The following is a 57161-nucleotide window of genomic DNA, read 5'->3' on the forward strand; positions in this document are numbered from 1 at the left end:
CGGGCGCTGCGGGTGGCGCGGGCGCTGCGGGTGGCGCGGGCGCTGCGGGTGGCGCGGGCGCTGCGGGTGGCGCGGGCGCTGCGGGTGTGCGCTCGCTCCGTGTTGAGGATCTGCCTATTCGGGATGATCTGCGGGGGCAGACGCCCTATGGGGCGCCGCAGCTTGATGTTGCGGTGCGGCTGAACACCAACGAAAACTCGTATCCGCTGCCCGATGACGTGGTTGAGGCTGTTGGTAAGGCGGTGCAGGGCGAGCTTCGGGACCTCAACCGCTATCCGGACCGGGACGCGGTGGCGTTGCGGGCTGCGCTGGCCGACTACCTCGGGCACGGTCTGGTCGCCGCCAACGTGTGGGCGGCCAACGGGTCCAACGAGGTGCAGCAGCAGTTGCTGCAGACGTTCGCGGGGCCGGGGCGTACGGCGCTCGGGTTTGGTCCTTCCTATTCCATGCATCCGCTGCTCGCGCAGGGCACCGGCACCCGGTGGATCGGCGCGCTGCGTGATCCGGACTTCGGGCTCACCCCGGACGCGGCGGTGGCGCAGCTCGACGAGCACGACCCCGACGTGGTGTTTCTCTGCTCGCCCAACAACCCGACCGGCACCGCGCTCGACTCCACCGTCGTCGGCGCCGTGCTGGAGCGGGCGCGGGGGATGGTGGTGGTCGACGAGGCGTACACCGAGTTCCGGCGGGCCGGCACGCCGACCGCGCTGGAGCTGCTGCCTCAGCACCCCCGGCTGGTGGTGAGCCGGACGATGAGCAAGGCGTTCGGGTTCGCGGGCGGGCGGCTCGGCTACTTCGCCGCCGATCCGGCCGTGGTGGACGCCGTCCAGCTGGTGCGGCTCCCGTACCACCTCAGTGCCATCACGCAGGCGGCCGCGCGCGCCGCGGTGGCGCAACGCGACGCCCTGCTCGCGAACGTCGAGGTGATCAAGGTGCAGCGGGACCGGATCGTGGGGACGCTGCGCGCACGTGGATTCCGGGTGGCCGACAGCGATGCCAACTTCGTGCTGTTCGAGGTGGGCGGGGATCAGAAAATCGTTTGGCAGCGGCTGCTCGACCGCGGTGTATTGATCCGCGACGTCGGCCTGCCGGGCTGGCTGCGGGTCACCGCCGGCACTCCCGCCGAGACCGATGCGTTCCTGGAGGCTTTGACATGAGTAGGACTGCCCGGGTCGAGCGGGTGACCCACGAGACCAAGGTCCTCGTCGAGATCGACCTCGACGGCACCGGCAAGAGCGACCTCGCCACCGGGGTGGGCTTCTACGACCACATGCTCAACCAGCTGGCCAAGCACGGCGGCTTCGACCTCACCGCGCGCACCGAAGGTGACCTGCACATCGACGCGCACCACACGATGGAGGACACCGCCATCGCCCTCGGCGATGCCTTTTCGCGCGCGCTGGGCGACAAGGCCGGCATCAGGCGGTACGGGTCGGCCACGATCCCGATGGACGAGGTGCTCTGCCGCGCCGCGGTCGACCTGTCCGGGCGGCCCTATGTGGTGCACGACGAGCCCGAGTTGGCGCCGTACATCGGGCCGGTCTACCCGACCAGCATGACCCGGCACATCTTCGAGTCGTTCGGGTTCGCGGCCAAGGTGACCCTGCACGTCAGCGTGCTGCGGGCCGCCCGCGACGGCGGCAAGCCGGACGCGCACCACGTGGTGGAGGCGCAGTTTAAGGCGTTCTCCCGGGCGCTGCGCGAGGCCGTCGAGATCGACCCGCGCAACGCCGGGGCGCTGCCGTCGACCAAGGGCGTGCTGTGATGGCGATCGTCCTGTTCATCGTGGCCGGCTTCCTGGTCGGCGGCGTGATCCAGCTGGTCAAGGCGGGCGCCTCCAAGTTCAGTGTGATCCTGGTCGGCGTGCTCGCGGCGCTGGCTACCGCCGGTGGGGTCGCGTGGCTGCTTCCGGGGGATGGCGCATGACAAAGTCCGTGGTTGTGCTCGACTACGGGTCGGGCAATCTGCGGTCCGCCGAGCGGGCCGTGGCTCGGACCGGTGCGAGCGTGACCGTCACCAGCGACCTGGATGCGGCGGCCGCTGCGGACGGGCTGTTCGTGCCGGGGGTGGGCGCGTTCGCCGCCTGCATGGCAGGCATCGACGCGTTGGGCGCCGGTCCGGTGATCGCCGAGCGGGTGGCCGCGGGACGTCCGGTGATCGGGGTCTGCGTGGGGATGCAGATCTTCTTCGACTCGGGCGTCGAGCACGGGGTGGAGACCAAGGGGCTCGGGTTGTTGCCGGGCGTGGTGAGCCGGCTGACCGCGGCCCGCATCCCGCACATGGGCTGGAACACCGTCGACATCGCGGACGGGTCGGCGCTCCTTGCCGGGTTGCCCGCTGAGTCCCGGTTCTACTTCGTCCACTCGTACGCGGCCTCGGATCTTGATGCTCTGCAGCAGGCCGGCGCCAAGGTGACCACCGCGAGCCACGACCTGCCGTTTGCCGCGGTGGTCGAGGTCGGGTCGCTCGCGGTCGCCCAGTTCCACCCGGAGAAATCCGCGGACGCGGGCTATGCGCTGCTGCGCAACTGGGTCGCCGGGCTGTAACGCCGGTGTCCAAGGAACGGGCGAAGCGGCGCGCCGAGCGACTCGCCGTGCTGGAGCGGGAGAAGGCCGTCCGTGCCCGCAGGGTGGCCCGCCGGCAGCGCCGTCGTGAGCTGATCCAGCGGGTCAAGCCGCGGGTGCGGGTGGGCCGGACCGGCCGGCTCTACAAACGCAACCGCCGGCAGCGGGTCGGCATCGTCGTCGTGCCGCTGCTGGCCATCGCCGCGGTCTGGCTGTGGATTCCCGAACCGGGCCTGCGCATCGTGCTGACCGTGGTGATCGGGTTGGCGCTGCCGGCCCTGGTCGTCCTGGTCCTGGGCCGCAAAGACTGAACTAAGGAGAGAAACCCGTGACCCTGTCCCTGCTCCCGGCCGTCGACGTCGCCGACGGTCAAGCCGTGCGTCTCGTGCAGGGCGCCGCCGGCTCCGAGACGGCCTACGGCGATCCGCTGGAGGCCGCGCTGGCCTGGCAGAACGACGGCGCCGAGTGGGTGCATCTGGTCGACCTGGACGCGGCCTTCGGGCGGGGCGAGAACGCCGACCTGCTGGCCGGCGTGGTGCGCCGCCTCGACGTGAAGGTGGAGCTGTCCGGCGGCATCCGGGACGACGCGTCGCTGACCCGGGCGCTGTCCACCGGCGCGGCCCGGGTGAACATCGGCACCGCCGCCCTGGAGGACCCGGAGTGGTGCGACCGGATCTGCGGCGAGTACGGCGACCGGGTCGCGATCGGCTTGGACGTGCGCGGGCGCACCCTGTCGGCGCGCGGCTGGACCCGGGACGGCGGCGACCTGTACGAGGTGCTGGCCCGGCTCGACAAGGCGGGCGCATCCCGCTACGTCGTCACCGACATCACCAAGGACGGCATGATGCGCGGTCCTAACCTCGACCTGCTGCGCGAGGTGTGTGCCGCCACCGACAAGCCGATCATCGCGAGCGGCGGCGTGTCCACCCTGGACGACCTGCGGGCGCTGGCCACCCTCGAGCCGATCGGGGTGGAGGGCGTGATCGCCGGCAAGGCGCTGTACGCCGGCGCGTTCACGGTGGCCGAGGCGCTAGCTGCTCTCGAGTCGGTCCCAGGCTGACTGCAGGGCCCGCACGGCCGCCTTGATGGCCGGGCGGGCCGCCGACGCCTCCCGCCACGCGACCACGACCCGGCGGCGCGGCTCCGGGGTCACCCGGACCACCCGGACGCCGTCGGGCAGTCGGGGCCGTGCCAGCCGCGGGATGATCGCCACCCCGAGACCGGCCGCGATCAGCGTCAGCTCGGTCTCGAACTCGCCCACGTGGAAGTCGGGCTGCACACCCGGCAGCACCCGGGTCAGCCACTCGTGGCAGATGTCGCCGGCCTTCGCGGCGATCCATCGCTCGTCGCGGCACCTGGCCAGCGAGGTGGTGCCGGTCAACCGGTGCCCGCTCGGCACGATCAGGTCGGCCACGTCCCAGCCGAGTTCCACGTACGTGACGCCGGGCGGATACCGCAGGGCCACCTCGGGCCAGTCGTCCAGCACCGCCAGGTCGACGTGACCGCGGTGCAGCGCGTCCAGCCCCTCGTGCGGGTTGACCTCGAGCAGCCCGGTGGACAGTTGCGGGTGCTCGCCGGCGAGCCGGTGCAGGGCGTGTGGCAGCAGCGCGCGGCAGGCGGTGGCGAACGCTGCCACGTTCAGCCGGCCGGTCACCGTGTCGCGGTGCGCCATCAGCGCCGACTCGGCCTCGTCCACCGCGGCCAGCACGCGTTCGGCGTGCCCGGCCAGCAGCCGGCCCGCCTCGGTGAGCCGCAGCCCGCGCCCGTCCTTCTCGACGAGTGTGGCGCCGGTCTCCCGTTCCAGCTTGGCGAGCTGCTGCGACACCGCGGACGGCGTGCAGTGCAGTGCGTCGCCGGCCGCCAGCACCGTCTTGTAGCTGGCCACGGCGTGCAGGGCCCGCAACCGACCCAGGTCAATCATGTAGCGACCCTACATTGTCGCTGAAGCATTATTCGATGGTGCTTAATGGTCGCCGGCCGTCAGGCTGAGCACGTGAAACCGCGTGACATCGCCATCGCCGTGGCCGTGACCGCCGTCTGGGGCATCAACTTCGTCGCCATCTCGACCGGCCTCGACCACTTCCCGCCGCTGCTGTTCAACGCGCTGCGCTTCACCGTGGCGGCCTTTCCGGCGCTACTGTTCGTGGGCCGACCACGGGTGCCGTGGCGCTGGGTGATTGCCACCGGTCTCACTCTCGGCGTGGTGAAGTTCTCGCTGCTGTTCGCCGGGATGGCGGCCGGGATGCCGGCCGGGCTCAGCTCGCTGGTGCTGCAGAGCCAGGCGGTGTTCACCATGCTGTTCGCGGTCCTGCTGCTGCGCGAGCGCCCGCGCGCGCTGCAGGTGGCCGGCCTGGCCGTCGCGCTGGCCGGGGTGGTCCTGGTGGGCAGCCGGATGACCACCAACCTGGGCGCGTTCCTGCTGATCGTCGGCGCCGCCGCCACCTGGGGCCTGGCCAACATCTTCACCCGCAAGGCGGCCCCGCCGGACACGCTGCGCTTCATCGTCTGGGTCAGCGCGGTCGCCAGCGGCCCGCTGATCGTGCTGTCGCTGCTGGTCGACGGCCCGGCCACCGACCTGGCGGCGCTGCGCGCCATCAACGTCGAGGCGGTCGCCGCGCTGCTCTACATCGCCTTGCTCTCCACGCTGGCCGGCTTCGCCGGCTGGGGCTTCCTGCTCAAGAGGTACGGGGCGACGACCGTGGCCCCGTTCTCGATGCTGGTGCCGTTCTTCGGGATGGCGTCGGCCGCACTGGTGCTCGGCGAGCCGATCCACCTGATCGACGTGGCCGGCGGCGTGCTGGTGGTGGGCGGCATCCTGCTCGGGCTGGTGCGCCCGGCGGCCCTCAGCCCTCGCGCACCAGTGGAAGATCTTGCAACCGCGCGGTGAGCAGCTTGGCCATGGCTGGAGCCATCGCCGGTCACCCCCTGGTCGTCGAGCCAGTGCGGCGGGCACCGCCGCGGCACTGCCGGTGGGAGGGTCACTAGGCTGGTCTTATGACGGTTGCGGTGCGGGTGATTCCCTGTCTCGACGTGGATGCGGGACGGGTGGTCAAGGGGGTCAACTTCGTCGATCTGCGGGATGCGGGTGACCCGGTCGAGCTGGCCGCTGCCTATGACGCGGCCGGGGCCGACGAGCTCACCTTTCTCGACGTGACCGCGTCGTCGGACGACCGGGGAACCATGCTCGACGTGGTGCGCCGCACCGCCGAGACCGTGTTCATCCCGCTGACCGTCGGCGGCGGCGTGCGTTCGGTCGAGGATGTTGACGTGCTTCTGCGGGCCGGCGCCGACAAGGTCGGTGTCAACACCGCGGCCATCGCGCGGCCGGAGCTGATCCGGGAGATCGCCGAGCGGTTCGGCAACCAGGTGCTGGTTCTTTCGCTCGACGTGCGGCGATCCGCCGACCAGCCCAGCGGGTGGGAGGTCACCACGCACGGCGGGCGTAAGAGCGCGGGGCTGGACGCCATCGAGTGGGCCCGCACGGTGGCTCAGCTGGGCGCGGGGGAGATCCTGCTCAACTCGATGGACGCGGACGGTACGAAGGCCGGGTTCGACCTCGAGCTGATCGAGGCGGTGCGGGCCGTGGTCGACATCCCGGTGATCGCCAGCGGGGGAGCGGGCGCGGTGGAGCACTTCCCGCCGGCCGTGGCGTCGGGGGCGGACGCGGTGCTGGCCGCCAGCGTCTTCCACTTCGGAGATCTGAGCATCGGCGAGGTCAAGGACAGCCTGCGCCAGGCCGGCCACCCGGTGCGTTAGGGGAAGTTCAGCGGCCGTCGGCGAGGCGGATCGAATATTCGCGGACGGCGGTCGCGTACGTCTGCTCGTCCAGGGTCCAGCCGGAGTCGCCGGGTGCGGTGCCCCGGTTGAGCTGGGCCTGCAGGGTCATCACGGCCGAGGACAGGCCGCTGAACGGGCGGGTGCGCCACAGTTGCTCACCGGCCGGGGCCACCTCGACCAGGTCGTCCTCGACGACCAGCAGGCCGGCGCCGGCCAGGCGCCGCACCGACTCCTCCAGCTCGGCCCGGCTGGGCACGCTGTGATGCAGGAAATCGGCGGCCGCCAGCACGTCGGCCAGGCTCGCCCCGGTGACCGGGAGCGCGGCGTGCATCGCGCGGTCCCGTTCGAGTCGCGCGGCGATGACCGCGGACACGAAGATCCATGCGTCGTTCCACTGCCATCCGCCCGCCCCCATGCGGCAATGATGCCGAAATCGGGGCCCGCCCGGAAGCAAATGTGTCCGGATGATCACTGACCTGTGTCAGCCGGCGGGGCAGTCCACTGAGGGCAGTGCAGCTCGGGGGCGGTCCGGGACCGTGCACAACGGTATGAACAACTGCGCCAGCGGGCCGATGGCCAGCGCGTACGCGATCGTGCCGAGACCGGCCGTGCCGCCCAGCAGGAACCCGGCACCGAGGACGCCCAGTTCGATCGAGGTGCGGACCAGGCGCAGCGACAAGCGGGGGAAGCGGGCGGCGATACCGGTCATCAGGCCGTCGCGCGGGCCGGGGCCGAATCGGGCACCGATGTACAGGCCCGTCGCCAGGCCGTTGAGCAGGATGCCGGAGACCAGATAACCGGTCCGGGCCGTCAGTCCCTGACCGAGGGGCAGCACGGCCAGCGCCACGTCGACCGCGACGGCGACCACCACGACGTTCGCGATCGTGCCGAAGCCGGGCCGCTGGCGCAGCGGGATCCAGAGCAGCAGTACGGGAATGCCGACCAGCAGCACGATCCAGCCGAAGCTGAGCCCGGTCACCCGGGTGAGGCCCTGGTGGAACACGTCCCACGGGTTCAGGCCGAGCGCCGACTGGATCATGAGCGCCATGCTCACGCCGTACAGGATCAGGCCCGCGAAGAGCTGGACGAGCCGCCGGGTGAGACGACGATCTCTGTTGCCACTGGAAGTCACAACTGCAACTCTGAAGGCCAATTGGGCGAGGCTGAAGTGCCAATTCGCGGGAGGTGGCTATGACGAGCTCGGTGCGTGGTGGCCAACTGGCCCGGTTGCTCGGCCAGTGGCATTCGCTGCCCGGCCGGCACCGGAGCCCCGACTACGCCGCGCTGGCCGCCGCCGTGCGCGGTCTGCTGTCCGACGGACGGCTGCCGCTCGGCGTACGCCTGCCCGCCGAGCGCGAGCTGGCCGAGGCGCTCGGCATCAGCCGCACCACGGTCACCGCCGCGTACCGGGCCCTGCGCGAGACCGGCCACCTCACCAGCCGGCGCGGCGCCGGCAGCTGGACCACCCTGCCGAACGGGCACCGGGTGGCCACCTCGGGCCTGTGGGCGGCCGAGGACGACCGCGACGTGATCGACATGGGCGTGGCGGCCTCGGCGGCGCCGGACGAGCTGGTGGCGGCGGCCCGGGACGCGGCCGAGGACCTGCCACGGTACCTGGGCAGCGCCGGCTATCACCCGACCGGGTTGATGGAGCTGCGCGAGGCGGTCGCGGCCGGGTACACGACCCGCGGGGTGACCACCTCAGCCGAGCAGATCCTCATCACGGCCGGCACCCAGCAGGCCCTCGACCTGGTGCTGCGGCTCTCGGTGCCGGCCGGGTCGCCGGTGCTGGTGGAGGCGCCGACCTATCCGAACGCGCTGGCCGCGCTGTCCGCCCGCCGGGCCCGGATCAACACGCACGGCCTGGACACGTCGACCGGCTGGGACGGCGAGCTGCTGCTGGGTGCGCTGCGCCAGTCGCGCCCGCGGGTGGCGTACGTGATCCCGGAATTTCAGAATCCCACCGGTCACCTGATGCCGGCGGCGCTGCGCGAGCGGATGGTGGCCACCGCGCACTCGGCCGGCACCGAGCTGATCGTCGACGAGTCCTTTGTGGATCTTCCGCTGGACGGCGTGGAGATGCCGCCGCCGGTGGCCGTGTTCGACCGGCACTCGCGGGTGGTGTCGATCGGCGGGATGAGCAAGGCGTACTGGGGCGGCCTGCGGATCGGCTGGGTGCGCGCGTCGGCGCCGCTGGTGCAGCGGCTCGCGGCCATCCGGGTCGGCGTCGACATGGCCAGCCCGGTGCTGGAGCAACTCGTCGGCGTCCGGCTGCTGGCAAAGTCGTCGCAGCTCGTCGCGGCCCGCCGGGCCCAGTTGCGCGGCCGCCGGGACGCGCTGGTGGCGGCGCTGCGCGAGCAGCTGCCGGAGTGGAGTTTCGTGGTGCCGGCCGGCGGGGTCACGCTCTGGGCCGAGCTGGACGGGCCGATCTCGAGCGCGCTCGCCCGGGCCGCCGAGGACGTCCGGGTGCGGCTGGCGCCGGGGCCCCGGTTCGGGCTGGACGGCACGCTGGAGCGCTTCCTGCGGCTGCCGTTCACGCTGCCGGCCGAGGAACTGGCCGAGGCGGTGCGGCGGATCGCGGCGGTGCGCTACGACCTCGACCGGCCCCGCCCGTCCTGGCGTACCCCGTCGGTGATCGCCTAGATCAGCCAGGCGCCGTCGCGCATCAGGGTCCGGCCGGCGATCTCGTTCTCCTCGCGCCAGGCCAGGATGCGATCCGGGCGCAAAATCAGGAAGACGTACGACTCACCAGCCGTCCGCGGGTCCCAGTCGTTCTGGCCGGCGTATGCCTCGCCCAGCGCGCCGGACGAGGCCACCTCGGCGGTCCGCTCCAGAACCGCGTCGATCAGCACCACGTCGCGGGTGTGCCCGAGAGCGAGCCGGGCCCGGCCGTTCGCCAGCAGGTTGCGGGCAACCGGCGTGGTGCGGGCGGTGGCCAGCACGATCCGCTCGTTGTGCCAGGCCGCGGTGAGCGGCACCAGGAACGGCCGGTCGCCCTCGGCGGTGGCGACCCAGACGTCGGCCACCGGGGCGGTCAGCTTGGCGAGCACGTCTGCCTTGCGCTGGGCGGGGTCACGCGGTTCGTCGGGCACGGCCGGAAATGCTACGCGGCCGCCGGGTGACCCGGCGGCCGCGTGCAACGAACCTCAGAGCTGGGCGAGGCTGCCCGCGTACATCTTGTCGATCTGCTCGGCGAAGTTGGTCTCGACGCTGCGCCGCTTGATCTTCATGGACGGGGTGATCTCGCCGGCCTCGATGCTCAGGTCGCGCGGGAGGATCGCGAACTTCTTGATCGTCTCCCAGCGGTTGAGCTTCTGGTTCAGCTCCTTCACGTAGCCCTCGACGAGCTGCTCGGTCTCGGGCGCCGCCACCACCTCGGCGTAGCTCTTGCCGGCCAGCGGGCCGTCCTTGGCCCAGCCGAGGATGGCGTCCTCGTCGAGGGCGATCAGCATGGTGACGAAGTTGCGGGCCTGGCCCACCACGACCACCTGGGACGTGTACGGGCAGACCGCCTTGAACTGGCCCTCGATGGCCGACGGCGCGATGTATTTGCCGCCGGACGTCTTGACCAGGTCTTTCTTGCGGTCGGTGATCTTGAGGTAGCCCTCGCCGTCGAGCTCGCCGATGTCGCCGGTGCGCAGCCAGCCGTCCTCGGTGAACGACTCGGCGGTCTCCTGCGGCAGGTCGTGGTAGCCGCGCATCACCGGGGTGCCGCGGAGCAGCACCTCGCCGTCCGAGTCGATCTTGCACTCGAGGTCGCCGAGCGCCTGGCCGACCGTACCGATCTTGAGCTTGCCGAGCCGGTTGACGAAGTTGGCCGCGCTGCTCTCGGTCATGCCGTACCCCTCCATGATCGGAAGGTTGGCCGCCGCGAAGAACTCGGAGATGTCCCGGCTCAGCGGCGCCGAGCCGCTGACCAGCACCCGCAGCCGCCCGCCGAGGCGCTGCTGGAGCTTCGAGAAGACCAGCTTCTCGGCGAGCCCGTACTGCAGGCTGAGCGGGAACGGGATCGGCTTGCCGGCCTGGTCGAGCGCGACCTTCTGTTTGCCGACGCCGACCGCCCAGCTGAAGATCTTGGCCTTCGCGCCACCCGCGCCGAGCGCCGTGGTGACGGTCTTGTTGTAGACCTTCTCGAAGATGCGCGGCGCCGCGCACATCAGCGTCGGCTGGACGATGGCCAGCATCTCGACCAGCTTGTCGACCCGGCCGTCGACGTAGGTCGGCACGCCCACATGCACGATGCCGCAGAGCAGCACCTTGCCGAACGAGTGCGACAGCGGCAGCCACAGGTACTGCAGGTCGGTCGACTCGAACAGGCCGAGACTCTCCTGCGCGACGCCCTGCCAGACCCAGCCGTGGTGCAGCAGCTGCACGCCCTTGGGCTTGCCGGTGGTGCCGGAGGTGTAGATGAGGGTGGCGAGGTGATCGGGCGCGATGGTCTCGACCACCTCCTCGATCAGAGCCGGGTTGTCGCGCAGCGCCGCGGTGCCGCGCTCCTCCAGCTCGGCCAGGGTGAGCTGGGGCGGGGTGGCACCGGCGTCGGCCGCGCCGTCGAGCAGCACCACGTGGGTCACGCTGGTGTCGGCCCCGGAGATCTTGAGAGCCTGCTGCGGATTTTCGGCGATCAGCACCTTGGAACCCGAGTTGGCCACGATGTAGCTCGCGTCCTCGGGCTCGGTGGTGGGGTAGACCGTGGTGGTGGCCGCGCCGGAACAGTTGATGCCCAGGTCGGCCAGGACCCACTCGTACCGGGTGTTGGACAGGATGGCCACCCGGTCCTCGAGGCCGATGCCGAGCGAGCGCAGGCCGGCCGCGATGGCCTTGGCCCGGTCTCCCACCTGTGCCCAGGTGTACCAGATCATGCCGCTGTCATCGTTATTGGGAACGGCGAAGGCCTGACCGTTGGGAGTCGCCGCCACGCGCTTCAGGAACATATCGGGGATCGAGCGGTAAGGAACCTCGAGAGCCATCGGGCGCCGCCTCACGAACTCATGTTTGGGGGTCGGTAACTTGGTGTTACCGCAGGGTATTGAAAGCGCGCCGGGACGGCTAGTGCCACGCCCGGCCCGACAAACGTTGAATTTCAAGTCTATCTACCCGGCTGGGCCGCAGCGGCTTCCTCGATCGGGCGCATGGTGCGGATACCGGCGGCCAGGCTGGCGGTCAGCGCGGCCACCGCCACCGAGGCGGCGAAGATCAGCACGGTGACCGGGCTGCCCCAGGCGGTCACGAAGAAGCCGGCCAGCAGCGGGGCCGCGGCCGCCACCGACATGGCGGCCAGGAAGATCACGCTGAGCACCCGGCCCTGTAGCCGGTCCGGGGTGATCGCGGCCTGGTAGCCGAACAGTGCCGCGTTGCAGGCCGGGCCGAGGAACACGGCCAGAGCGACCGGCACGGCCGCCAGTACGGTGGTGGTCATCATCGCGCTGGCGCCCAGCACGCCGACCGCGGCCCAGGTGATGAAGCGGATCAGCCGGGCGAACGGCAGCCAGCGCTGGAGTGTGGGCGCCGCGAACGCGCCGACCAGCCCGCCGACCCCGACGATCGTCTCGGTCAGCCCGATCACGCCGGGCGAGACCTGGTGCTGTTGCAGGGTCACGATGATGGTGAAGATGGTGCCGCTGAGCGCGAAGTTGAGCGGCGCCGCGATGGCCAGCACGGCGCGCAGGAACGGGTTGCCGAAGACGAACCGCAGCCCCTCGGCCAGCGCCGCCGCGTGCCCGGGGTGCTCCTCGTCGCGTTCGGCCTGCAGCGGCTTGCGGATCAGCGCGACGCCGACCAGCGAGGCGAGGTAGGACAGGGCGTTGCCGAGGAACGGCAGCGCGTGGGTGAGGCCGAACAGCAGCCCGCCCAGCGGCGGGCCGGCCAGCGAGGTGCCGTAGCTGCGGGCCTCGTTGCGGGCCACCGCGGCGGGCAGTTGGGCGGCCGGGACGATGCTGCGCAGCGAGGCGTGCTCGACCGTGTTGAACAGCGCCGAGCAGATCGCGTCCAGCACCGCCACCACGATGATCACGGCGAGGCCGGCCCGGTCGGTGGCCACCGCGGCGGCCAGCGTGAGAAAGGCGAGCAGGCGTACGGCGTCGCAGACCAGCATGGCCCGGCGCCGGTCGACCCGGTCGGCCAGCACCCCGGCGGGCAGCCGGCAGAGCACCTTGGTGACCAGGGCGGCGGTGCCGACCGCGCCGGCCTGCACCGCGGAGCCGGTCGACTCGAGCACCAGCAGCGGCACCGCCAGCATGGCGATGGCGCCGCCGAGGTCGGACAGCGACTGGCTGGTCCACAGGAGGTTGAACTCCCGGTTGCGCCAGAGACTGGTCACGCGCCGGCCCGCCACATGGACCGGGCCCCGATCGCACTGCGCATCAGCCCGGTCACCTAGCGCAAGGTATTTAGCGCCGGCGATCCGCGCAACATTTACGGCGTCGATTAGCACGGGCTGCGAGGTGGGGTTTGATGGGCAGGTGGACCTGGTCATCGACGTACGGGGGAGCGGCGAGAAGACGGTGCTGGTCTACCGCGCCCTGCGCGAGGCCATCGCGGACGGCCGGCTGCCCGCCGGGCACCGGTTGCCGGCCAGCCGCCGGCTCGCCGCCGACCTGGGGGTGGCGCGGGGCAGCGTGAGCACCGCGTACGAGCGGCTTGTGGCCGAGGGTTACCTGTCGTCCCGGGTCGGTTCGGGCACGTACGTGGCGGACGTGCCGGCCCCGAACCGGCCGCGCCGGGCCGGCACCGACCCGCTGCGACCGCGGCTGCCGCTGGCACCGGAACCGACCAGCGGCAGCCGGCCCGCGCCGCGGTACGACTTCCGCACCGGCATCCCGGACGTGCGGCTGTTCCCGTTCGACACCTGGCGCCGGCTGGTCGCGGCGGAACTGCGGCTGCGGGCCAACGACCCGGGCACCTACGCGGCGCCGCACGGCCATCCGGGACTGCGCGCCGCGATCGCCCGCTACCTCGGCTACGCCCGGTCGGTGCGGGTGACCGCCGAGGACGTCCTGATCACCAACGGCACCCAGCACGCGCTCGATCTGCTGGCCCGGGTGCTGCTGCGCCCCGGCGACGTGGTCGCGGTCGAGGAGCCGGGCTACCCGCCGGCCCGGCGGCTGTTCGAGACGCTCGGCGCCCGGGTGGTGGGTGTGCCACTGGACGACGAGGGCCTGCTGGTGTCCGCGCTGCCGGCCGGCTGCCGGCTGGTCTACACCACTCCGTCACACCAGTTCCCGCTGGGCCGGCCGATGAGCCTGGCCCGCCGCCGGGAACTGCTCGGCTGGGCCCGGTCCCGGCCCGCCGCGGTGGTCGAGGACGACTACGACAGCGAGTTCCGCTACTCGTCCCGGCCGCTGGAACCGCTGTACCGGCTGGACACCGCGGGCCGGGTGCTCTATCTGGGCACGTTCTCCAAGAGCATGCTGCCCGCCATCCGGACCGGGTTCGTGCTGGTGCCGCCGGGTCTGCGGGACGCGGTGGCGGCGGCCCGGCAACTCGGCGACGGCTTCGGCCAGATGGCGCTCCAGGCCGCGCTGGCCCGGTTCATCGACGACGGCCTGCTGGCCCGGCACGTGCGCCGGGCCGGGAAGGCGTACGCGGCGCGGCACGCCCGGATCGTGGCTGCGCTGGACGGCATGCCCCGGCTGCGCCTGCTGCCCTCGGCGGCCGGCCTGCACGTCACCGCGCTGCTCACCGAGGGCCGGTCGGCACCGGTGGCGGCGGCCGCCGCCGCGGCCGGCCTGGCGGTGGACGACCTGACCGCCTACAGCGGGCAGGACGGCTTCGTGTTCGGATTCGGCGCCGTCGACCCGGCGCTGATCGGCGAGGGGCTGACGATCTTCGCGGACCTGCTGGACCGCCACGCCTGATAGCCGACCGCGCCGGCCGCCACCACGAGGCTGAGCAGGGCCGGCGGCCCGGTGAGCCAGAGCAGCCCGAGCACCGCGGCGAACGCCACCGCGGCGCCGGCCCGGGTGCGCCCCGGCGGCAGCAGCCGCAGCGCGGCCGCGGTGCCGATCACGTACACCAGCGTGAAGCAACCGGTGACCAGCAGCATCGAGGTGTGCAGGTCGATCGGCAGCACCACCGAGACCAGCGCGCCGGCCAGCACGAAGGTGAGCGACCGGCGCTGGCTGCCGAACACCCGGGCGGGCAGCGCGCCGTCCCGGGCCAGGGCCGCGCCGAGCCGGGACGCGCCGGCCAGGTAGGCGTTCACCGCGCCGATGGTGAGCAGCACCGCGACCACCGCGGTGACCTCGCGGACCGGGCCGCCGACGCCGACCGCGAGCAGGTCGGCCAGCGGGGCCGGGCTGCCGGCCAGGGCCGGGCCGAGCACCAGCACGCTGGTCACCGCGACGGCCAGGTAGAGCGCGCCGACCACCACGACCGCCACCGCCGCGGCCCGGGGCACGTCGCGGCGCGGGTTGCGGTAGTCGGCGGCCAGCGAGGACACCGCCTCCCAGCCGGCGAAGCCCCAGACCAGCACGGCCGCGGCGGCGCCGACGCCGGCCCAGCCGTGCGGGGCGAACGGGGTGAGGTTGACCGCCCGGGCGTGCGGCAGCGCGGTGAGCACGGCGGCCAGCAGCAGGACGGCCAGCGCCCCGGTGAGGACCAACTGGACCCGACCGGAGATCCGCAGGCCGAACCAGTTCATCAGGTAGACCGTGCCGACGATGCCGAGGAACGTGCCGAGCATGGTGGCGCGGCCGCCGCCTAGCACGTCGGCCACGTAACCGCCGGCGAACGCGGCCGCGGCCGGCGCGCCGAGCGGGACGGCGAAGTAGAAGCACCAGCCGACCGCGGCCGCGGCGCGCGGGCCGAATGCCAGCCGGACGTAGGTGGAGACGCCGCCGCCGTCCGGGTGCCGGGCGCCGAGCGCGGCGAAGGTCCAGGCCAGGGGCGCGGACAGGACGATCAGGGCGACCCAGGCGACCAGCGAGGCCGGACCGGCCACCTCGGCGGCCAGGGCCGGCATGGAGATCACGCCGGTGCCGAGGACGGCGCCGACGCTGAGGGCGGTGCCTTGCGCCACGGAAAGCTTCATGCGCCGAATCTAGGCGTCGATTGGCCCTTCGACTGGACCAATTCTGGGCTGTTCAGATGGGCCAATCACAGGCCCAGCCGGGCCGTGCGCAGGCGGTCCGCAGCCTCCGCCGGGCCGTCGATCGTCACCCGCGCGTTCGCCTGCCGGCCGGACAGGAACAGCGCCAGTTCGCCGGCCGGGCCGGACAGGGTGAGCTGCGGATGGTCGCCGGACACCAGGGTGCCCTGGCCGTCCGCCACCACGGTGACCGGCAGGCCCAGCCGGCGCAGCGCGATGCGGCCGGTGAACTGGGTGCCCCGCCAGATCGCGTGCTCCTGCCCGGGGTCCAGGGTGCGCGGCTCCCAGCCGGGCCGGCCGCGCCGCACGTCCTCGTGGTGGATGAAGAACTCGACCGCGTTGGTCAGCTCGTCCAGCAGTGGATTGCTCACCGGGCTCCACCACGGCGGGTTCCGCACCTCGGCGACGATCTCCGGGTACGGGCGGGCCGCGGTCGCCCGGCGCACCCGCTCGCCGTACTCGCGCAGCGGCGGCACCAGCAGCCCGGCGCTCGCATCCGGTCGCCGGTCCCGGACCACCAGGTGGGCGGCCAGGTCGCGGGTGGTCCAGCCGGTGCACAGGGTGGGCTCGTCCGGGCCGCGCTCCAGCAGCAGGTCACTGAGCAGCCGCCGCTCATTCTTCGCATAGGTGGTCACGAACGTGATGGTAGACACATTGTCATCGGTGTGAACGATCACCATCGTTTCGGCAGGATGGACCGGTAAGGCCGGGAGTGCCGGCGAATGCTTACCAGGCGGGTAGGAAAACTTGAGCACCAGGGCCAGCCGGGACGTGCTGGGGCGGGGACTGTGGGTACTCGGTCAGACGATCAAGGCGGAGCCGCGCCTGTTCCTCGCGGGTGCGATCGGCAGCAGCCTGTTCGGTCTGCTGGTCATCGCCAACGCGTACGTGGTCGGCGCGGTGATCGACCGGGTGGTGCTGCCCGCCTTCGCCGACGGCCGGGCCGCCACCGGTGCGCTGGTCATTGCCGCGCTGGCCTTCCTGGCGGTGAGCCTGCTGCGGGTGTGCACCGTCTTCGCCCGCCGGCTCGGTGCCGGGTTCATGCAGTTCCGGCTCCAGGCCCGCTACCGGCGCGCGGTGACCCGGCGATACCTGGCCCTGCCGCCGTCCTGGCACCAGCAGCACGCCACCGGCACCCTGCTGTCCAACGCGAACTCCGACGTCGAGGCGGCGTTCGCTCCGATCGCGCCGTTCCCGTTCGCGGTCGGCACGATCGTGATGATCGTGGCCGCGGTGGCCGCGCTGTTCGCCACCGACTGGGTGCTCGCCCTGGTCGGGGTGGCGCTGTTCCCGACGCTGTTCGGCATCAACGTGCTCTACTCCCGGTCGATGTCGCCCCGGCAGATCCGGGCCCAGCAGCTGCGCGCCAAGGTGAGCGCGGTGGCGCACGAGAGCTTCGACGGCGCCCTGGTGGTCAAGACCATGGGCCGCGAGGCGGACGAGTCCCGCCGGTTCGGCGTCTTCGTGGCCGAACTGCGCGACGCGCTGATCGCGGTGGGCCGGCTGCGCGGACTGTTCGACCCGATCATGGAGAGCCTGCCCAGCGTGGGCACGCTGGCGGTGCTGCTGCTCGGCGTCTGGCGCCTGCAGACCGGCGCGATCACGGTGTCCGAGCTGGTCACCGTGGCGTTCCTGTTCACCGTGCTGGCCTTCCCGGTGCGGGCGATCGGCTGGGTGGTGGCCGAGTTGCCGCGCAGCGTGGCCGGCTGGGACCGGGTGCACGACGTACTGTCCAGCACGGGTGACCTGGCCTACGGTTCTTCGGCCCCGGACAACACCGGCGCGGCGACGGTCAGCTTCGATTCCGTCGATTTCCGGTACGGGGACGGCCCCCTGGTTCTGCACGACGTCTCTTTCACCGTGCCGGCGGGCAAGACTGTCGCTCTGGTGGGGCCGACCGGTTCGGGTAAATCGACCATCGCCGCCCTGGCGCTGCGCCTCGTCGACCCGAGCGCCGGAGAAATATACATCGACAAAACCGACTTGCCGGATTTCTCCCTGGAGGCGTTGGCGGGCACGGCAGCGCTCGTGCCGCAGATCCCGTTCGTCTTCGACGACACCGTGCGCGGCAACGTGACCCTGGAGCGCGACGGCATCGACGACGACGCGGTCTGGTCGGCGCTGCGGCTGGCCCAGGCCGACCGGTTCGTGCAGCGGCTGCCCGAGGGCCTGGACACCGCGGTGGGCGAGCGCGGCACCTCGCTGTCCGGCGGCCAGCGGCAGCGGCTCACCCTGGCCCGGGCGCTGGCCGGCCGGCCCCGGCTGCTGGTGCTCGACGACGCCACCAGCGCGGTCGACCCGCGGGTCGAGGCGGCGATCCTGGCCGCCCTGCGCGAGGCCGGCGCCTCGATCCTGGTGGTGGCCTACCGGCGGGCGACGATCGCGATGGCCGACCAGGTGGTGTATCTGGAGCAGGGCAAGGTGGTGGCGACCGGCACGCACGCCGAGTTGCTGGCCGGCAACCCGGGCTACGCCGACCTGGTCACCGCGTACGAGAAGGCCGAGTCGGAACGGGTGGAACAGTGACCACGACCGACGGCACGTTCGCCACCATCAAGCGCGGGCTGGCGCTCTCGCCCGAGCTGCGGCCCGGACTGGGCGGCACGATCGCGCTGGCCGTGGTGCAGATGGCCGGCCGGGTCGCGGTGCCGATCGCGGTGCAACAGGGCATCGACCACGGGATCCGCGCGGCGGGCGGCCCCGACCTGGCCTTCGTGGCCCGGACCGTGGCGCTCACCCTGGTGGCGATCGCGGTGTCCGCGGTGGCCGGCTACTTCATGACCCGGCGACTGTTCACGGTCAGCGAGACCGCTCTGGGTGCGCTGCGGTCGCGCACGTTCCGGCACATCCACGACCTGTCGATGCTGCACCAGCAGTCCGAGCGGCGCGGCACCATGGTGTCCCGGGTGACCAGCGACGTCGACCAGATCTCCCAGTTCCTCCAGTTCGGCGGCGTCCAGTTGCTGCTCGCCTCGGGCCAGTTGCTGGTGTCCACGCTGGTGATGCTGGCGTACTCGTGGCAGCTCACCATCGTGGTACTGCTCGCGTTCGGCCCTTCGGTCGCGGTCATCCGGCTGTTCCAGCGGCGGCTCGCCGCGGCCTACCGCGCGGTCCGCGAGCGGACCGGCGTGATGCTCGGCTCGGTGGCGGAGAGCGTCGTGGGCGCGCTGGTGATTCGGGCGTACGGCGTGGCCGGGCGCACCGGCAAGCGGCTCGACTCCTCGATCGACCGGCTGGAGCAGGCGCAGCGGCGGGCCCTGCGGACGAGCGTGACCAGCTTCTCCTCCGGCGAGTTGGGGGCCGGGCTGGCGCTGGCCGCGGTGGTGGTGGTCGGCACCCTGCTCGGCGTCGGCGGCGAGCTGACCGTGGGCGAGCTGACCGCGTTCCTCTTCCTGGTGACGCTGTTCATCCAGCCGGTGCAGATCGCCACCGACATGCTCAACGAGGCGCAGAACGCGGTGGCCGGCTGGCGCCGGGTGCTGGACGTGCTCGACCTCGAGCCGGACGTAGCCGACCCGGACGACGTGGGCGTGGCGCTGCCGCCCGGCCCGCTGTCGGTGCGGTTCCGGGGCGTCTCGTTCAACTACCCCGGCGGCCCGACCGTGCTGGCCGACGTCGACCAGTTCCTGCCGGCCAGGCGGAAGTTCGCCGTGGTGGGCGAGACCGGCAGCGGCAAGACCACCTTTGCCAAGCTGCTCACCCGGCTGATGGACCCGGCGTCCGGCGAGGTGCTGCTGGCCGACACGCCGCTGACCGCGGTGCGGTTCTCGTCGCTGCGCTCGCGGGTGGTGATGGTGCCGCAGGACGGCTTCCTGTTCGACGCCACCATCGCGGAGAACATCCGGTTCGCCGAGCCCGCCCTGACCGATGCGCAGCTCGCCGCGGCGTTCACGGAACTGGGTTTGACTGATTGGCTCGATGGCCTGCCGGCCGGGCTCGAGACCCCGGTGGGCGAGCGAGGCGAGGCGCTCAGCGTGGGCGAGCGGCAATTGGTGGCACTCGTACGCGCTTACGTCGCTGACCCGGACCTGCTGGTGCTCGACGAGGCCACCAGCGCGGTCGACCCGGCCACCGAGGTGCGGCTGCAACGCGCCCTCGACACGGTGACCCGCGGCCGGACCACGGTGGCGATCGCGCACCGGCTGTCCACCGCCCAGTCCGCCGACGAGGTGCTGGTGGTGGATGCGGGCCGCGTGGTGCAGCGCGGCCCGCATGCCGACCTGGTCGCGCAGACCGGCTCGATCTACGCGAAGCTGTACGCCTCCTGGCTGGAACAGACCCGCTCGGCCTGACGGTTCAGCGGATCAGCGGGCGTAGAACTCGACGACCAGCTGCTCGTCGCAGAGCACCGGGATCTCGGTGCGCACCGGCACCCGCAGCAGCTCGGTGCGCAGGTCCTCGACCGCGGTCGACAGGTACGGCGCGGTGGGACCGGCCAGGTGGGCGCCGGCCGCGGCGATCTGGAACGGCGGCTTCGGCCGGCTGTTCTCCCGTACCTGCACGATCTGGCCCGGCTTGAGCCGGTAGCCCGGGCGGTCGACCTTCTTGCCGTCGACCGTGAAGTGGCCGTGCACGACCAGCTGGCGGGCCTGGTAGACGGTCCGGGCCAGGCCGGCGCGGTGCACGACGGCGTCCAGGCGGCGCTCGAGCAGGCTCACCATGTTCTCGCCGGTCTTGCCCTCGCCCCGGTGTGCGTCCTCGTACGCCCGGCGCATCTGGGCCTCGCTGATGTTGTACTGGTGCCGCAGCCGCTGCTTCTCCAGCAGCCGGACCTGGTAGTCCGAGGTCTTGCGCCGGCTGCGGCCGTGCACGCCTGGCGGGAACGGCCGCTTCTCGAAGTACTTCACGCACTTGGGGGTCAGCGGGATGCCGAGCGCACGGGACAGCTTGGCCTTGGGACGAGAGTTGTTCATGAAGTCTCCGGGATCACTTGCGCTTGAGGCTGAGTTGACTAGTTGGCGGGTGTTACGGTTAGCCTCACCTTACTAAGGCAAGCCTAACCTGTGCCCGGAGGTATCACTCATGCAGCCCACCCATGCCGAGGTCGCCCGGACGCTCGCCGCCGGGCACCTGCCCGCGGTAGCGCACATCGCCTGCCGCCCGGGTCCGCTGCCGGTGCGGCACGTGACCGACGCACAGGGCCGGGTGCTGCTGCTTTCCCCGTCGGACGGCGCGTTCGCCGCGGCCTTGGCCCCGCAGCCGGGCGCTGAGCCCACCCGCGGCGGAAAACCCCAGATAAACCCATATGACGACACGGCCATGGTGCTCGACATCACCGACGTCCCGCCGATGGCCGGCTCGCCCGCGCTGGGCCGGGTGTGGGTGTCCGGCTGGGCCACCCGGCTCGACGGCGACGAGGCCAAGCAGGCGGCGATGGACTACGCCGAGATCGACGCCTCGGGCGACCTGCTCGACGTCGGCGGCAGCAAGGTGCTGCACCGAATGGACGTGGCCGAGGTGCGCTACGAGCGCAACGAGAAGCTCGTCGACGTGGACCCGGACGACTTCGCGGCGGCCGCCCCCGACCCGCTGCGCCAGATCGAGTTCGACCTGATCGCCGACCTGGCCGACCACCACCTGGCCGAGATGAGCGCGTACGTGCGGCGGCAGTTGGGCTCGACCTTCCAGCCCCGGGCAGAGCCGCAGGTGGTCCGGATGGACCGGTACGGCTTCATGGTCCGCCTGGACGACAAGCTGGCCCGGCTCGCCTTCCCGCGGCCGGTCACCGACCGGCAGGACCTCGCCCACCTGCTGCATCCGGTGCTCTGCCACCGCTGCGCCGACTAGACGGTTTATTTCGGCGTAATATGGGCAACATGGCCGACGAGATGGCCACCGACGAGAGCTTTCTGCACGCGATCCTTGACAACGTCGACACGGGCGTCGCCGCGTGTGATTCGTACGGGCGCATGATCTTTGTCAATCCTGCGCTTCGGGTCGCCCTCGCCCTGTCCGGGACCGGCCCGTTCGACGTTGAGGAATGGCAGTCCGCGTTGTTCCGCACGGACGGCACCCGGCTGCCCGCCGACGAGATACCGCTGCGCCACGCGCTGGCCGGCAGGCCGGTCCGGGACGCGGAGATCGTCATCCGGCCGCTCGGCGAGTCGGCGCGGAGCTTTCTGGCGAACGCCGCACCCATCCGCGAGACCGACGGTAGGCTGGCCGGCGCCGTGATGGCGTTGCACGACGTCACCCGGCAGCGCCGCACCGAGCGATTCCGGGGCTGTGAGCTGGAGGTGGCCGCGGCCCTGGTCGCCGCGACCACGGTGACCGAGGCCGGTCCCCGGATCGCCGAGGCGGTCGCCCGCACGCTGGGCTGGCCGCTGGCCGAACTGTGGCTGCTCGACGAGGTCACCGGTCAGCCACGGGCGGCCGGGCGGTGGGCGGCACCCGATTGCCCGGCCGTCGATCCGGGCATCGGCCTGGTCGACGACGTGTGGGAGACGGGCGAACCCCGGTGGGTGCCGGACCCGGCCGGCCGGGCCGCGGTGGCAGTGCCGATCCGGGAAGACTCCACGATCGGCGTGCTGGCCTGCTACGCCGGGACCGTCGAGGACGACGAGAAGAGCATCGTGGGCGCGCTGCGCTCGGTGGCCGACCACATCGGCCAGTGGCTGTCCCGGCGGCGCAGTGCCGGCCTCAGCGCGCAGCTGGATCGGATCCGGGACGACTTCGTTGCGCTGGTCGGCCACGAGATGCGTACCCCGCTCACCTCGATCGCCGCCAACATCGAGATGCTGTCCGAGGACGATTCCGGCGATCCGGAGACGCGGGAGATGCTGGCCGCGGTGCAGCGCAACACCGCTCAGCTCACCATGATCGTGGATGACCTGCTCGACCTCGCCGGGCTGCGCAGCGGCCACGTCACGGTGCATCCCCGGCCCACCGACCTGGCCGGCGCGGCCCGGGACTGCCTGGCCGCGGTCGGTCCGGCCGCGGAGGCCGGTGGCCTCGAACTCAAGGTGGACGCGCCGGACCACCTGGTGGGCGAGGCGGATCCACAACGGCTGCGGCAGGTCATCGACAGCCTGCTGTCCAACGCCGTGAAGTACAGCCGGCCGGGCGGCCACATCCTGCTGCGGCTGAGCACCGACCAAGAGGTCGCGGAACTATCGGTCACGGACACCGGGATCGGTGTACCCGAGGAGGACCGCACCCGCCTGTTCCGGCAGATCTTCCGGGCCACCAACGCGCGGCACACCGCGACGCCCGGAGCCGGGCTCGGTCTCGCCGTCACCTGCGCCATCGTCGAGGCGCACCACGGCACGGTCAGCGCGGCCCACCACGACCCCGGCACCACGGTCACCGTGCGGCTGCCGCTCCGTCAGCCGGCCTGAGGGCACCAGCTGCCTGAGGGCACCAGCCTGAGGACACAAGGGCGGCGGCCCACCGAACGGTGGACCGCCGTGGCGCAGCTCAGACCCGGCTCAGAGCGGACGGATGTTCGCCGCCTGCAGGCCCTTGGGGCCCTGCTCGATGTCGAATTCGACGCGCTGGTTTTCCTCGAGCGTGCGGTAGCCGCTCGTCGCGATTGCGGAGAAGTGCGCGAAAACGTCGCCGCCGCCACCATCCTGCGTGATGAAGCCGAATCCCTTGTCACCGTTGAACCATTTGACGGTGCCAGATGCCATACCCACTCCTCGTGGTCTGTTGAGGACCGCAACCTGCGGTGCTCGGCGTCGCCGTGTTGATCGCAGCCACCGGGCGAAGCACAAACACAGGTGTTCAACCACGTCAATGGGATCAAAACTGCAACGCGGTCACGCTATCACGAACGCCTGTATTACCGGCGACAAGCGTAAGTCGATCAATTCAGCGGGAAGACCTCGAGCATCGGGTCGGTCAGGAAACGCTGCACATTGGGCCCGACCGCGGCCACGATGATCTCCGGGTCGGCGCTCGCCAGCGGCTCGATCCGCAGCACGTAGCGGGCCACCATGATGCCGGCGATCTGGGTCGCCACCAGGGACGAGCGCAGCGGTGCCTCGGCCGGGTCGAGCACCAGTTCGCTCACCGCCCGGCGCAGGATCTGGGTCACCACGAACTCGCGCAGCAGCCGGGCCGTCCACTCATTGCTCATCGCCGAGCGGAAGATGGCCAGCGCCGCGCTTCCGGCCGGCGAGTCCCACACGCCCAGCGCCGCCCGGATCAGCCGCTCGCCGGCGCCCTCGCGTGGGCCGGCCAGGGCCTTCGGGATCAACTCGGCCGGGTTCATCGGCGCGTTCATGGCCGCCAGGAACAACTTCTCCTTGGTGCCGAAGTAGTGATGCACCAGCGCCGGGTCGACGCCGGCCTCGCCCGCGATCGCGCGGATCGACGCCTGGTCGTAGCCCTTGTCGGCGAAAGTCCGGCGGGCAGCCTCCAGGATGGACGTCTTGGTGTCCTGATTGCCGGGACGCCGCCCGCTCCGCCTGACCAACAACTCTCCCTAGGACGTCCGGCGCCGCAGGGTCGCGGCGGCCAGGATCAGCGCGATCACGGCCGCGCCGGCCACGATCGTCACGTCGCGCCACATCGTCGCGGTGGCCTCCACCGAGCGGCCCACCTCGATCAGCGCGTCCACCGCGTACGTGAGCGGCAGCGCCCCGCTGATCGCCTCGAGCCAGCCGACCATCTGCGCCCGCGGCACGAACAGCCCGCACAGCAGGATCTGCGGCACGACCACCACCGGTAGGAACTGTACGGCCTGGAACTCGGTGCGGGCGAAGGCGCTGCACAGCAGGCCGAGGGCCACCCCGAGCACGGCGTTCACCACGGCGATCAGCACCACCAGCCCGGCGCTGCCGGTGGTGTCCAGGCCGAGCAGCCAGTAGGCCCCGGCGGTCGCCACCGCACCCTGCACGGCGGCCGCGAGACTGAACGCCAGCCCGTACCCGAAAAGCAGGTCGATCTTGCCGAGCGGGGTGGTGAGCAGCCGCTCCAGGGTCCCGCTGGTGCGCTCGCGGAGCATCGCGATGCTGGTCACCAGGAACATGGTCGTGAACGGGAAGACACCCAGCATGATCAGGGCGACCCGGTCGAACGTGCTGGGCGAGCCGTCGTACATGAAATAGAGGACGGTCAGCAGCACCGCCGGCACCACAATCAGCAACGCCACGGTCCGCCGGTCGTGCCGCAGCTGCCGCAGGATCCGGCCGGTGGTGGCCAGAGTTATCCGGATGCTCATGCCGTCGCCACCTCCTGTTCTTTGATCAACCGCAGAAATGCCTCTTCGAGGTCGTCGGTCGCGGCCCGGGACCGGATCGCGTCCGGGGTGTCGTCGCCGATCAGCCGGCCGTCCCGGATCAGCAGCAGCCGGTCGCAGCGGCCCGCCTCGTCCATCACGTGGCTGGAGACCAGCAGCGTGGTGCCGGCGCCGGCGAGTGCGTGGAACTTGGCCCACAGGTCGGCCCGCAGCACCGGGTCCTGCCCGACGGTCGGCTCGTCGAGCACCAGCAACTCGGGTGTGCCGACCATGGCGCAGGCCAGCGAGGCCCGGCTGCGCTGCCCGCCGGACAGGTTGCCGACCAGCTGGCGGGCCGCGTCGGCCAGGCCCACGTCGGCGATCGCCCGGTCGGCCTCGGCCGCGCCCAGTCCCTGCAGGGCGGCGAAGTACCGCGCGTTCTCCCGCACCGACAGGTCGGCGTAGACGCTGGGCGACTGGGTCACGTAGCCCACGGTGCGGCGCAGTGCCGCGCTCCCGGCGGGCCGGCCGAGCACGGTGACGGTGCCCGACTGCACGATCTGCACGCCGACGATCGCCCGGATCAGCGTGGTCTTGCCGCTGCCACTGGGTCCGAGCAGCCCCGTGACGCTCCCGCGCGGAACGGCGCAGCCGATGCCGTGCAGCACCCGGCGCCGCCCCCGCTCCACGACGAGGTCCCGAACCTCGATCGCGTTCTCCATGACGTCCTCCGATTTCATCGCCCGTTGAGTTCAACGCTAGATGAATTCCGGACGCAGCAGAAGTGGGTTTTTCCGCGGAGGCCGGGAAAGAGCAGGAACGTGCAGACCTTTTTTGCCGTACGCGGACTTCGTCGCCAGCGCGGCGGCCCTTGACGCCCGGCGGCTCGGCAAGCAGCGGGTGGAGACGATCCAGGTGCTCCGCGGGCTGACCCGCCCCGGGTACGGCTGGCGGCACCATCCCGCGGTCAAGATGTGGCGCGGCTACGAGGAGGCGCTGACCAGGTACGGGCTGGACATGTGCGCGGTCTGGACGGCCGAGGGCCGGGCCGACACGTGCGCCGGCACGCTGGTGGCCGACCTGGCCGAGGGCACCGGCCGCACGGTGGTCCGCACGCAGGCGGAACTGGCCGCGGCCGGCGAGCTGCCGCCGTGGCTGGGCGCGGACGATCTGCACCGCAGCCACCGGTCGGCGCTGCTGCGCAAGGACCCGGACTTCTACCGGACGGTTTTCACGGACGTGCCGGACGATCTCCCGTACGTCTGGCCCGCCCCGGTATAGCTGGTTACAGAGCGAGAATGCGGTCCAGGAACTCCCGGTAACCGCGCATCGCCATCCGCATGCTCTCCGTGTCCGGAGTGTCGGTACCGCGCAGCGGGTCGAGCTCGTCGCGCTCGGCCAGCAGCGCCTCGGTGAGCTCGTTGACCGCGTCGGTGAGCAGGTCGTGGGCCCGGGTCAGGGCCCGGACCGGGTCGTCCACGAACTCGGCCTTCACCTCGTGCCAGGCGGCCCGGAAGTGGCGGGTGGCATCGTCGTCCCAGAACGCGATGTGCCCCGCCGCGACGTCACCGGGCCGGAGCGGGTGCTCGTCCCGGACGTCCTCCTCCGGCTCGGGCGCGGCGCGGCGGCCGCGGCGGGCCGGCTCGGCGTCCTCGAGGCTGGCCGAGCGCCGCCCGAGCGCGAACGGCTCGTCCTCGTCCAGGGTGGCGGCCCGGCGTCCGAGCTGGAGCAGGGCGTCGTCGTCGAGGGTGGCGGCCCGGCGCCCGACCGGGAACGAGCCGTCGTCGAGCGTGGCGCCGCGGCGGCCGGCCTCGTCCTCCAGCGTGGCGGAGCGGCGGCCGGCCGCGTGCGGTCCGTCGTCGTCGAGGGCGGCGCGGCGTCCGGGCTGGTGCTGGCCCTCGTCCTCGAGGCTGGCGGCGCGGCGTCCGGCCGGCGGGTTCAGGGTGTCGTCCTCGCGGGCGCGGCGGGCACCGCCCTCGGCCGGGCGTGCCGCCGGGACGGCGTCGGCCTGATCGGCGCCGGGCGCCTGGCCCGGAACGGGCGTGGCCAGCGCGGGAGCGCCGCCCGCGACCGGTCCGGCCAGGGCGTTTCCGTTGGCGCCGAGTCCCTTGCCGAGCGGCCCGTTCGCGAGCGGCCCGTTCGGGCCGTTGGCCGCGGCGGCGCGGCGGCTGGGGAGTTCGTCGGTGGGCGTGGCCAGGGTCTCGCCGAGGGCGGCCACGCCCGCCGCGGCGCGCGGTGCCGGGACGCCCGAGACCGGGCCGGTCGACGGATCGGGCAGGGCGGGCACATAGGACGGCGGCTGGCCGTAAGCGGCGGGGAAGCCCGGCGACACCGGACTTGCCGGCGTGCCGTTGGCGGGCGCACCACTCGTCGGGGCACCATTCGCCTGGCCGCCATTGGTCTGGCTGCCATTGGTCTGGCTGCCATTGGTCTGGCCGCCATTGGCCTGGCCGCCATTGGCCTGGCCGCCATTGGCCGGGCCGCCATTCGCCTGGCGGCCATTCGCCGGGCCGCCATTGGCCTGGCCGCTGTGCAACGGGCGGCCATTCGCCGGGGCGCCATTCATCGGGCTGCCGTTCGCCGGGCTGCCGTTCGCCGGGGCGCCATTCATTGCGCCGCCATTCGCCGGGGTGCCGGTCAGCGGGCCGCTGGTCGCCGGGGCGCCCGAGACGGGTGCGGGCTGGGCCGCCGACGGCGGGCCCGAGGCGGGGTGGACCGGTGCGGGCGGGGCCGACGCGGGGGTGCCGGACGTCGGGCTGACCACCGGGTGCTTCGAGGTGGGCACCGAGGCCCAGCCGGTGGCCTGGCGGCGCGCCTCGGCGGGGCCGGGCTCGGCGTGGGTGTCGGTGCGGTCGCCGGCCGGGCCGGACTCGCCGGCAGCGGTGAAACCGGGAACGCCGGCCCGTCCGTTCATGTGATCACGCCCGTTCTCGTCGATGGAATCCGCGGGGTCGGCGGCCTCGCCCGGCGCCGGGGCATCCACAGTAGACGCCGGGTCGCCCGGCCTCTTCGCCCGTCCGTTCAGTTCCGGCGTCGCATGGCCGTTCAGGCCGGAGCGGGGCTCGCCGGCGGGCTGGTTGCGCCCGCCGAACAGGAACCGTCCGTTGCGGCCGCCGAGACCGAAGCCCCCGAACGAGCCGGGATCGCGGTCCCACGGACTGGGTCGCGAGGACTCTACGGCCGGAGGTGTGCCTTCCCCGGTCTCCGACGCGCCGGAGTGATCCGGATCGCCCTCCGGGGAACCGGGCAGGCCGCCACCCGCGGGACCCTTGCCGCCCGGTCCGCCGGGGGCGCGGGGAACCGGTGCGCCGCCGTGCACCGGGCCGGGCGACCCAGCCGGGCCGGGCGACCCAGCCGGGCCGGGCGACCCAGCCGGGCCGGACGACCCAACCGGGCCGGGCGGCGGCTTCGGGCCGTCGGGTGACGGCCCGCCGGCCGGGCCGCGCGCGGTCGACGCGAAGGGCGAGTGGGGGTTGCCGGAATTCGGCGCGAACACGCCGGGCGGCAGGATCAGTTCGGCGCCGCGGCGGGAGCCCAGCGCGACCATCTGGGTTTCACCCGGAAGGGCGACCGGCGACTCCGGCGGATCGGCCTCCGCCGTCTCGTCCTCGGACTCCCGGTGGACCGGCCAGAAGCGGGACAGGCCGCGCGGTGACCGCTGGTTGTCGGGACTGGACGTCGGCTCCATGGGCGTAAGACTCCCGTCGGCGAGGCTGCGCCACCCGCGCTGAGCTGCGCGACCCGGGTGCGGCGGGTGGGCACCGGCGTCCTGGGCCGGGCGCGGCGCACGACGACGGTACCGTCCCTCGCGTCCCCGCACATCCCCAGTGCCCGGATCGTGGGCCGTGTCGGGACCGGCCCGGCCGGGGCGCGTCGGGCACTGTTGGCCGGGCAGGGGAGAATCGTCGCGTGGTAGTGAAGACCGATCTCGACCCGGCCATCGCGGCCCGCCTCAAGCGGACCCCCGACGGCCTGGTCGCCGCGATCGTGCGGGAGCACGCGACCGGCGATGTGCTGATGATGGCGTGGATGGACGACGAGGCCCTGCACCGCACCCTGACGACCGGCCGGGCGACCTACTGGTCGCGCAGCCGCCGGGAGTACTGGGTCAAGGGCGCCACCTCCGGCCATCACCAGTACGTGAAATCGGTGGCGCTCGACTGCGACGGCGACGCGCTGCTGGTCACCGTCGAGCAGGTCGGCGCGGCCTGCCACACCGGCGCACACTCCTGCTTCTTCGACGACCTGCCGGTCACCACCCCCACGGAGGCCCGATGACCAGCGGCGCGGTCCGCCCCGACGAGACGACGTTCCTGCGGCAGCGGCGCCGGGTGATCCCGGTGACCCGCCGGCTGCTGGCCGACGGCGAGACCCCGGTGGGCGTCTACACCAAACTGGCCGGCGGCCCCGGCACGTTCCTGCTGGAGTCGGCCGAGCAGGGTGCCGGCCCGTCCGGTGCGGCCTGGTCGCGCTACTCCTTCATCGGGGTGCGCAGCGCGGCCACCCTGGTCGAGCGGGACGGCGCCGCGTCCTGGCTGGGCACCCCGCCGGCCGGGGTGCCGACCGGTGGCGACCCGGTGACGGCGCTGCGCGAGACGGTGGCGGCGCTGGCCGACGGTCACGCCGACGACGACCTGCCGCCGCTGACCGGCGGGATGGTCGGCTACCTGAGCTACGACCTGGTCCGGCGCTTCGAGCGGCTGCCGGCGACGGCCGACAACGACCTGCCGCTGCCCGAGCTGGGCATGATGCTGGCGACCGACCTGGTGGTGCTCGACCACTACGACGGCTCGGCCATCCTGGTCGCGAACGCGGTGCTGGCCGACGACGCCGACGACGCGGCCCGCCTCGCCGCCTACCACCAGGCCGTCGGTCGACTCGACGCGATGACCACCGCGCTCTCCCGCCCCACCCCGCCGATGATCTCCACGGTGGACCGCCGCCCGGCCGGCGAGCCGGTGAGCCGCACCGCCCCCGGCGAATATCAGAAGGCCGTCGACGAGGCGAAAGAGGCGATCCGGGCCGGCGAGTGCTTCCAGATCGTGGTGGCGCAACGCTTCGAACGCCCGACCGACGCCAACCCGCTCGACGTCTACCGCGTGCTCCGGGCGACCAATCCCAGCCCGTACATGTATCTCTTGCGCTTTGATGATTTTGACATCGTCGGCTCATCCCCCGAGGCCCACCTCAAGGTCAGCAACGACGACGACGGTGTCCGCCGCGCGCTGCTGCACCCGATCGCCGGCACCCGCTGGCGCGGCGCCACCCCCGAACAGGACAACGCCCTGGCCGCCGAACTGCTGGCCGACCCCAAGGAGCGCTCCGAGCACGTCATGCTGGTCGACCTGGGCCGCAACGACCTGGGCCGGGTCTGCAAGGCGGGCACGGTCGAGGTCCCGGAGTTCGCCCGGATCGAGCGCTACAGCCACGTCATGCACATCGTGTCCACGGTGACCGGTGAGCTTCGTGACGACCGGACGGCCTTCGACGCCCTGGCCGCGACGTTCCCGGCCGGCACCCTGTCCGGCGCCCCCAAGGTCCGCGCCATGGAGATCATCGAGCAACTGGAACCGACCCGCCGCGGCCTGTACGGCGGCACGGTCGGTTACTTCGGCTTCGCCGGCGACATGGACATGGCCATCGCGATCCGCACGGCCCTGATCCGCGACGGCGTGGCATACGTCGGAGCCGGCGCCGGCATCGTGGCCGACTCCGACCCCGCCGCCGAGGAGACCGAAACCCGCAACAAGGCAGCCGCGGTCCTGGCCGCCATCGCCTCAGCCGAAACCTTGCGCGCCGCGCGATGACCACCCGCCGCACCTACGGCCTGACCCTGCTGGCCTGCCTGGCCGGCGCGGGGTTGGCGCTGTACGCGGTGACCCGCACGTGGTCGATCGAGGTGACCCCGCGCACCGGCATGTCCCCGCTGCGGCACATCCGGACGGGCGCCGACGCGGAGCCGTGGGTGATCGGCTTGGCCCTGGTGGCGCTGGCCGGCACGGGCGCGCTGCTGGCCACCGGCGGCTGGTCGCGCCGCATGCTGGGCGGCGTGCTGGCCCTGGCCGGGGCCGGCGTGACGGTGGGTGCGGTGATCGGCCGGCTCGGACTCAACCCGGGCGAGGCCGGACCGGGCGGCACGGCGTGGCCGGCGGTGTGCGCGCTGGGCGGCGCGATCATCACAGTGGGCGGCCTCACCGCAGCGCGTCACGGCCATCTTTGGCCCACCATGTCAGCCCGGTACGACCGAAAGCCCGCACCCGCCGGCCCGGAGCGCCCGGCCCCGCAGCCGACTCCCGACGGCCCGATCGATTCCCGGACGGCCTGGGACGCTTTGGACCGCGGCGACGATCCCACCACCTGAGCGGGGTCCTGCGGGCTTCGCCCCGGTACGTCCTCCGTTCTGGCCGGGCCGCTCCGCGGCGCGGCTCCGGTCGCGCTCTGGGCGTGCCGCTCCAAACGGTCACCCGCGCTTGGGCGTCATGCTGGACCGGGGGTTGATGTCCACCCTTGGGACGGCGGCCACCATGCGGGAGCACGGCGCACAACATGCGGGAGAGCGGCGCTGGCACCTGATCAACTTCCGACCGGCCCGTCCTGGTCTGGTGCCGACCGTGCCGGCGGCCCGTCGCGTGGATCTTGGGGATTCCGGGGGGTCGCGGGGGCCGCGTCTTGGTCAGTGTTAGGACGTTAAAAGGGCAGATATCGGGGTATGTGGGATTTATGAGCGCGACGCAGGTGGGGTGGGGCTGGAGTGGGGTGAGTGCGTTGCAGGACAGCCCGGAAGCTGCGGCAGGGAGGCCGGGACGGCAGGTGCCGGGCGAAATTCCGGGTTGGTGTGGGAGACGCGTACTTTCTCTGGTTTATCAGCCCGCGGAAACGCGTGAGCGACGCACGAGCATGGCCACCTCGCGGGTGAGGTCTATGCGGGCCTGATTGCGTGCCTGGTCGGCAAGCATGGCGTCCCAGGCGTTGTCGCGGGCCGTGCGGACGTTGGCCGGGCCTACTACGGCGCGCTGGACGCCGGTTACCAGGTCGGCGGCTGCGGCCACCACCACTCGGGAGACCTCGGCGAAACCCACGGGGTCGGGCTCGGGGTCGGGCGCCGGTGTGCTGTGGGTTGGCGTGAGTTGGCTGATGCCGGCCATGGTCGCCTCCACGTCGATCATTTCTCCTGGTCGGGTCGATGCTGGTCGGGTCGATGGTTGCCGGGAACCAGTGTGCCTGGGACTCATCATCGCCGGGTCGTATTTCCGAGGCGTGACAATGCCGTGTACGCGTTGTGGTATCCGCCGTTCGGAGGAAGGGGCCCAGCGCAGCGGTGGGGCGCGGGGCGGTGCCGGCGTGACGGAAGTGACAGACTCCGCTCAGCGAGGTGGCGTGTCCTCTCGCGGGCGGCGGCATTATGCCCCAGCCCACCAGGTGAGGCGCGCCATACCCCGGGGGGTCGCCGATGACCACCACCTCCTAGCATCGGGCGGAGGACACCCGGAGAGGGGAGTCATTACGTGACATCCGATCAGCAGGCGGAAGCGGGCACTGGCGGGCCGCAGAACGTGCTGGAGGAGATCCTCGCCGGAGTGCGCGAGGACGTGGCGGCCCGGCAGGAACAGGTGCCGCTGGAGCAGGTTCGGGAACAGGCCGCGGCGGCGCCGCCGGCGATAGACGCTTACGCGGCGCTGCGTAAGCCTGGCGTGGCGGTGATCGCGGAGGTGAAGCGGGCATCGCCCTCCAAGGGTGCGCTCGCCGACATCCCCGATCCGGCCGAGCTGGCGGGGGAGTATGCGGCGGGTGGCGCCCGCTGCATCAGCGTGCTCACCGAGGGCCGATGGTTCGGTGGCTCGCTGGCCGACCTCGCCGCCGTGCGGGCGTCGGTGCAGATCCCGGTGCTTCGCAAGGACTTTGTGGTCTCCAGTTATCAGGTGCACGAGGCGCGCGCCCACGGTGCCGACCTGGTGCTGCTGATCGTGGCGGCCCTCGAGCAGAACGTGCTGGTGGGCCTGCTCGAGCGGATCGAGTCGTTGGGCATGACCGCGCTGGTCGAAGTGCACAACGAGGAGGAGGCCGACCGGGCACTCGAAGCCAATGCCAAGGTGATCGGGGTCAACGCCCGTGACCTGCGCACGCTCGAGGTCGACCGGTCGGTGTTCGAGCGGATCGCGCCGGGGCTGCCCAACAACGTCGTCAAGATCGCCGAGTCGGGGGTGCGCGGGCCGCACGACCTGATCCGGTACGCGTCGGCCGGCGCGGACGCGGTGCTGGTGGGCGAGGGCCTGGTCACCCAGAAGTCGCCGCGGGACGCGGTGGCCGAACTGGTGAACGCGGGCAACCACCCGGCCACCCCACGGCCGGTCCGGTGACCGCGCCGACGCTGCCCGACCTGGCCGGGCACTTCGGGCGGTACGGCGGGCGGTTCGTGCCGGAGGCGCTGGTCCGGGCCCTCGACGAGCTGGACGCCGCGTACCGGTCGGCCAAGGTCGACGGGGTGTTCCAGTCCGAGTTCCGCGATCTGCTGCTCAACTACGCGGGCGTGCCGTCGCTGCTCTACCGTGCGACCCGGCTGTCCGAGCGGGCCGGTGCCGAGATCCTGCTCAAGCGGGAGGACCTCAACCACACCGGCGCCCACAAGGTGCGCAACGTGCTGGGCCAGGCGCTGCTCGCCAAGCGGATGGGCAAGCCCCGGGTGATCGCCGAGACCGGTGCCGGGCAGCACGGCGTGGCCAGCGCGACCGCGGCCGCCCTGCTCGACCTCGACTGCGTGGTCTACATGGGCGAGACCGACACCGAGCGGCAGGCGCTCAACGTGGCCCGGATGCGGATGCTGGGCGCCACCGTGATCCCGGTGACCAACGGGTCGCGCACCCTCAAGGACGCGCTCAACGAGGCGCTGCGGGACTGGGTGGCCAGCGTGGACACCACGCACTACCTGCTCGGCACCGCGGCCGGCCCGCACCCGTTCCCCGAGATCGTGCGCGACTTCGTGGGCGGCATCGGGGTGGAGGCGCGCGAGCAGGTGCTGGCGCTGACCGGCAGGCTGCCCGACGCGGTGGCCGCCTGCGTCGGCGGCGGGTCCAACGCGATCGGCATCTTCCACGCCTTCGTGCCCGACGAGGACGTGCGGCTGTACGGCTTCGAGGCGGGCGGCGACGGCGTCGAGACCGGCCGGCACGCGGCGTCGATCACCGGCGGCTCGTCGGGGGTGCTGCACGGCGCGCGGACGTACGTGCTGCAGGACGACGACGGCCAGACCATCGAGTCGCATTCGATCTCGGCGGGCCTGGACTACCCGGGCGTCGGCCCCGAGCACGCCTGGCTCAACGACACCGGCCGGGCCACCTACGAGCCGGTCACCGACGCCGAGGCGATGTCCGCGTTCCAGCTGCTCTGCCGCACCGAGGGCATCATCCCGGCGATCGAGAGCGCGCACGCGCTGGCCGGTGCCCTGCGGATCGTGCCGCAGCTGCGCGAGGAGCTCGGCCGCACGCCGACCATCGTGATCAACCTGTCCGGCCGCGGCGACAAGGACGTGCACACCGCGGGCGCCTATTTCGGCATCTTGAACCCTGTTGAAATGCTGGTCCCGGGGGAGGTCGCATGACCGCCTGCACCGGAGCGAGCGAAGCGGGCGCAGGGCCAGGAGGGCATGCCAAAGGGGATTCAGCGTGAGCATTTCGGAGATCTTCGGCAGGGCGAAGGCCGAGGGGCGGTCGGTGCTGATCGGCTGCATGCCGGCCGGCTTCCCGACCGTCGACGACAGCATCGCCTCGATGATCGCGATGCACGAGGCCGGCTGCGACGTGATCGAGGTCGAGCTGCCCTACTCCGACCCGGTCATGGACGGCCCGGTGATCCAGAAGGCCAGCGACATCGCGCTGGCCGGCGGTGTGCGCACCCGCGACACGCTGCGGATCATCGAGGCGGTCGCGAACGCCGGCGCGCCGGTCGTGCTGATGACGTACTGGAACCCCATTGAGAAGTACGGGGTGAACGCGTTCGCCCGCGACCTCGCGGCGGCCGGTGCCACCGGCATGATCACGCCGGACCTGATCCCGGACGAGGCGGCCGACTGGATCGCCGCCTCCGACGAGCACCGGATCGACCGGACCTTCCTGGTGTCGCCGTCCTCGACCGACGAGCGGATCGCGATGACCGTGGCAAACTGCCGCGGCTTCGTCTACGCCACCGCGCTGATGGGCGTCACCGGCGCCCGGACCTCGGTGTCGTCGCAGGCCCCCGACCTGGTGGCCCGGGTGCGGCAGGCCGACCGGGACATGCCGGTGGGCGTCGGGCTGGGCGTCGGCAACGGCAGCCAGGCCGCCGAGGTGGCGGCGTTCGCGGACGGCGTGATCGTCGGCAGCGCGCTGATCCGGTGCGTGCTGGACGCCCCCGACCGGTCCGCCGGGCTGGCCCGGCTGCGGGCGCTGAGCAGCGAGCTGGCCGAGGGCGTACGGAAGCCGGAAAACTAGCCCGCCCTGGCGCTCCGCGGCGACGGTCGCGACGGTAGCGTGTGCATCCGTGAACATCGCCGCGATCCCGAGTCCGACGACATCCGTCTGGCACGTGCTCGGCCTGCCCATCCGGGCGTATGCGCTCTGCATCGTCCTGGGCATCGTCGCCGCCGTCCTGATCATGGAGGTCCGGCTGCGCCACCGGGGTGTCGCCCCGTGGGCGTCGCTGGACATGGCCGTGTGGGCTGTGCCGTTCGGCATCCTCGGTGCCCGGGTCTACCACCTGATCTCCAGCCCGCAGGAATACTTCGGCGCCGGCGGTGACCCGATCCGGGCCCTCTACATTTGGGAGGGTGGCCTCGGCATCTGGGGTGCGGTGGCCGGCGGCGCGGTCGGTGCCTATATCGCGTCCCGCCAGCTCGGCATCCCGTTCGTCGTCTTCGCCGACTCCCTGGCGCCGGGCCTGCCGGTGGGCCAGGCCATCGGCCGCTTCGGCAACTGGTTCAACAATGAGCTGTACGGGAAGGTCACCACGCTCCCGTGGGGCCTCCAGGTGCACGACATGGACCAGGCGAATCCGGGTCACGCGCTCACGGTCGACGGCGAGCCGGTGGTCAAGCCCGACCTCTACCATCCGGCGTTCCTCTACGAGGCGGTCTGGGACATCGGGGTCGCGGTGCTGGTCTGGGCGCTCGACCGGCGCTACAAGTTCGGCCGGGGCCGCGCGTTCGCGCTCTACGTGATGGCATACACGGCCGGCCGCCTGTGGATCGAGATGCTCCGGGTCGACGAGGCAAACCACATTTTTGGCGTACGCCTGAACGTGTTCACGGCGATCCTGCTGTTCCTGGCGGCGGCTGTCTACTTCGCGGTGGTACGCGGACCACGGGCGTACGTGGTGCCGGACGACGCGCCCGAGACAGCTCCGGAGCCGGTCGCCGACAGCGACATCTCCGCGATCAGCGTCGACGACGTGCCGGCCGACAAGCGCGCGCCGAAGGCATACCAACTGGTCAGCGAGGCCAGGTTCCGGGCTTATCAGAGCACCGGTGTCCTGCCACCCGACACCGACGAGGACCGGGCCCTGGAGATCGCCGCGGGCGGTCACCCCAAGGACCCGGTCGACCCGGACGGCCCGGCCGGCGCCGGCGAGGCGGTCCTGGCCACCGGCGCGGCGGCGGGACACGGCCCGGAGGCGGTCACCGGCGGCGACGTCGAGACCGACGCCCCGGGCTCCCCGCGTTCGGGCTCCTCGCGTCCGGCCGACGACTGACGCCCGGGTCCGTGCGTACCGCGGTGGTGGTGGGCGCCGGGATGGCCGGACTGGCCACCGCCGGTGCCCTGTCGCGTTCGGGCTGGCAGGTCGTGCTGCTCGAGCGGGGGGAGCGGGTGGCCGCGCCGCCCACCGCGCTGGTGCTGTGGTCGAACGGCCGGCGCGCCCTGGAATCCATCGACCCGGACGGCGGCTGGTCGGCGATCGCCTCCGCGCTGCCCGACGGCGGCGTCCGGCGGCCCGACGGCCAGTGGCTGGTGCCGCCGCGCAGCCGCAACGGTGCCGGTCCGGCGCCGTCCGTGGTCCATCTCGAGGATCTGTACGACGCGCTGGTGGCCGGCCTCGGCGACCGGGTCGAGATCCGCACCGGCTTCGACGTGACCACGGTCCGCACCGGACGCAAGCAGCGGCCCGCGGTCGGTGACGGCCGCAGCCTGGTCGAGGGTGACCTGCTGGTGGCCGCGGACGGCATCGACAGCCCGATCCGGCGGGCGCTGGCCCCCGAGTCGGTCGCGGTCGGGTCGGGCTTCGCGGCCTGGCAGGCGGTCATCCCCGGCTACCGGGTGCCCCGCCTCACCCCCGAGCAAGCGGCCGGCGGTGAGACGCTGGGCGCCGGCTACCGGTTCGTGTCGATCCCGCTGGGCGAGCGCGCGGCCGGCAAGGGCGGCATCTACTGGGTGGCGACCGCGGCCGGTGCGCCCCGCCCGGAACCGGCGGCGACCCAACTGGCCCTGCTGCGCCGCTGGTTCGCCGACTGGCATCCGCCGGTGGGCGACCTGTTGGCCGCGACGCACGCCGACGACCTGGTGCCGCAGGAGGTCCGGGAGTTGCGACCACTGCCCAGGGCGTACGGCTTCGCCAGCGGCCCCGGCGGCGTGGTGCTGCTCGGCGACGCGGCCCATGCCATGCCGCACCACCTGGGGCAGGGCGCGTGCCTGGCGTTCGAGGACGCGGCCACGCTGGGCTCCCTGGTCGCCGAGACGCAGCCCGGCCCTCAGCTGCGGACGGCCATCGAGGCGTACAGCCGGCTGCGCCGTCCCCGCACCACCAGCGTGGTGCGCCAGACCCGGCGGATGTCGGCGGTGGTGCAGGCCCGGGGGCGGCTGGCGTTGCGCGCGAGGGACGCGGCGCTCAACCACATGCGGCCGAGAATCCTGGGCGGCCACTCCCGCAACCAGGCCGACTGGACCCCGCCGGAGTGACGCTCACCCGCCGCGGATGACCCGCCCGCGCGGTGCCCAGCCCACGATGGCGGCATGCTTCTCGCCGTCCCGTGGGCGGTGCTGCGCAAGTACCTCGACGACGACGGTGCGCGGCATGCGGCGCTGATCACGTACTACGGCTTCCTGAGCATGTTCCCGCTGCTGCTGCTCGGGGTGGCGGTGGTGTCCCGGGTGCTGGTCAACAACGACGACCTGCGACACCGGCTGGTGGTGGCAATGGTGCCGCCGACCCTGCAGGAAACGGTGGACCACGCGGCGAGCGCGCTGCCGACCGCGCCCGCCGCGCTGGTGGTGGGCGTGATCGGCCTGCTCTATTCGGCGACCGGGGTGGTGTTCGCGGCGTACCGGACGGTCAACCACGTGGCCGCGGTCCCCTGTCGCGATCTACCCGGCATTTTCGGCGCGTATCTGCGTGTCGTCGGCGCGCTGCTGCTGCTCCTGGCCGGCGTGCTGGCGGCCGGCGGCCTCACCGTGGTGGGCCTGGGGTCGTGGGCCACGGCGGTGGTGGCGTTCGCGGTGCTGCTGTTCGGCACCAGGATGCTGCTGGTGCGCCCGACCGCGCTGCGCGCGCTGTGGCCGGCCGCGGCGGCGGGCGCCCTGGTGCTGACCCTGTTGCTGCACGTGGGTGCCCCGCTGCTGGCCCGGTTGGTGCGAGCGGCGGGCCCGGTGTACGGCGTGTTCGCCACGGTGGCGGGCATGTTCACGCTGCTCTACCTGCTGAGCCAGGCCCTGGTGGTGATCGCGGAGGTGACGGCGGTGCTGGGCGGGCGCTTGTGGCCGCGGTCGTTCAGCCTGGCCAAGCCGCGCGAGGCGGACGTGCGGGCGCTGGCGCTACTGGCCCGCGAACAGGAGCGAGTCCCGGGCCAGCGCGTCGATTCGTCGTTCGGCTGACGGGGGTGTCGCGGTGGGCAAGGCGGTAGCGCTCCCATCGGTGGACGGCGATTCCACTATTCCGCGTGCGCCGCGGGAGCAAACCCACATTCCAGACCTTTCGGCCGAGGAGCCGGCGTGGTGATCGCTGCGAGCGCACTGGACGCCGGGCGCTGCCGCAATTCACCGGCCGGGCGGCGGCGCCCACCCGTGGGCCGCGCGGGTGGGTGGGTTTGCGTGGTTAGAGAGGGACCGGGGCCGGTTCGGCTATGCAGGCGGTGCCGATTCGGCGGAAGCCCACCTTTGAGTACAGGCGGGCCACGTCGTCGTCGCCGGCGGAGAGGAAGATCAGGTGGACGCCGTCCTTCAGGGCCTCTCGGGCCAAGGTTGCCGTCAGCTGGGAGGCGTAACCGCGGCCCCGGGCGGCGGGGAGCGTGGCCACACCGGCGATTTCGGCCACGTCGCCGGAGCGCATGACGGCGCCGGTGGCCAGGATGCCCTCGGTGGGGCTGGTGGCCACCGCGGTCCGGTAGGCGCCGGAGGCGGAGCGTTCGCGGAAGCTCTGCACCAGGGCGTCGCTCAGCTCGGCCAGGGCCGCGTCGCGCTGGGCGGGGCCGGCCACCTCGGTGACCAGGGCCGCGGAGACCGACGGCTCGGGGAGGATCGGGGTGTTCTCGGGGTGCAGCGCCGCGGCCTCCTCCAGTGGGGTGCTGCCGTGCGGGGAGCCGAACGCCAGCTGGGCCACCGTGCGGGAGGCGGCCAGGTCCTGGGCGTACGTGCTGGCCTCGGGGTCCAGCAGGTGGATGGTGGCGCCGGTCACCGGCAGGTCGGGCACCAGCGCGGCGGGATCCAGGGTGAGCAGCGGCGCCAGCAGCACCTCGAGGCCGGCCGAGCGGGCCACCGCCAGCAGGTCGGGTGAGGTTTCGTGCACCCATTCGAAAGCCTCGGGCAGGCCCAGCTCTCGTTGCCGGCGGCGAACGGCAGTAATATCGGCGGCGGACGGTGTGTCCGCCCCTATCCGGGGACGGGCGTAGTAGGGCCAACCCTCGCCCTCGCGGACGAAGAGCACGAGACCCCCGATTTCCTCCACACGTGCGTAGGGTCGGGGGAGAGCGTCATAGAAACGCTCGAGCCTGACGAAGACGTCGGAATCCGGTTGCGCCACCGCGCGAGACTATCGAATCGCACCGACGCCGCGCCCACCTGTATTCGTGGGCCCTACCTGATGGGGCTGGGACGGCTGTTTCGTCCCGGTGCAAGTGTGATCCATCCGAACTGGCGGAGATCGGTGCCCGCTAACGTAGACTCTAGAGACTTTGCAGGGCCGACGTCGTCCCGACCTGGATACAAACACCAAGCGACGACAGGAGGCCCGGTGGCATATCCGCACCCCCAGGGACCGAACCAACCCGCGGCGGAAAACAAAATGCCAAACCGTGGGCTGTACGACCCTCAGCAGGAGCGCGACGCCTGCGGTGTAGCCTTCGTGGCCGACCTGCACGGACGCCGCTCCCATGATGTGGTCGCCAAGGGCCTGTCGGCGCTGATCCGCCTCGACCACCGGGGCGCCCGCGGCGCCGAGTACAACACCGGCGACGGCGCCGGGATCATGCTTCAGGTCCCGGACGCGTTCTACCGCGCGGTTCTCGACGTGCCGCTGCCCGAGGCCGGTTTCTACGCCACGGGGCTGGTGTTCCTGCCGACCGACGCGGGCGACGCGGCGCGGGCCGTCAAGGTCATTGAGAAGTACGCCCTGGTCGAGGGCGGCGAGGTGCTGGGCTGGCGGGACGTGCCGGTGGTGGCCGACGGGCTCGGCCAGACCGCCGAGGACGCCCGCCCGGCGATCAAGCAGGTCTTCCTGGCCGCTCACCGGCTCACCGGCTCGCCCGCCGGGCCGGCCGGCGCGGCGCTGCACGGCATCGAGCTGGACCGGGTCGCGTTCTGCATCCGCAAGCAGGCCGAGCGGGAGACGACGCAGCGCGGCATCGGGGCCTACTTCCCGTCGCTGTCCTCGCGCACCATCACGTACAAGGGCATGCTCACCCCGGACCAGTTGCCGGAGTTCTTCCCGGACCTGACCGACGAGCGGGTGGCCAGCGCGATCGCCCTGGTGCACTCGCGGTTCGCCACCAACACGTTCCCGGCCTGGCCGCTGGCCCACCCGTACCGGTTCATCGCGCACAACGGCGAGATCAACACGATCCGGGGCAACAAGAACTGGATGGCGGCCCGCGAGGCGCTGCTGCAGTCCACGGTGCTGCCGGGCAAAATCAAGCGGCTGTTCCCGATCAACACGCCGGAGGCGTCCGACTCGGCCAGCTTCGACGAGGTGCTCGAGCTGCTGCACCTGGCCGGGCGCAGCCTGCCGCACGCGATGCTCATGATGATCCCGGAGGCGTGGGAGAACGACCCGGGCATGGAGCCGAAGCGGCGCTCGTTCTACCGCTTCCACGCCTCGCTGATGGAGCCGTGGGACGGCCCGGCCGCGGTGGCGTTCACCGACGGCACCGAGATCGGCGCGGTGCTCGACCGCAACGGCCTGCGGCCGGGGCGCTGGTGGCACACCGCGGACGGCCTCGTGGTGCTGGGTTCCGAGGCGGGCGTGCTCGACCTCGACCCGGCGACCGTGGTGGCCAAGGGCCGCCTCCAGCCGGGCAAGATGTTCCTGGTGGACACCGCCTCGGGGCGGATCGTGCACGACGACGAGATCAAGGCCGAGCTGGCCGCCGCCGAGCCGTACGACGAGTGGCTGCACGCCGGGCTGATCAACCTGGCCGACCTGCCGCCGCGCGAGCACGTCATCTACACCCACGACTCGGTGACCCGGCGCCAGCAGGTGTTCGGCTACTCCGAGGAGGAGCTCAAGATCCTGGTGGCGCCGATGGCGCGCACCGGTGCCGAGCCGCTCGGATCGATGGGCACCGACACGCCGATCTCGCCGCTGTCCACCCGGCCGCGGCTGCTGTTCGACTACTTCCACCAGCTGTTCGCGCAGGTCACCAACCCGCCGCTGGACGCCATCCGGGAGGAACTGGTCACCAGTCTGGCCACCACCATCGGCCCGGAGGGCAACCTGCTCGCCCCGGGGCCGGCGTCCTGCCGGCAGGTGGTACTGCCCTACCCGATCATCGACAACGACGAGCTGGCCAAGCTGCTGTCCATCGACGAGGACGGCGACCTGCCCGGGTTCAAGGCGGTCCGGGTCAGCGGGCTCTATCCGCTGCGCGACGGCGCGGCCGGGATCAAGGCGCGGCTCACCCAGATCTGCCGGCACGTGTCCGAGGCCATCGAGGACGGCGTGCGGATCCTGGTGCTGTCCGACCGGGACTCCAACGCCGACCTGGCGCCGATCCCGTCGCTGCTGCTCACCGCCGCGGTGCACCAGCACCTGGTGCGCGAGCAGACCCGCACCCAGGTGGCCCTGGTGGTGGAGTCGGGTGACTGCCGCGAGGTGCACCACGCCGCGGTGCTGATCGGGTACGGCGCAGCCGCCGTCAACCCCTATCTGGCGTTCGAGTCGGTCGACGACCTGATCACCACCGGCCCGCTCGCCGGGCTGGACCCGCGGGTGGCGGTGCGCAACTACGTGAAGGCGCTCGGCAAGGGCGTCCTCAAGATCATGTCGAAGATGGGCATCTCGACCGTGTCCTCTTACTGCGGCGCGCAGGTGTTCGAGGCCGTCGGCCTCGACAACAAGCTGCTGCAGCGGTATTTCGCCGGCACCTCGGGCCGGATCGGCGGCTCCGGGCTGGCCGAGATCCACGCCGAGGTCAAGGCGCGGCACGAGAAGGCGTACCCGCAGAACCCGGCCGAGCGGGCGCACCGCCGGCTCGAGGTGGGCGGCGAATACCAGTGGCGCCGCGAGGGGGAGCTGCACCTGTTCAACCCCGAGACGGTGTTCCTGCTCCAGCACGCCACCCGCTCCAAGCAGTACGACGTCTACCGCAAGTACACCGAGAAGGTGGACGGTCTGGCCGCCGAGGCCGGGTCGCTGCGCGGGCTGTTCGAGTTCAAGAAGAACCGCACCCCGGTGCCGCTGGAGGAGGTGGAGCCGGCCAGCGAGATCGTCAAGCGGTTCGCCACCGGCGCCATGTCGTACGGCTCGATCTCGGCGGAGTCGCACGAGACGCTGGCCATCGCGATGAACCGTCTCGGCGGCAAGTCGAACACCGGGGAGGGCGGCGAGGACGTCGACCGGCTCTACGACCCGCTGCGCCGCTCGGCGGTGAAGCAGATCGCCTCCGGCCGGTTCGGCGTGACCAGCGAATACCTGGTGAACGCGGACGACCTGCAGATCAAGATGGCGCAGGGCGCGAAGCCCGGCGAGGGCGGCCAGCTGCCCGGCAACAAGGTGTGGCCGTGGATCGCGAAGACCCGGCACGCCACCCCGGGCGTCGGCCTCATCTCGCCGCCGCCGCACCACGACATCTACTCGATCGAGGACCTGGCCCAGCTGGTCCACGACCTCAAGAACGTCAACCCGCAGTCCCGGGTGCACGTCAAGCTGGTCAGCGAGATCGGCGTGGGCACGGTCGCGGCCGGCGTCGCGAAGCTCAAGGCCGACGTCATCCTGATCTCCGGGCACGACGGCGGCACCGGTGCATCCCCGCTGAACTCGCTCAAGCATGCCGGTTCCCCGTGGGAGCTGGGCCTGGCCGAGGCGCAGCAGACGCTGCTGCTCAACAAGCTGCGCGACCGGGTCACCGTGCAGGTCGACGGCCAGCTCAAGACCGGCCGGGACGTGGTGATCGCGGCGCTGCTCGGCGCCGAGGAGTTCGGTTTCGCCACGGCGCCGCTGATCGTCTCGGGCTGCATCATGATGCGGGTCTGCCACCTGGACACCTGCCCGGTCGGCATCGCCACGCAGAACCCGGTGCTGCGCGAGCGCTTCACCGGCAAGCCCGAGTTCGTCGAGAACTTCTTCCTCTTCCTCGCCGAGGAGGTGCGCGAATACCTCGCGCAGCTGGGCTTCCGCAGCATCGACGAGGCGATCGGCCACGCCGAGGTGCTCAACGTGCGCAAGGCGGTCGACCACTGGAAGGCCAAGGGCCTCGACCTGGCGCCGATCCTGTTCGTGCCGGAACTGCCCGAGGGGGCGGCCCGGCGCGGCATCGTGGCCCAGGACCACGGCCTCGACAAGGCCCTCGACAACCGGCTGCTCAAGCTGGCCGAGCCCGCGCTGAGCGGCGGCGACAAGGTCGACGAGGTGCTGCCGGTGCGCAACGACCACCGCAGCGTGGGCGCCATGCTGGGCGGCGAGGTGACCCGGCGGTTCGGCGGTGCCGGCCTGCCCGACGACACCATCACGTTCACCCTGCAAGGCACCGCCGGGCAGTCGTTCGGTGCGTTCCTGCCGCGCGGTGTCACGCTGCGGCTGATCGGCGACACCAACGACTACGTGGCCAAGGGGCTGTCCGGGGGCCGGGTCGTGGTGCGGCCCGACGAGCGCGCGCCGTTCGTCGCCGAGGACAACATCATCGCCGGCAACACCATCCTGTACGGGGCGACCGCCGGTGAGGTGTTCCTGCGCGGCCGGGCCGGTGAGCGGTTCGCGGTGCGCAACTCCGGCGGCGTCGCGGTCGTCGAGGGCGTGGGCGACCACGGCTGCGAGTACATGACCGGCGGCACCGTGGTGGTGCTCGGCCCGACCGGGCGCAACTTCGCGGCCGGCATGAGCGGCGGCACCGCGTTCGTGCTCGACCTGCTGCCCACCCGGGTCAACCCGGAACTGGTCGACCTGGCCCCGCTGACCGCCGACGAGCAGCAGACGCTGCGCGCCCTGGTGCACAAGCACCTGGACGAGACCGGCTCGGCGGTGGCCGAGAAGCTGCTGGCCGACTGGCCGGCCGCGGTCGGGCGGTTCACCGCGGTGGTGCCGCGCGACTACAAGCGTGTGATGGAGCTGATCAGGACCGCCGAAGCCGCCGGTCGCAATGTGGACGAGGCGGTCATGGGGGTCAAGGGTGCCTGATCCGAACGGCTTTCTGCGGTACGAGCGGCAGCTGCCCAAGCGCCGCCCGGTGCCGGTGCGCATCCGGGACTGGCGGGAGGTGTACCCGCCGGCCGGCGAGGAGCTCATCCGCGACCAGGCCACCCGGTGCATGGACTGCGGCATCCCGTTCTGTCACGAGGGCTGCCCGCTGGGCAACCGCATCCCGGACTGGAACGACCTGGTGCGCACCGGGGCCTGGCAGGCGGCGGCCGAGTCGCTGCACGCCACCAACAACTTCCCGGAGTTCACCGGGCGGCTGTGCCCGGCGCCGTGCGAGGCGGCCTGCGTGCTGGGCATCTCCGACGACCCGGTGACCATCAAGCAGGTCGAGGTCGAGATCGCCAACCACGCGTTCGACCTGGGCTATGTCCGGCCGCAGCCGGCCCCGGCGCCGACCGGCCGGCGGGTCGCGGTGGTCGGTTCCGGCCCGGCCGGCCTGGCCGCCGCGCAGCAGCTGGCCCGGGCCGGGCACGCGGTCACGGTCTTCGAGCGCGACGACCGGATCGGCGGCCTGCTCCGCTACGGCATCCCGGACTTCAAGATCGAGAAGAACGTGGTGGACGCCCGGCTGGCCCAGATGTCGGCCGAGGGCGTGGTCTTCGAGACCGGCGTCAACGTGGGCGTCGACATCACGGCCGACGACCTGCGCGAGCGTTTCGACGCGGTGCTGCTGGCCGCCGGCGCGCTGGCCGGCCGGGACGCCACCGAAACGCCGGGCCGCCGGCTCAACGGCGTGCACCTGGCCATGGACCACCTGGTGCCGGCCAACCGGGTCGTCGCCGGCCTGCAGGACAGCACCCCGATCGACGCCGCAGGCAAGCACGTGGTGATCATCGGCGGCGGCGACACCGGCGCGGACTGCCTCGGCGTCGCGCACCGGCAGGGCGCGGCCAACGTGATCCAGCTCGACCAGTACCCGCTGCCGCCCGAGGTGCGCGCCGCCGAGCGGCACCCGTGGCCGACCTGGCCGGTCATCCTGCGCAACTACCCGGCGCACGAGGAGGGCGGCGACCGGGTGTTCGGCGTCGCCGTCCAGGAGTTCGTCGACGACGGCAACGGCAACGTCCACGCGGTGCGCGTCGCCGACGTGGTGGTCGAGCGCATCGACGGGGTCCGCACGGTCACCGTCACCCCCGGTTCGGAGCGCGACCTGCGCGCCGACCTGGTGCTGCTGGCCATCGGCTTCGAGGGTACCGAGCAGCAGCCGCTGCTCGAGCAGTTCGGCATCACCCGCAACCGGCGCGGCGTGCTCGACGCCGACGCCCGGTGGCAGACCACCGCTGACGGCGTGTTCGTGGCCGGCGACATGCACCGCGGCGCCTCGCTGATCGTGTGGGCGATTGCCGAGGGCCGGTCCGCGGCGGCCGCCGTCCACGATTACCTGGGCGCGGCCGGCGATCTCCCGGCGCCGGTGCCGGCCGGGGCGCAGCCGCTGGGCGTGTGACCACTCACGCGAGAGTCGCGTTACGGCAGTACCCACCCGGCCCGCCGCGTCGCCGCGGCGGGCCGCGGCGTGTTTCCGGTGGTCGACGGTGCCGTCGCGTACCGGATAGGGGGTTGTCGCCGCACCCGGCGTAAGCCTCCCGATAAGCTGTTGCCCGCGGTCGCTGAAGCCCGCCCGACGACGCAGCGCGCCCACCCCCCGGGTGGGGAGGCCTCGTTGTCGCCAGACAGACGCCGTTCACCCCGCCGACGGGGGTCGGCTGCCGGGCCGAACCGAGAGAGAGACTAGCCTGATGGCCGTGACACGCCGCGTAAAGATCGTTTGCACCATGGGCCCCGCCACCGCGTCCGCGGAGCGCATGCTGGGGCTCGTCGAGGCGGGCATGGACGTGGCCCGCATGAACTTCAGCCACGGCAGCCACGACGACCACCAGAAGGTGTACGGGCTGGTCCGCGAGGCCGCGAAGCAGACCGGCCGGGCCGTCGCCGTGCTCGCCGACCTGCAGGGTCCCAAGATCCGGCTGGGCAAGTTCGCGAACGGGCCGCACGTGTGGAACACCGGCGACCTCGTCACCATCACCAGCGACGACGTGCTCGGCACCCCGGACCGGGTCTCCTGCACCTACACCAAGCTGCCGCACGAGGTAAAGGTCGGCGACCGGCTGCTCATCGACGACGGCAAGGTGGCGGTCGAGGTCGCCGCGGTCGACGGGCCCGACATCCGCTGCCTGGTCATCGAGGGCGGCCCGGTCAGCAACAACAAGGGCGTCTCGCTGCCCAACGTGGCGGTCAGCGTCCCGGCCCTCAGCGACAAGGACGAGCAGGACCTGCGCTTCGCGCTGCAGCTGGGCGTCGACCTGATCGCGCTGTCGTTCGTCCGCTCGCCCGACGACATCAAGCTCGTGCACAGCATCATGGCCGAGGAGGGCCGGCACGTCCCGGTCATCGCCAAGGTGGAGAAGCCCGAGGCGGTCGACCACCTCGAGCAGATCGTGCTGTCCTTCGACGGCATCATGGTGGCCCGCGGCGACCTCGGCGTCGAACTGCCGCTCGACCAGGTGCCGCTGGTGCAGAAGCGGGCCGTGCAGCTGTGCCGGGAAAACGCCAAGCCGGTCATCGTGGCGACCCAGATGCTCGAATCGATGATCGAAAACTCGCGGCCGACCCGCGCCGAGGCCTCCGACGTGGCCAACGCGGTGCTCGACGGCACCGACGCCGTGATGCTCTCCGGCGAGACGTCCGTCGGCAAATACCCGGTGCTCACGGTCAGCACCATGGCCAAGATCGTCTCCACCACCGAGGCCGGCTCGATCCCGGTGCCGCGGCTCCAGCACGACCCGCGCACCCACGGCGGCGCGCTCACCGTGGCCGCGTCGCAGATCGCCCGCAACATCGGCGCCAAGGCCCTGGTCGCGTTCTCGCAGACCGGCGACACCGTGCGGCGGCTCTCCCGGCTGCACTGCGACCTGCCGCTGTACGCGTTCACCCCGGTCCCCGAGGTGCGCGACCAGCTGGCCCTGAGCTGGGGCGTGGAAGCCTTCCTCACCGACTTCGTGCAGCACACCGACGAGATGTTCGCGCAGGTCGACGCCAAGATGCTGGGCCTCGGCCTGGCCAAGCCCGGCGAGTACGTGGTGGTCGTGGCCGGCTCCCCGCCGAACGCCCCCGGCTCCACCAACACGCTGCGCGTGCACCAGATCGGTTCGCTCGCCGACACCGCGACGGACTGACGTTGCCGCTCTTCGGACAGGCCGCCGTCGACCAGCTCCTCGAGGTTCTCGACCTGGAGCAGGTCGACGCGGCCGCGTTCGTCGGCGAGAGCCCGCAGACCGGCGCCCAGCGGGTCTTCGGCGGCCAGGTCGCCGGCCAGGCCCTGGTCGCGGCCGGCCGCACCGTCGAACGGGACCGGTTCGTGCACTCCCTGCACGGCTACTTCGTGCGCCCCGGCGACCCGACCGAACCGATCCGGTTCCAGGTGGAGACCATCCGCGACGGCCGGTCCTTCTCGGTCCGCCGGTCCACCGCCCAGCAGCACGGCAAGACGATCTTCTTCATGTCGGCGTCCTTCCAGGTCCGCGAGGAAGGGCTCGACCACCACTCGCCGGCACCCCTCGACGACGTGCCCGGACCGGACGACGTGCCCACCATGCTCGACTGGGTGCAGCGCTACCCGAGCCGGGCCGGCATCTTCGCGTCCGCACCGCAGGCCGTCGACGTCCGTTACGTCGGCGTGCCCGGCTGGGTGCCGCCCGGCGACCGGGTGGCCAGCGAGGAACAGCGCGTCTGGATGCGGATCAACGGCACGCTGCCGGACGACCCGCTCATCCACGCCTGCGCCCTGACCTACGCCTCCGACCTGTCGCTGCTCGACTCGGTGCTGTCGGTGCACGGCGAGGTCTGGGGACCGGGCGGCGTCATCGGGGCCAGCCTCGACCACGCGCTCTGGCTGCACCGCCCGTTCCGCGCCGACGAGTGGTTCCTTTACGACTGCACCAGCCCGTCGGCCAGCGGCAGCCGCGGCCTCGCCATGGGCCGCATGTTCACCCGCGACGGCCGGCACATCGCCAGCGCCGGGCAGGAGGGCCTGCTGCGCCGCATCGGCGAGCGCAAACAGTAGAGCCCCGCCCGGTGTGATCCCGGCCCGGCGACTGGCCGGACTCCCGATCACACCCGGACGGGGCCCGGGGACGGCGACTCAGCGATGCTTGTCCGCGGCCTCCGCGGCCGCACCCTCCGGCGTGTCCGGCGCCGGGGGAAGATTGTCCGGAATGCGGTGCGCGCCCTCGGTCGTGCCGGTCACTCCCGCCTGTGCGATCATCTCGTCCAGGTCGCGCGTGCGCCGCACCACCTCGTCGTGGAACGTGTCCGGCGCCGCCGTCTCGGCCCGGTGCCGCGCATGCGCCGGCTCCTCCTCGAAATCGGTCAGGCCCGCCGAGTACCCGGCAACGCCATCCGCCCGCTCCGGCGACAACTGCAAAACATCAGCCCGTACGCCCGACACCTCGCGCAACCGCAGCGCCGTCACCAGATCCGCCACTCCGCGCAGCACGGCGAGACCGCCCAGCAGCAGGATGATCGGGTCGGCCGAGCGCGCCAACGGCCCTGACGCGTAAAACCCCAAACCGGCCTGCGCCACCCCGAGCGCCATCATCAGCCCCCAGGTGCGGTCGGTGCCCCGGTTCATCGTCGACACCGCCACGTCCAGGCCGCCGCGCACCATCAGGTACCAGCCCACCAGCGCGGCCGTGTTCGCAAAACTCGAACCCGGATTCGCCAGGATCAGCACACCCGTGATCGCGAACAGCACCCCGGTACCCGCGTTCAACCACCAGGTACGCGTACCCGCCAGCGCCCGGACCCCCTCGCACAACGCCCCGAACAGGACCATCGGCCCCGCCACACCCACCAGGTCGGTCGGCTCCAGCCGCAGCACACTCCACGCGATCGCCAGCCAGGCCACACCGGCGAACAGGAGAAACCCCCACATCGTGTCGCGAACGACGGTCAGGGGGGCAGAACCGGACCACAACATTAGGCCTCCAGCCGAAGGTGTCCCTGCCATGACAGCATCCGCACCCCGCACCGGCCCGGCGTTCGCGCAGATTCCCAGTTCCATCCCAGCCGCATCCGGGTAGTAGTCCGGGGGTGCGTACCCCCACCGCACCCGCCGACCTCGACGCCGCCCTCACCGCCGCCCAAGCCGGCGACCGGCACGGCTACGCCGCCCTCTGGCGCCACCACCAGCCCGCCGTGCTGCGCTACCTCTACGTCGTCATCGGCGAGCACGCCGAGGACGTGGCCAGCGAAACCTGGCTGCACGTCATCCGCGACCTGCACGGATTCCACGGCGACCTGGGCGCTTTCCGCGGCTGGCTGTTCCGCATCGCCCGGCACCGCGCCCACGACGAACGCCGCCGCACCCGCCGCAGCACCCCGTCGGCGCCGCCACCCGCCGCACCCGACGCCGCCACCGGCGCCCTGGAGGGCGAGGGCACCACCTGGGCCCTGACCGTCATCGCCACCCTGCCACCCGACCAGGCCGAAGCCGTCATGCTCCGGGTCGTGGCCGGGCTCGACGTCGCCACCACCGCCCACATCCTGGGCAAACGTCCCGGCGCCGTGCGCATCGCCACCATGCGCGGGCTGCGCCGCCTCGCCAAACATCCCCAGGTCCGAGAGAGGGTGTAACGGAATGAGGTCCCCGCGCGCTCTCCTACAAGCGATGCGCACCCGGCGAATCCAGCGGATCGGCCCCGCCGACGCCGACCGACTGGTCGCCGGCGACCACCCCGGCCATCCCGGCCTGCGACACCTCCTCGACGCCGCACGAGCACCGGCAACGTCGAAGGAACTCGCTGGCGAGAAGGCCGCGGTCGCCGCCTGGACCGCGCACCGCCGACGTGCTGCCCCAACTCCCAGGAGCGCGCGCAGCGCGGCCGCCGCCATCCCGGTGGCGGTCGCGCTGGCTCTCGTTGCGCTCGGGGGCGCGGCCCGCGCCGGCAACCTCCCCCGGGAAGCCCAGCAGCACGCGCACCGCCTGTTCTCGGCGCTGGGCATACCAGCGCCGAGAACGGGCCCCCACCAGGTCGGCACCCGGCCGTCACCGACGCCGGCGCCGAGCGTCACGGCGCTGACCTGGTGCGAGGCGTGGCGCGGACGAAGGCCGATGAGCAGCGCGGAAAGCAGCGGGCTGGTCGCGGCGGCCGGTGGCGAGGACCGGGTGGGCAGGTTCTGCGCCGAGCTGGAGATCAAAATCACCACTTCGGGCCGATGAACCGATCGAGGCGGGCGACGGCCTCCCGGCGCGCGACGGACAGGGTGTTCGATCGAGCCATCCGCCACGCGATGCCGAGCTGATCCAACGAGCTCCGGCAGAGGAGCATGATGTCGGTGGATTCGTTAACAAAGGTGTAACGCGGGTAGGCGTAGTGCTTGCCGTTCCGGAGGACACGATTGGTGAATCGGCTGCCGTCGGAGTGGAACAGGCCGCGCAGAAATCGCTCCGGCTCGCCGTGCACCACTTCCTGTTGCCAATCCGTCAATTGGATTTTTCGACGATGCTTCACACCAGGCCCGTGTTGCGGGATCAGGCAGGGCCAATGTTTCCAATGCGCCCGGACGCACATGCAGCCGACGCGCTCCTGATAACCGACCGTCCTCGCGCCGCAGGCCTCCATGGCGTGTGAGATCTCGTGAATGAGCCCGGGGTGGCGCACGTCGCAGGTGACCGTCAGGAGCGGCACGCGCTGCGTGGTCAACAGGTGGCCGTCGCCGAGGTACTGCCCGAGGAGGTAGGCATAGGACCGGGCGTCGTCGATCTTGCGCCGGGGGTGATCGCAGCGCGGGTATCGGGTGTCGGTCTTCGAGGCCGCGGTGCGCCGCTTGTAGAGCCAGCAGGCGATCGTGTTGCGCGACAACCTCAGCCGGCGGCAGATTTCACTGAATGGCACGCCGGCGGCGTGCAACTGGAGCGCTTTTTCCCGGAGGTGTGGCGGATGCACAACCAAATGGTGGCGGAGGGGTATGACAATTCTTGTGCCCCCGGTGGGATTCGAACCCACACTGTATGGTGTTTGAGACCATCTTCTCTGCCGGTTGGAATACAGGGGCCGGCTCGCTCGGTCACCACTGGTTCACCCTCATCGGGTTGGTCCCGCCGGGACGAGCTTCCGACAGCCTACCTACTACGCTTAGGGCGGCGACACCCACATACCGGGGTGTCGCAACTTCGGGAGTGTTGGGGGTAAGGGTTCCGTGGCCGACACGCAGGCTGGTGCCGAGCGCAAGCGGGTCTTGATCGCCGAGGACGAGGCCCTCATCCGCCTGGACCTGGCCGAGATGCTGGTCGAGGAGGGCTACGACGTGGTGGGGGAGGCCGGTGACGGCGAGACCGCCGTGCGCCTGGCCGAGGACCTTCGCCCGGACCTGGTCATCCTCGACATCAAGATGCCGATCATGGATGGGCTGGCGGCCGCTGAGCGGATCGCCGGCGGGCGGATCGCGCCGGTGGTGATCCTGACCGCGTTCAGCCAGCGTGATCTGGTGGAGCGGGCCCGGGCCGCCGGGGCGATGGCCTATCTGGTCAAGCCGTTCCAGAAATCCGACCTGGTGCCGGCCATCGAGATCGCGCTCTCCCGGTATTCGGAGATCGCCGTCCTGGAGTCGGAGGTCGCCGGTTTGTCCGAGCGGCTGGAGACGCGCAAGTCGGTGGAGCGCGCCAAGGGCGAGCTGATGACGAAATACCAGATGACCGAGCCGCAGGCGTTCAAGTGGATCCAGCGGACCGCAATGGATCACCGGATGACGATGCGTGAGGTGGCGGACCGGATCCTCGCGGAGGGTCAGGAGGCGGGCGGCGCCCAGCAGCCCACTAGTTGATCTTGGCGTAGTGCGTTTGTAACACCCCTCATCAGGCTGGAGTCATCGCACGTAACGGTTCGATGAAAGCCTGATCGAAGTCTTTTGGGGAGCCCGCATTCTGGGATAGCGTCCGGCCCCATGACGGGCGCAGTGTGGTCGTGCGTGCACGCAAGTGCCAATCGGCCTGCGGTGGCTCGGTGGGTTCGTTTGGAGGAGGGGTTCCAACCTTGAGGCAGGTTCTCGCACGAGCCATCAGCGGGGTAGCCATGATCGGGCTGCTCGCCGGCGCGGCCGCTTGTGCCAGCGACGACGGCGACGGCGGCGGCGGCACCGGAACGGCTTCCGACTGCGGCTACAAGATCGCATTCTTCGGCGCGCTGACCGGCGGTAACGCTCAACTCGGCATCAACATCCGAGACGGCGCCAAGCTCGCTGTGGATCAATACAACAAGGCCAACGCCAACTGCACCGTGGAACTGGTCGAGAAGGACTCGGCCGGCGACCCGGCCCAGGCTTCCGGTCTGGCGACCGCGGTCGTGCAGGACGCGAAGATCCTCGGCACCGTCGGCCCGGCGTTCTCCGGCGAGTCGAAGGTCGCCAACCCGATCCTGAGCAAGGAGGGCGTGGTCATCATCACGCCGTCCGCGACCAACCCGGCGCTGGCGACGCAGGGTGACAAGACCTTCCACCGCGGTCTGGGCAACGACGCGTCGCAGGGCCCGGGCGCGGCCAACTACATGAAGTCCGTGATGAAGGTCCAGAAGGTCTTCGTCATCGACGACGCCTCCGAGTACGGCAAGGGCCTCGCCGACCAGGTGAAGCAGACGCTGGGCTCGGCCGTGGTCAAGTCGGCCGTGGTCAAGGAGCAGCAGACCGACTTCGGTGCGCTCGTGACCGAGGTGAACGCGTCCGGCGCCGACTCGATCTTCTGGGGTGGCTACCTGCGCGAGGCCGCGCCGTTCATCAAGCAGTTCCGCGACGCGGGCGGCAAGGCCAAGTTCATCGCCGGCGACGGCGTGAAGGACCAGGCCTTCGTCGACGGCGCGGGAGCGGCCAGCGCCGAGGGCGCGATCCTGACCTGCCCGTGTGTTCCGCCGGAGAAGGCGGGCGGCACGTTCGCGGCCGACTACAAGACGGCGACCGGCCGGGACGCCAGCACCTACTCCGCCGAGGCGTTCGACGCGGCGAACATCCTGCTGGCCGGCATCAAGGCCGGTAACACCACGCGGGAGAAGCTGGAGACCTTCGTCGACGGCTACACCGGCCAGGGCGTCACCACCACCTTCAAGTTCCAGGAGAACGGCGAGATCGCGCCGGAGTCGGTGGCGGTCTGGGCCTACACGGTGAAGGGCGGCCAGATCGTGGCGGTCGAGGAGACCCCGAAGAGCTAGTTCTCGGGGGGCTTTTCCCTAGTTCGCCACGCTACGGATTCGTGCGGTCGGAAGCTTCGCTTCCGGCCGCGCGGCCTGTGTGCATGTCTGCGCTGGAGTAGCTTTGAACTTCGAATTCCTGGGCGACAATTTCATGGCGCTCACCGTCACGGGCCTTACCCAAGGGTCCATTTACGCTCTTGTCGCGCTCGGCTACACGCTCGTCTACGGTGTCCTCCGGCTGATCAACTTCGCGCACTCCGAAGTTTTCATGATCGGCACCTTCACCACGGCGATCGTCTGGGCCGCCCTGGGTTTCGATGTGGGTGCGTCGGCCCCGGGCACGTTCGGTGTCATCGGTCTGATCCTGGTGGCCATCGTCGCGTCGGGGGCGGCTTCCGGGGCTACCGCCCTGGTGGTGGAACGGCTGGCCTACCGGCCGCTGCGGAAGCGCAACGCGCCCTTCCTGATCTTCCTGATCAGTGCGATCGGCGCCTCGGTGGCGTTGTTCGAGACCGTCGGCGTGCTGACCGGCCGGCAGCCGCGGGGCATGCCCAGCCTGGTCCAGCCGAAGACCCAGTTCACCCTGTTCGGTGCCAACATCACGAACCTCCAACTGGGCATTCTGTTCAGTGCGCTGGCGATGATGGTGATCCTGGACGTGTTCATCAACCGCACCCGGCTGGGCCGTGGGGTGCGTGCGGTGGCGCAGAACCCGGACGTCGCCGCGCTGATGGGCGTCAACAAGGACCGCGTCATCATGCTGATTTTCGTGGTGGGCGGCATGATGGCCGGCGCCGCGTCGGTCCTCTATGACATCAAGGTCGGCCTGACCACGTACTCGGTCGGCTTTCTGATCGGTATCAAGGCCTTCACCGCGGCCGTGCTGGGCGGCATCGGCAACCTGCGCGGCGCGCTGCTGGGCGGGCTGCTGCTGGGCGTGGTGGAGAACTACGGCGCCGGCATCTGGGGCAACGAGTGGATGGACGTCGTCGCCTTCATCGTGCTGGTCGTGGTGCTGCTGTTCCGCCCGACCGGTCTGCTGGGTGAATCGCTGGGGAAGGCGCGCGCGTGAGCGTAATTGAATCCTTGCGGAAGGCCGACAACGGCCGGTTGCGGGCGGTCACCGGATTGCGGGACCGCTGGTCGGATCTGCCGCGGGCGTGGCGGATCGGCGCGATCGGCGCCTTCCTGGTGCTGCTGTATTCGCTGCCCGGCCTGGAACTGCCGCTGCTGACCACCCCGGACACGGATTTCACCTCGGTGCTTTTCCTGTGTGCCGTGTATGTGCTGGTGGCCGTCGGCCTGAACGTGGTGATCGGTCTGGCCGGCCTGCTGGATCTGGGCTACATCGGATTCTATGCGGTCGGCGCCTACACCGTGGCCATTCTGGGCTCGCCGAACTCGCCAGTGGTGGTGAAGTACCCGTGGGTGGTGTGCATCCCGATCGCGATCGCGGTGACGATGGTGTCCGGCCTGATCCTGGGCTGGCCGACGCTGCGGCTGCGCGGCGACTATCTGGCGATCGTGACGCTCGGCTTCGGTGAGATCATCCGGGTGTTCGCGCTGAACTCGGACATCACCAACGGCAACCGGGGTATCAATGCGGTCCCGCCGCCGGCCGAGGCGCTGTGGCCGGCCTGGATGGACTGGTTCCCGGGGGCGACCGCGGGCCGGCCGATCTTCAGCGTCTCGGCGGTGCTCGGGTACTACTGGCTGGCGCTGACCCTGGTCGTCATCTGCATGCTCGGCGTGCGGCGGCTGGAGCGTTCCCGGGTCGGCCGGTCGTGGCTGGCGATCCGCGAGGACGAGGAGGCCGCCGAGGTGATGGGCGTGCCGACCTTCAAGTACAAGCTGTGGGCGTTCGCCATCGGTGCGGCGCTGGGCGGCCTGTCCGGCGCGTTGTTCTTCAGCAAACAGACGTTCATCAACGCTCAGGGCTTCGACCTGTTCACCTCGATCCTGTGGGTGGCGGCCGTGGTCATCGGCGGCGCCGGCAACCAGCTGGGGGTGGCGCTCGGCGCGATCCTGCTGGCCTACCTGCCGGAGCGGTTCCGCGAGTTCGCCGACTACCGGCTGCTGATCTTCGGCCTGGCGCTGATCGTGATGACCATCTTCCGGCCGCAGGGCCTGCTGCCGAGCCGGCGGCGCACTGTCGAACTCAAGGATCGGGCGAAGGAGGCGACTGTCGTTGAGTGAGCTGACGGGCAAGACGCCGCTGCTGGAGGTCGACAACGTCACCATCCGCTTCGGCGGTGTGGTGGCGCTCAACGGCGTCGATTTCACCATGTACGAGGGCGAGATCCTCGGCCTGATCGGCCCGAACGGCGCGGGCAAGACCACCTGCTTCAACGCGATCACCGGCGTGGCCCGGCCGTCGGCGGGCGCAATCCGCCTCAGTGGTCAACGACTGGTGGGGCGCAAGCGTCACCAGATCACCCGGATGGGTATCGCGCGGACGTTCCAGAACATCCGTCTGTTCCCGGAGATGACGGCGCTGGAGAACGTGCTGGTGGGCGCGGACGCCCGGCACAAGACCAGCGTGGTCGGCGCGCTGTTCCGCACCTACCGGGTGCCGGTGAAGCCGGAGGAACGGACCGAGATCACCGCGACCGGGGGCGCCGCCCGGGCGTTGCAGCAGTTACGCCGTACCGGCCAAAGGTTTTTTGGTTTGTCCCGGCACACGCTGGAGGAGCGGGCGGCCCGGGAGAAGGCGATGGGACTGCTGTCGCTGGTCGGCATCGAGGGGCGGGCCGGCGAACTGGCCCGCAGCCTGGCCTACGGCGAGCAGCGACGGCTCGAGATCGCCCGGGCGCTGGCCACCGAGCCGAAGCTGCTGTGCCTGGACGAGCCGGCGGCCGGCTTCAACCCGGCGGAGAAGGTCGAACTGCTCAACCTGATCCGCAAGATCCGCGACACCGGGGTGACGGTGCTGCTGATCGAGCACGACATGCGCCTGGTCATGGGCGTCACCGACCGGATCGTGGTACTGGAGTTCGGCAAGAAGATCGCCGAGGGCACGCCCGCCGAGGTGCGGGACGACCCGGCCGTCATCGCCGCTTACCTGGGGGTGCCGACCGATGCTGCTTGAGTTGTCCGACGTGACCCTGGAGTACGGCCGGATCCAGGCGCTGCACGGCATCAGCCTGACCGTGGACCAGGGCGAGATCGTGGCCCTGATCGGCGCGAACGGCGCCGGGAAGTCGACCACGATGCGGGCCATCTCCGGGTTGCGGCCGGTGGCGTCGGGGAAGATCCACTTCGACGGGCAGGACATCACCAAGATGCGGGCCGACCTGCGGGTCGTCCGGGGCGTCTCGCAGTCGCCGGAGGGCCGGGGCGTGTTCCCGGGCATGACGGTGCGGGAAAACCTGGAGATGGGCGCGTACACCCGCAAGGTCCGCACCGAGGTCGACTCCGACCTGCAGCGGGTGTTCGGCCTGTTTCCGCGGCTCAAGGAGCGGGAGCGGCAGTCCGGCGGCACCCTGTCCGGCGGCGAGCAGCAGATGCTCGCGGTCGGCCGGGCGCTGATGAGCCGGCCCAAGCTGCTGCTGCTCGACGAGCCGTCGATGGGTCTGGCGCCCAAGCTGATT

Annotated in this window: 55 protein-coding genes and 1 tRNA gene (1 of these 56 running past the window's edge); 37 read left to right on the plus strand and 19 right to left on the minus strand. The window is 71.7% G+C overall.

Annotation, left to right across the window (positions count from 1 at the left end):
- The 7 genes from Ari01nite_RS49955 to priA form a co-directional block, all read left to right on the plus strand.
- Positions 1-183, plus strand: a 183-nt coding sequence (locus tag Ari01nite_RS49955) for an ion transporter (protein WP_239162912.1), incomplete at its 5' end; no start/stop codon positions are given.
- Positions 111-1157, plus strand: a complete 1047-nt coding sequence (locus Ari01nite_RS21830) for a histidinol-phosphate transaminase (RefSeq protein ID WP_239162910.1) — start codon at positions 111-113, stop codon at positions 1155-1157. The genes Ari01nite_RS49955 and Ari01nite_RS21830, both read left to right, overlap by 73 nt.
- Positions 1154-1765 (plus strand): imidazoleglycerol-phosphate dehydratase HisB, encoded by a 612-nt coding sequence (hisB, locus tag Ari01nite_RS21835; protein ID WP_203783299.1) that lies wholly within the window; start codon positions 1154-1156, stop codon positions 1763-1765. Before Ari01nite_RS21830 ends, hisB begins: the two co-directional genes overlap by 4 nt.
- A complete protein-coding gene (locus Ari01nite_RS21840; protein ID WP_203783300.1) occupies positions 1765-1926 on the plus strand; it encodes a CG2302 family histidine operon protein in 162 nt (53 codons plus the stop codon). Before hisB ends, Ari01nite_RS21840 begins: the two co-directional genes overlap by 1 nt.
- Entirely contained in the window at positions 1923-2546 is a 624-nt protein-coding gene (gene hisH / locus Ari01nite_RS21845; RefSeq protein WP_203783301.1) for an imidazole glycerol phosphate synthase subunit HisH, read from the plus strand. Before Ari01nite_RS21840 ends, hisH begins: the two co-directional genes overlap by 4 nt.
- A 5-nt stretch (positions 2547-2551) precedes the next feature.
- The gene (locus tag Ari01nite_RS21850; RefSeq protein WP_203783302.1) at positions 2552-2875 is read left to right on the plus strand and encodes a hypothetical protein; all 324 of its coding nucleotides are present in this window, start codon (positions 2552-2554) and stop codon (positions 2873-2875) included.
- A 17-nt stretch (positions 2876-2892) separates the two neighbouring features.
- Positions 2893-3624: a bifunctional 1-(5-phosphoribosyl)-5-((5-phosphoribosylamino)methylideneamino)imidazole-4-carboxamide isomerase/phosphoribosylanthranilate isomerase PriA gene (gene priA / locus Ari01nite_RS21855; protein WP_203783308.1), complete on the plus strand. Its 732-nt coding sequence runs from the start codon at positions 2893-2895 to the stop codon at positions 3622-3624.
- Here the strand turns inward: priA and Ari01nite_RS21860 are convergent.
- On the minus strand, positions 3595-4485 hold the full coding sequence (locus tag Ari01nite_RS21860; RefSeq protein WP_203783310.1) for a LysR family transcriptional regulator: 891 nt from the start codon (positions 4483-4485) through the stop codon (positions 3595-3597). The genes priA and Ari01nite_RS21860 overlap by 30 nt on opposite strands.
- A gap of 72 nt (positions 4486-4557) precedes the next feature.
- Between Ari01nite_RS21860 and Ari01nite_RS21865 the strand changes: the two genes are divergently transcribed.
- A complete protein-coding gene (locus Ari01nite_RS21865; RefSeq protein WP_203783317.1) occupies positions 4558-5451 on the plus strand; it encodes an EamA family transporter in 894 nt (297 codons plus the stop codon).
- Between the two features lie 107 nt (positions 5452-5558).
- The gene (hisF, locus tag Ari01nite_RS21870) at positions 5559-6320 is read left to right on the plus strand and encodes an imidazole glycerol phosphate synthase subunit HisF (protein WP_203783319.1); all 762 of its coding nucleotides are present in this window, start codon (positions 5559-5561) and stop codon (positions 6318-6320) included.
- Between the two features lie 7 nt (positions 6321-6327).
- Here the strand turns inward: hisF and Ari01nite_RS21875 are convergent, their stop codons facing one another.
- Together Ari01nite_RS21875 and yczE are read right to left on the minus strand one after the other, a co-directional pair.
- Positions 6328-6756: a hypothetical protein gene (locus Ari01nite_RS21875; RefSeq protein ID WP_203783321.1), complete on the minus strand. Its 429-nt coding sequence runs from the start codon at positions 6754-6756 to the stop codon at positions 6328-6330.
- 66 nt (positions 6757-6822) lie between these two features.
- The gene (gene yczE / locus Ari01nite_RS21880; RefSeq protein WP_203783322.1) at positions 6823-7473 is read right to left on the minus strand and encodes a membrane protein YczE; all 651 of its coding nucleotides are present in this window, start codon (positions 7471-7473) and stop codon (positions 6823-6825) included.
- Between the two features lie 59 nt (positions 7474-7532).
- Between yczE and yczR the strand changes: the two genes are divergently transcribed.
- Positions 7533-8984, plus strand: a complete 1452-nt coding sequence (gene yczR, locus Ari01nite_RS21885; protein WP_203783328.1) for a MocR-like transcription factor YczR — start codon at positions 7533-7535, stop codon at positions 8982-8984.
- Here yczR and Ari01nite_RS21890 read toward each other — a convergent pair.
- The 3 genes from Ari01nite_RS21890 to Ari01nite_RS21900 form a co-directional block, all read right to left on the minus strand.
- Positions 8981-9433 (minus strand): pyridoxamine 5'-phosphate oxidase family protein, encoded by a 453-nt coding sequence (locus Ari01nite_RS21890; protein ID WP_203783329.1) that lies wholly within the window; start codon positions 9431-9433, stop codon positions 8981-8983. The genes yczR and Ari01nite_RS21890 overlap by 4 nt on opposite strands.
- A 54-nt stretch (positions 9434-9487) precedes the next feature.
- Entirely contained in the window at positions 9488-11311 is a 1824-nt protein-coding gene (locus tag Ari01nite_RS21895; protein ID WP_203783330.1) for an AMP-dependent synthetase/ligase, read from the minus strand.
- A 119-nt stretch (positions 11312-11430) separates the two neighbouring features.
- Positions 11431-12660 (minus strand): MFS transporter, encoded by a 1230-nt coding sequence (locus Ari01nite_RS21900; RefSeq protein WP_203783331.1) that lies wholly within the window; start codon positions 12658-12660, stop codon positions 11431-11433.
- A 142-nt stretch (positions 12661-12802) separates the two neighbouring features.
- On the opposite strand from Ari01nite_RS21900, the gene pdxR reads away from it, so the two are divergent.
- On the plus strand, positions 12803-14197 hold the full coding sequence (gene pdxR / locus Ari01nite_RS21905) for a MocR-like pyridoxine biosynthesis transcription factor PdxR (protein WP_203783332.1): 1395 nt from the start codon (positions 12803-12805) through the stop codon (positions 14195-14197).
- Here pdxR and Ari01nite_RS21910 read toward each other — a convergent pair.
- The gene (locus Ari01nite_RS21910) at positions 14092-15372 is read right to left on the minus strand and encodes an APC family permease (protein WP_203783334.1); all 1281 of its coding nucleotides are present in this window, start codon (positions 15370-15372) and stop codon (positions 14092-14094) included. The genes pdxR and Ari01nite_RS21910 overlap by 106 nt on opposite strands.
- 65 nt (positions 15373-15437) lie before the next feature.
- Entirely contained in the window at positions 15438-16064 is a 627-nt protein-coding gene (locus Ari01nite_RS21915) for a TIGR03085 family metal-binding protein (RefSeq protein WP_203783336.1), read from the minus strand.
- 112 nt (positions 16065-16176) lie between these two features.
- Between Ari01nite_RS21915 and Ari01nite_RS21920 the strand changes: the two genes are divergently transcribed.
- A complete protein-coding gene (locus Ari01nite_RS21920; protein ID WP_203783339.1) occupies positions 16177-17955 on the plus strand; it encodes an ABC transporter ATP-binding protein in 1779 nt (592 codons plus the stop codon).
- Positions 17952-19721, plus strand: coding sequence for an ABC transporter ATP-binding protein (locus Ari01nite_RS21925; RefSeq protein ID WP_203783341.1), 1770 nt, complete (start codon positions 17952-17954; stop codon positions 19719-19721). The genes Ari01nite_RS21920 and Ari01nite_RS21925 overlap by 4 nt, the downstream gene beginning before the upstream one ends.
- Positions 19722-19733: 12 nt before the next feature.
- Here Ari01nite_RS21925 and rpsD read toward each other — a convergent pair whose 3' ends face one another.
- The gene (gene rpsD, locus Ari01nite_RS21930) at positions 19734-20342 is read right to left on the minus strand and encodes a 30S ribosomal protein S4 (protein WP_203783346.1); all 609 of its coding nucleotides are present in this window, start codon (positions 20340-20342) and stop codon (positions 19734-19736) included.
- 109 nt (positions 20343-20451) lie between these two features.
- On the opposite strand from rpsD, the gene Ari01nite_RS21935 reads away from it, so the two are divergent.
- Positions 20452-21216, plus strand: coding sequence for a DUF2470 domain-containing protein (locus Ari01nite_RS21935; RefSeq protein WP_203783347.1), 765 nt, complete (start codon positions 20452-20454; stop codon positions 21214-21216).
- 29 nt (positions 21217-21245) lie between these two features.
- Entirely contained in the window at positions 21246-22766 is a 1521-nt protein-coding gene (locus tag Ari01nite_RS21940; protein WP_203783348.1) for a sensor histidine kinase, read from the plus strand.
- A 90-nt stretch (positions 22767-22856) separates the two neighbouring features.
- Here the strand turns inward: Ari01nite_RS21940 and Ari01nite_RS21945 are convergent, their stop codons facing one another.
- The 4 genes from Ari01nite_RS21945 to Ari01nite_RS21960 all read right to left on the minus strand — a co-directional run bounded on the left by Ari01nite_RS21945 (position 22857) and on the right by Ari01nite_RS21960 (position 25314).
- Complete coding sequence (locus Ari01nite_RS21945) at positions 22857-23060, minus strand: cold-shock protein (protein WP_203783349.1); 204 nt, start codon at positions 23058-23060, stop codon at positions 22857-22859.
- A 176-nt stretch (positions 23061-23236) separates the two neighbouring features.
- On the minus strand, positions 23237-23848 hold the full coding sequence (locus Ari01nite_RS21950; protein WP_203783350.1) for a TetR/AcrR family transcriptional regulator: 612 nt from the start codon (positions 23846-23848) through the stop codon (positions 23237-23239).
- Positions 23849-23857: 9 nt separating this feature from the next.
- A complete protein-coding gene (locus Ari01nite_RS21955; protein WP_203783352.1) occupies positions 23858-24595 on the minus strand; it encodes an ABC transporter permease in 738 nt (245 codons plus the stop codon).
- The gene (locus tag Ari01nite_RS21960) at positions 24592-25314 is read right to left on the minus strand and encodes an ABC transporter ATP-binding protein (protein ID WP_203783354.1); all 723 of its coding nucleotides are present in this window, start codon (positions 25312-25314) and stop codon (positions 24592-24594) included. Before Ari01nite_RS21960 ends, Ari01nite_RS21955 begins: the two co-directional genes overlap by 4 nt.
- Before the next feature lie 112 nt (positions 25315-25426).
- On the opposite strand from Ari01nite_RS21960, the gene Ari01nite_RS21965 reads away from it, so the two are divergent.
- Complete coding sequence (locus Ari01nite_RS21965; RefSeq protein WP_239162906.1) at positions 25427-25873, plus strand: MSMEG_6728 family protein; 447 nt, start codon at positions 25427-25429, stop codon at positions 25871-25873.
- Between the two features lie 4 nt (positions 25874-25877).
- Here the strand turns inward: Ari01nite_RS21965 and Ari01nite_RS21970 are convergent, their stop codons facing one another.
- Entirely contained in the window at positions 25878-28280 is a 2403-nt protein-coding gene (locus Ari01nite_RS21970; protein WP_203783358.1) for a hypothetical protein, read from the minus strand.
- A gap of 221 nt (positions 28281-28501) precedes the next feature.
- Between Ari01nite_RS21970 and hisI the strand changes: the two genes are divergently transcribed.
- The 3 genes from hisI to Ari01nite_RS21985 are packed head-to-tail and all read left to right on the plus strand — an operon-like array spanning position 28502 to position 30953.
- Entirely contained in the window at positions 28502-28870 is a 369-nt protein-coding gene (hisI, locus tag Ari01nite_RS21975; protein WP_203783360.1) for a phosphoribosyl-AMP cyclohydrolase, read from the plus strand.
- Entirely contained in the window at positions 28867-30399 is a 1533-nt protein-coding gene (locus Ari01nite_RS21980) for an anthranilate synthase component I (RefSeq protein WP_203783362.1), read from the plus strand. The genes hisI and Ari01nite_RS21980 overlap by 4 nt, the downstream gene beginning before the upstream one ends.
- Positions 30396-30953, plus strand: coding sequence for a Trp biosynthesis-associated membrane protein (locus tag Ari01nite_RS21985; protein ID WP_203783363.1), 558 nt, complete (start codon positions 30396-30398; stop codon positions 30951-30953). The genes Ari01nite_RS21980 and Ari01nite_RS21985 overlap by 4 nt, the downstream gene beginning before the upstream one ends.
- Positions 30954-31455: 502 nt before the next feature.
- On the opposite strand, the gene Ari01nite_RS21990 is transcribed toward Ari01nite_RS21985, so the two are convergent.
- On the minus strand, positions 31456-31758 hold the full coding sequence (locus tag Ari01nite_RS21990; RefSeq protein WP_307837781.1) for a hypothetical protein: 303 nt from the start codon (positions 31756-31758) through the stop codon (positions 31456-31458).
- Between the two features lie 387 nt (positions 31759-32145).
- Between Ari01nite_RS21990 and trpC the strand changes: the two genes are divergently transcribed.
- The 6 genes from trpC to Ari01nite_RS22020 all read left to right on the plus strand — a co-directional run bounded on the left by trpC (position 32146) and on the right by Ari01nite_RS22020 (position 38424).
- Positions 32146-32949 (plus strand): indole-3-glycerol phosphate synthase TrpC, encoded by an 804-nt coding sequence (gene trpC / locus Ari01nite_RS21995; protein WP_203783398.1) that lies wholly within the window; start codon positions 32146-32148, stop codon positions 32947-32949.
- Positions 32946-34187: a tryptophan synthase subunit beta gene (gene trpB / locus Ari01nite_RS22000; RefSeq protein WP_203783365.1), complete on the plus strand. Its 1242-nt coding sequence runs from the start codon at positions 32946-32948 to the stop codon at positions 34185-34187. The genes trpC and trpB overlap by 4 nt, the downstream gene beginning before the upstream one ends.
- A 64-nt stretch (positions 34188-34251) precedes the next feature.
- Entirely contained in the window at positions 34252-35055 is an 804-nt protein-coding gene (gene trpA / locus Ari01nite_RS22005) for a tryptophan synthase subunit alpha (protein WP_203783366.1), read from the plus strand.
- Positions 35056-35104: 49 nt separating this feature from the next.
- Entirely contained in the window at positions 35105-36310 is a 1206-nt protein-coding gene (gene lgt / locus Ari01nite_RS22010; protein ID WP_203783367.1) for a prolipoprotein diacylglyceryl transferase, read from the plus strand.
- Between the two features lie 11 nt (positions 36311-36321).
- Positions 36322-37512 (plus strand): FAD-dependent oxidoreductase, encoded by a 1191-nt coding sequence (locus tag Ari01nite_RS22015; protein ID WP_203783368.1) that lies wholly within the window; start codon positions 36322-36324, stop codon positions 37510-37512.
- A gap of 54 nt (positions 37513-37566) precedes the next feature.
- The gene (locus Ari01nite_RS22020) at positions 37567-38424 is read left to right on the plus strand and encodes a YihY/virulence factor BrkB family protein (RefSeq protein ID WP_203783373.1); all 858 of its coding nucleotides are present in this window, start codon (positions 37567-37569) and stop codon (positions 38422-38424) included.
- Positions 38425-38644: 220 nt separating this feature from the next.
- On the opposite strand, the gene Ari01nite_RS22025 is transcribed toward Ari01nite_RS22020, so the two are convergent.
- On the minus strand, positions 38645-39568 hold the full coding sequence (locus Ari01nite_RS22025; RefSeq protein WP_203783375.1) for a GNAT family N-acetyltransferase: 924 nt from the start codon (positions 39566-39568) through the stop codon (positions 38645-38647).
- Positions 39569-39829: 261 nt separating this feature from the next.
- Here Ari01nite_RS22025 and gltB point away from each other — a divergent pair, with 261 nt between their 5' ends.
- From gltB to Ari01nite_RS22045, 4 genes are all read left to right on the plus strand, one after another.
- Positions 39830-44374, plus strand: a complete 4545-nt coding sequence (gene gltB, locus Ari01nite_RS22030; RefSeq protein ID WP_203783377.1) for a glutamate synthase large subunit — start codon at positions 39830-39832, stop codon at positions 44372-44374.
- Positions 44367-45839 (plus strand): glutamate synthase subunit beta, encoded by a 1473-nt coding sequence (locus Ari01nite_RS22035; protein WP_203783379.1) that lies wholly within the window; start codon positions 44367-44369, stop codon positions 45837-45839. Before gltB ends, Ari01nite_RS22035 begins: the two co-directional genes overlap by 8 nt.
- 292 nt (positions 45840-46131) lie before the next feature.
- A complete protein-coding gene (gene pyk / locus Ari01nite_RS22040) occupies positions 46132-47568 on the plus strand; it encodes a pyruvate kinase (protein ID WP_203783381.1) in 1437 nt (478 codons plus the stop codon).
- On the plus strand, positions 47565-48455 hold the full coding sequence (locus Ari01nite_RS22045; protein ID WP_203783399.1) for an acyl-CoA thioesterase: 891 nt from the start codon (positions 47565-47567) through the stop codon (positions 48453-48455). Before pyk ends, Ari01nite_RS22045 begins: the two co-directional genes overlap by 4 nt.
- 78 nt (positions 48456-48533) lie before the next feature.
- Here the strand turns inward: Ari01nite_RS22045 and Ari01nite_RS22050 are convergent, their stop codons facing one another.
- Entirely contained in the window at positions 48534-49454 is a 921-nt protein-coding gene (locus tag Ari01nite_RS22050) for an HdeD family acid-resistance protein (RefSeq protein WP_239162907.1), read from the minus strand.
- Between the two features lie 29 nt (positions 49455-49483).
- Between Ari01nite_RS22050 and Ari01nite_RS22055 the strand changes: the two genes are divergently transcribed.
- Complete coding sequence (locus Ari01nite_RS22055) at positions 49484-50026, plus strand: RNA polymerase sigma factor (protein WP_203783382.1); 543 nt, start codon at positions 49484-49486, stop codon at positions 50024-50026.
- A gap of 34 nt (positions 50027-50060) precedes the next feature.
- Positions 50061-50612, plus strand: a complete 552-nt coding sequence (locus Ari01nite_RS22060) for a hypothetical protein (RefSeq protein ID WP_203783383.1) — start codon at positions 50061-50063, stop codon at positions 50610-50612.
- On the opposite strand, the gene Ari01nite_RS22065 is transcribed toward Ari01nite_RS22060, so the two are convergent.
- A complete protein-coding gene (locus tag Ari01nite_RS22065) occupies positions 50593-51339 on the minus strand; it encodes a helix-turn-helix domain-containing protein (protein WP_239162908.1) in 747 nt (248 codons plus the stop codon). The genes Ari01nite_RS22060 and Ari01nite_RS22065 overlap by 20 nt on opposite strands.
- A gap of 35 nt (positions 51340-51374) precedes the next feature.
- Positions 51375-51448, minus strand: a tRNA-Leu gene (locus Ari01nite_RS22070).
- A 144-nt stretch (positions 51449-51592) separates the two neighbouring features.
- Here Ari01nite_RS22070 and Ari01nite_RS22075 point away from each other — a divergent pair.
- The 6 genes from Ari01nite_RS22075 to Ari01nite_RS22100 all read left to right on the plus strand — a co-directional run.
- Entirely contained in the window at positions 51593-52216 is a 624-nt protein-coding gene (locus Ari01nite_RS22075) for an ANTAR domain-containing response regulator (protein WP_203783384.1), read from the plus strand.
- A 209-nt stretch (positions 52217-52425) separates the two neighbouring features.
- Positions 52426-53589, plus strand: a complete 1164-nt coding sequence (locus Ari01nite_RS22080) for a branched-chain amino acid ABC transporter substrate-binding protein (protein ID WP_203783385.1) — start codon at positions 52426-52428, stop codon at positions 53587-53589.
- A 103-nt stretch (positions 53590-53692) separates the two neighbouring features.
- Positions 53693-54643, plus strand: coding sequence for a branched-chain amino acid ABC transporter permease (locus tag Ari01nite_RS22085; RefSeq protein ID WP_438872211.1), 951 nt, complete (start codon positions 53693-53695; stop codon positions 54641-54643).
- A 56-nt stretch (positions 54644-54699) separates the two neighbouring features.
- Positions 54700-55767, plus strand: a complete 1068-nt coding sequence (locus tag Ari01nite_RS22090) for a branched-chain amino acid ABC transporter permease (RefSeq protein ID WP_438872212.1) — start codon at positions 54700-54702, stop codon at positions 55765-55767.
- Positions 55754-56659 (plus strand): ABC transporter ATP-binding protein, encoded by a 906-nt coding sequence (locus Ari01nite_RS22095; protein WP_438872213.1) that lies wholly within the window; start codon positions 55754-55756, stop codon positions 56657-56659. Before Ari01nite_RS22090 ends, Ari01nite_RS22095 begins: the two co-directional genes overlap by 14 nt.
- Positions 56649-57161: the 5' portion of an ABC transporter ATP-binding protein gene (locus tag Ari01nite_RS22100; RefSeq protein ID WP_203783386.1), read on the plus strand. The gene runs 198 nt beyond the window's last position; the window shows 513 of its 711 coding nt (coding positions 1-513); the start codon lies at positions 56649-56651; its stop codon lies beyond the right edge, outside the window. Before Ari01nite_RS22095 ends, Ari01nite_RS22100 begins: the two co-directional genes overlap by 11 nt.

The sequence above is a fragment of the Paractinoplanes rishiriensis genome (assembly GCF_016862375.1).
GTDB classification, from domain to species: Bacteria; Actinomycetota; Actinomycetes; order Mycobacteriales; family Micromonosporaceae; genus Actinoplanes; species Actinoplanes rishiriensis.

Coding starts and splice junctions, on each gene's coding strand:
- hisB (WP_203783299.1), top strand. CDS start 1,154: ATGAGTAGGACTGCCCGGGTCGAGCGGGTGACCCACGAGACCAAGGTC.
- Ari01nite_RS21840 (WP_203783300.1), top strand. CDS start 1,765: ATGGCGATCGTCCTGTTCATCGTGGCCGGCTTCCTGGTCGGCGGCGTG.
- hisH (WP_203783301.1), top strand. CDS start 1,923: ATGACAAAGTCCGTGGTTGTGCTCGACTACGGGTCGGGCAATCTGCGG.
- Ari01nite_RS21860 (WP_203783310.1), bottom strand. CDS start 4,485: ATGATTGACCTGGGTCGGTTGCGGGCCCTGCACGCCGTGGCCAGCTAC.
- hisF (WP_203783319.1), top strand. CDS start 5,559: ATGACGGTTGCGGTGCGGGTGATTCCCTGTCTCGACGTGGATGCGGGA.
- Ari01nite_RS21875 (WP_203783321.1), bottom strand. CDS start 6,756: ATGGGGGCGGGCGGATGGCAGTGGAACGACGCATGGATCTTCGTGTCC.
- yczR (WP_203783328.1), top strand. CDS start 7,533: ATGACGAGCTCGGTGCGTGGTGGCCAACTGGCCCGGTTGCTCGGCCAG.
- Ari01nite_RS21895 (WP_203783330.1), bottom strand. CDS start 11,311: ATGGCTCTCGAGGTTCCTTACCGCTCGATCCCCGATATGTTCCTGAAG.
- Ari01nite_RS21910 (WP_203783334.1), bottom strand. CDS start 15,372: ATGAAGCTTTCCGTGGCGCAAGGCACCGCCCTCAGCGTCGGCGCCGTC.
- rpsD (WP_203783346.1), bottom strand. CDS start 20,342: ATGAACAACTCTCGTCCCAAGGCCAAGCTGTCCCGTGCGCTCGGCATC.
- Ari01nite_RS21935 (WP_203783347.1), top strand. CDS start 20,452: ATGCAGCCCACCCATGCCGAGGTCGCCCGGACGCTCGCCGCCGGGCAC.
- Ari01nite_RS21940 (WP_203783348.1), top strand. CDS start 21,246: ATGGCCGACGAGATGGCCACCGACGAGAGCTTTCTGCACGCGATCCTT.
- Ari01nite_RS21945 (WP_203783349.1), bottom strand. CDS start 23,060: ATGGCATCTGGCACCGTCAAATGGTTCAACGGTGACAAGGGATTCGGC.
- Ari01nite_RS21955 (WP_203783352.1), bottom strand. CDS start 24,595: ATGAGCATCCGGATAACTCTGGCCACCACCGGCCGGATCCTGCGGCAG.
- Ari01nite_RS21960 (WP_203783354.1), bottom strand. CDS start 25,314: ATGGAGAACGCGATCGAGGTTCGGGACCTCGTCGTGGAGCGGGGGCGG.
- Ari01nite_RS21970 (WP_203783358.1), bottom strand. CDS start 28,280: ATGGAGCCGACGTCCAGTCCCGACAACCAGCGGTCACCGCGCGGCCTG.
- Ari01nite_RS21980 (WP_203783362.1), top strand. CDS start 28,867: ATGACCAGCGGCGCGGTCCGCCCCGACGAGACGACGTTCCTGCGGCAG.
- Ari01nite_RS21985 (WP_203783363.1), top strand. CDS start 30,396: ATGACCACCCGCCGCACCTACGGCCTGACCCTGCTGGCCTGCCTGGCC.
- Ari01nite_RS21990 (WP_307837781.1), bottom strand. CDS start 31,758: ATGATCGACGTGGAGGCGACCATGGCCGGCATCAGCCAACTCACGCCA.
- Ari01nite_RS22020 (WP_203783373.1), top strand. CDS start 37,567: ATGCTTCTCGCCGTCCCGTGGGCGGTGCTGCGCAAGTACCTCGACGAC.
- gltB (WP_203783377.1), top strand. CDS start 39,830: ATGCCAAACCGTGGGCTGTACGACCCTCAGCAGGAGCGCGACGCCTGC.
- pyk (WP_203783381.1), top strand. CDS start 46,132: ATGGCCGTGACACGCCGCGTAAAGATCGTTTGCACCATGGGCCCCGCC.
- Ari01nite_RS22050 (WP_239162907.1), bottom strand. CDS start 49,454: ATGGAACTGGGAATCTGCGCGAACGCCGGGCCGGTGCGGGGTGCGGAT.
- Ari01nite_RS22060 (WP_203783383.1), top strand. CDS start 50,061: ATGCGCACCCGGCGAATCCAGCGGATCGGCCCCGCCGACGCCGACCGA.